A 45906-nucleotide genomic window follows, 5' to 3' on the forward strand; every position below is an offset into this window, starting at 1 on the left:
GTACGGCTCGGCGGGCGAGCGCTGCATGGCCATCTCGGCCGTCGTGGCCGTCGGCTCGATCGGCGACGAGCTGGTGGAGAAGATCCGCGAGCGCGCCGAGAAGATCAAGATCGGTCCCGGCAACGACCCGGCCTCCGAGATGGGCCCGCTGATCACGGCCGTGCACCGCGACAAGGTGGCGTCGTACGTGAAGGGCGCCGCGGACCAGGGCTCCGAGGTCGTCCTCGACGGCACCGGATACACCGTCGAGGGCTTCGAGGACGGCCACTGGATCGGCCTGTCGCTCCTCGACCGTGTGCCGGTGACGGCGGACGCGTACAAGGACGAGATCTTCGGCCCGGTGCTGTGCGTGCTGCGCGTCGACACCTACGAGGAGGGCGTGGCGCTGATCAACGCGTCCCCCTTCGGCAACGGCACCGCGATCTTCACCCGGGACGGCGGCGCCGCCCGCCGCTTCCAGCTGGAGATCGAGGCCGGCATGGTCGGTGTGAACGTCCCGATTCCGGTCCCCGTGGGCTACCACTCCTTCGGCGGCTGGAAGGACTCCCTCTTCGGCGACCACCACATCTACGGCAACGACGGCACGCACTTCTACACCCGCGGCAAGGTCGTCACCACCCGCTGGCCGGACCCGTCCGAGGCCCCGACCGGCGTCGACCTGGGCTTTCCGCGCAACCACTGAGCTCGCCTCCGGTGCCCCGCCCCTCGTCCGAGGTGCGGGGCACCGTCGTGTTTCGGCGCGGGCCGAGCCGCTCGGGTTCCCGACCCCTGGCCGTGCCTCTTCCGTGCGGCGGGACCCTACTGTTCGGTAGGCGTCCGGAGTGCGGACCAATCCTGGCGGATTTTGGCACCTCGACTGCGGTTCTCGTCATGAGGTGATGAAACGGGTGCCGCAGGCGATCAGCCAATATGGCCTTTGAAAGCAAGGTCACAATCTGCTGAGTCTTGGTGATTGCCATATGTAGGTGTCGGCGCCTGGGAAAGTGATGTGACGTGCGTCGCTCCGCTAGTGCGGATTCCGTAGGTAAACAGCCATTGACGCAACGGTTTCCGTCAAGGTTCCATCAACGCCGGGAGCGGACGAAGAGACGTACGACGCGAGCCGCCGGAGGCGATATCGCTCCCGCCCGAACATCTGACGCACGAGTCGATCGGAACCGCTTCATGACCGACACGCTCCGCCCTGTCGAGACCGCCGACCTGGACGGCGCCCCCCCGGCGTCCGGCAGCCCCCAAAAACTCAAGCGCTCCATCGGCATCGTCGGCGGCACCCTGCTGACGCTCTCCTGCGTGACGCCCGCCTCCACCCTGTTCGTGGTCGTGCCCGACCTGTTCTCGTCCCTCGGCACGGCGACCGCGCTCACCATCGCGATCGGTTCGCTGCTCTGTATCGCCGTGGCGTTCTGCTACTCGGAGCTGGGCACCCTCATCCCCAGCGCGGGCGGCGAGTACGCCATGGTCTCCACGATGGCCGGACGCCTCGCGGGCTGGCTGGTCTTCGTGCTCTCCCTCCTGGTCGTCATGATCGTGCCACCGGTGATCGCGATGGGCACGGCGGACTACCTTGCGCCGATCGTGCACCTGAACCCGTCGATGGCGGGCGCCGGCGTGATGATCCTGGCCACCCTCGCGGGCCTGCTCGACCTGCGGGCCAACGCCTGGATCACCGGCGTCTTCCTGGTCCTCGAAGTCATCGCGGCGGCCGTCGTGGCGGTCCTGGGCTTCGCGCACAGCCAGCGCGGCGCCGGAAGCCTGGTCTCCATGCAGGTGGCGGACTCCGGCGGCCACACGGACACCGTGACGGCCATGCTGGTCGTCTCCGGGCTCGCGATCGCCCTCTTCGTCACCCAGGGCTTCTCGACCGCGGTCTACCTCTCCGAGGAACTGGAGAACCCGCGCCGCAACGTCGCCCGCACCGTTCTCGCCACCCTGGCCATCTCCACGGTCATCATCCTGGTCCCGGTCGTCGCGATCACCATGGGCGCCTCCGACCTGTCGACCCTGACCGGCGGCGACATCAGCAGCATGGTCACGGCCTGGTCGAACTCCGCCGTCGGCACCTTCGTCAGCCTCTGCGTGGCCCTCGCGATCATCAACGCCGGCATCGTCATGGTCATCCAGAACTCCCGGGTGCTGTTCGCCTCGGCCCGCGACAAGGCGTGGCCCGAGCCGGTCAACAAGGGCCTGTCGCGGCTCGGCCGCTTCGGCTCCCCCTGGGTCGCCACCCTCCTCGTGGGCGTCCCCGGCGCGGCCCTGTGCTTCGTCAACCTGGACACCCTGTACGGCGTGACCGGCGTGTCGGTGACCGGCATGTACCTGCTGGTCGCGGTCGCCGCGCTGCTCGCTCGCCGCGGCAAGCACGCCCACACGTCCGCCTGGCGCATGCCGCTGTGGCCCGCGATGCCGGTCCTGCTGATCGCGGTCCTCGCGTACATCCTGAGCCAGCAGGAGACGAGCTATCTGCTCTGGACCGGCGGCATCACGGCCGTCGCCACCCTGTACTGGGCCTTCTACCTGCGGCCGCGCCGCGAGACCCGCTGGCTGGTGTCGATCCCGGAGGACGCGCAGGCCTGAGGGTCTACTCGAAGTCCCACGTCACCACCGTGCACGACCCGTCGTCCTTGCCACCCGCGCTGCGGTAGGTGGCAAGGGCGACGTCGTTTCCGGTGTCGACACCGACCCACATGCCGTAGCAGCCGCGTTCGCGGGCGAGGGCGGCGAGTTCCCGGATCAGCGCACGCCCGGTACCGCGCCGCCGGAACGGCTCGGCGACCGCCAGCTCGTACAGGAACATCTCGGTGCCCTTGTCGGGGTGGACCGTCTCGACCCCGCTGATGAAGCCGACGGGACTGCCGTCCTCGTACGCGAGGAAGAGGTGGTGGCCCGGGGTGTCCAGGAAGCGCTGGGCCCATGCGGGGCGCACGGGGTGGTCGAAGAGGTACTCGGCGGCGGTCAGTTCGTCGACAGTGCCGGCGCGGCGCATTTCCATGGACCGTTCGTACCACGGACGCGGTATGCGGGACCGGGGCCGTACTCCCCTGGGAGGGGCGGGGGTTCAGCCCGGCGGCTGCATCGGTTGTCGGCGGTCACCCGTACCGTTGAGGACATGGATCTTCGACTGCCCCGACTGCGCGGGCCCCGGCGGTGGATCGCGGCCGCGGCCGCCGTCGTCGTCGTGCTCGCCGGCGCGGGCACATGGACGGCTGTCGCCTCGGACGACACGGCGCCCGTGCACCGCGCCGAGCGCGTCATGGCGATGGGCGGCGGGGTGCGCATCGACACGTCGTACTTCACCGCGGGCTCGTCCTCGGACCGTCGCCCGGCCATCCTCCTGGGGCACGGCTTCGGCGGCAGCAAGGAGGACGTGCGGGACGAGGCGGAGAAGCTCGCCCGTGACGGGTACGCGGTGCTCACCTGGTCGGCGCGCGGCTTCGGGAAGTCCACCGGCAAGATCGGGCTGAACGACCCCAAGGCCGAGGTCACCGACGTCTCGAAGCTCATCGACTGGCTGGCCGGGCGTCCGGAGGTCCAGCTCGACAAGAGCGGCGACCCGCGCGTGGGCGTCACCGGAGCCTCGTACGGCGGGGCGGTCTCCCTGCTGGCCGCCGCCTACGACCGGCGGGTCGACGCGATCGCCCCGGCGATCACGTACTGGAACCTGTCGGACGCCCTCTTTCCGAACGGGGTCTTCAAGAAGCTCTGGGCCGGCATCTTCATCAACTCCGGCGGCGGCTGTGACCAGTTCCAGGCCCAGCTGTGCGCGATGTACAACCGGGTGGCGGAGTCCGGAAAGCCGGACGCGGCGGCCACGAAGATGCTGGAGGAGCGCAGCCCCTCCGCGGTCGGCGACCGGATCAAGGTGCCCACGCTCATCGTGCAGGGCCAGTCCGACTCCCTCTTCCCGCTCGGCCAGGCCGACGCGATGGCCAAGGCGATCCGTGCGAACGGCGCGCCCGTGGACGTCGACTGGATCTCCGGCGGGCATGACGGCGGCGACATGGAGACGAGTCGTGTCGAGTCCCGCGTCGACTCCTGGTTCGACCGCTATCTGAAGGACGACACGAGCGCCGACACGGGCCCCGCCTTCCGCGTCACCCGCACCGGAGGCATCGACTCCACCGACGGCGCGGCCCTGCTCAGGGGCGCGAGCGGGGACACCTATCCCGGACTGGAGAGCGGGCAGCACGTCATCGCGCTCAGCGGCCGGGAGCAGCGCTTCGAGAACCCGGCGGGAGCGAATCCGCCCGCCATCTCGGCCCTCCCCGGCCTCGGCGGCTCGGGCGGCCTCGCGCAGCTCTCGTCCCTGGGCGTCGGGGTCTCCCTCGACTTCCCGGGCCAGTACGCGCAGTTCGACTCCGCGGCGTTCGGCGGCGATCTGCGGATCACCGGGTCGCCGACGGTGACGGTGCACGTCACATCGAGCAGCGACGACGCGGTCCTGTTCGCGAAGGTGTACGACGTCGGGCCGGGCGGCGCCCAGCAGGTGCTGCCCTCGCAGCTGGTCACGCCGCTGCGGGTGACGGGCGCCCAGTCCGGCAAGGACGTCACGGTCACCCTGCCCGCCATCGACCACGAGGTGCAGAAGGGGCACCGGCTGAAGCTGGTCCTCGCCTCGACCGACCTCGGCTATGCCTCACCGGCGGCCCCGGCGACGTACAGCGTGTCCCTGAAGAGCGACCTCCAGGTCCCGACGGCACCCGGCGTGACGACCGCCGCCGCGCCGCTGCCCGCCTGGGTGTGGTGGCTGCCGCCGGCCGGAGCGATGGTCGCGCTGGCACTGCTGCTGACGGGCCGCCGACGTACGACGCCCGGGGCACCCGATCCCGAGCTGGCGGAAGTCCCGCTCCAGATCACCGACTTGAGCAAGCGCTACGCGAAGTCCGCGGACCGGTACGCAGTACGGGACCTGTCGTTCCGCGTGGAGAAGGGCCAGGTCCTCGGCCTGCTCGGGCCGAACGGCGCGGGCAAGACCACCACCCTGCGCATGCTGATGGGCCTGATCAAGCCCGACGGCGGCGAGATCCGGGTCTTCGGGCACCAGATCCGGCCGGGCGCGCCGGTGCTCTCCCGGGTCGGGGCGTTCGTCGAGGGCGCGGGCTTCCTCCCGCATCTCTCGGGCCGCGAGAACCTGGAGCTGTACTGGCAGGCGACAGGTCGTCCCCCGGAGGACGCGCACCTGGAGGAGGCGCTGGAGATCGCGGGCCTCGGCGACGCGCTGGCCCGCGCGGTCCGCACCTACTCCCAGGGCATGCGCCAACGCCTCGCCATCGCGCAGGCGATGCTCGGCCTCCCGGACCTCCTCATCCTCGACGAACCGACCAACGGCCTCGACCCGCCACAGATCCGCGAGATGCGCGAGGTCATGATCCGGTACGCCGCAGCGGGTCGCACGGTCATCGTCTCCAGCCATCTCCTGGCCGAGGTCGAGCAGTCCTGCACCCATCTGGTGGTCATGGACCGTGGCCGGCTGATCCAGGCGGGCCCGGTGAGCGAGATCGTCGGCTCCGGCGACACCCTCCTGGTCGGCACCGGTTCCCCCGTGGACGAGCCGGTCGTCGAGAAGGTCGGCGCGCTGCCGGGCGTGGCCTCGGCCGCTGCCGCCGAGGGCGGGCTGCTGGTCCGCCTCGATCCCGGCGGAAGCGCGGAGCGCCTGGTCGTGGAACTCGTACGGCTCGAAGTACCCGTGGCATCGGTGGGCCCCCACCGCCGTCTGGAAGACGCGTTCCTCACCCTGATCGGAGGCTCAGCATGAGCACGCTCGTGGAGCGCACCGAGACGGCCGACGGGTACCGGGCGCGGCGCACGCTTCCGCTGCGCGTGGAGCTGATCCGGCAGTTGAAGCGGCGCCGCACCCTCGTCATGGGCGCGATCCTGGCGGCGCTGCCCTTCGTCCTCGTCGTCGCCTTCGCCGTCGGCGGCGACCCCGGCTCGCGCAACGGCCAGGTCACGCTGATGGACACGGCCACCGCGTCGGGCGCGAACTTCGCCGCGGTGAACCTGTTCGTGTCGGCGGGCTTCCTGCTGGTGATCCCGGTCGCGCTGTTCTGCGGGGACACCATCGCCTCCGAGGCGAGCTGGTCGTCACTGCGGTATCTGCTGGCGGCTCCCGTGCCCCGCGCCCGCCTGCTCTGGTCCAAGCTCACCGTCGCTCTCGGCCTCAGCCTCGCCGCGATGGTGCTGCTGCCGGTCGTCGCGCTCGCCGCGGGCACCGCGGCCTACGGCTGGGGGCCGCTGGAGATCCCCACCGGCGGTGCGCTCGCCGCGGGCACCGCGACCCAGCGGCTCCTTGTGGTGATCGCGTACATCTTCGTGTCCCAACTGGTCACCGCGGGGCTCGCGTTCTGGCTGTCGACCAAGACGGACGCCCCACTGGGCGCGGTTGGCGGCGCGGTCGGCCTGACGATCGTCGGGAACGTACTGGACGCGGTCACCGCCCTCGGCGACTGGCGCGACTTCCTGCCCGCGCACTGGCAGTTCGCCTGGGCCGACGCCGTTCAGCCGAACCCGGAGTGGAGCGGCATGATCCAGGGCACGGCGATTTCGATAACGTACGCGCTCGTGCTGTTCGCCCTGGCCTTCCGCGGTTTCCGGCGCAAGGACATCGTGTCCTAGGTCTCCGGAGGATCACCTACCGGTCTCGACGGCCGCCCGCCGTGGCCGCTTCGAGATCCATCCGCAACGCTCCGGAACGCACATCCAGGCCCCCTCGGACGTCACAGTCACAGACGTCGGCCCACATACAGGCCGCTCACCGAGGGGGCACAGATGGCGATGGACCACATACGGACGCGGGCCGCAGGAAGCCGTCGACTGCGCGGCACCCTGCTCGCGCTGACGGCGGCGGGCGCCGTGCTGCTGACGGGGTGCAGCGCGAGCGGCAGCGGCAACTCCTCGGACGGCGCCGACAAATCCGGTGGGCGCAACCTCCCCCTGCCCGCCCCCGCCCAGCCGACATCGGGCACGGCCCAGGGAGAGCAGGAGGGCGAGCAGACCGGCGCCCCCGACCGTGAGATCGCGCCGTCCCCCGACTACCTCTCCACCTTCGCCCTCGACGTCGACACCGCCTCGTACGGCTACGCCCGCCGCACCCTCGCGAACGGCCGGATTCCCGACCCCTCCACCATCCGCCCCGAGGAGTTCGTCAACAGCTTCCGCCAGGACTACGAGCGCCCCGACGGCAACGGCTTCTCGGTCACCGTCGACGGCGCCCGCACGGACGACGACCGCTGGTCGCTGGTCCGGGTGGGCCTCGCCACCCGTGCGGCCGAGGACGACCACGAACGCCCGCCCGCCGCCCTCACGTTCGTCATCGACGTCTCCGGCTCGATGGAGGAACCGGGCCGTCTCGACCTGGCCAAGGACTCCCTCGACGTGATGACCGACCGGCTGCGCGACGACGACTCGGTCGCCCTGGTCACCTTCAGCGACGACGCCGAGACCGTCCTGCCGATGACCCGCCTCGGCGACCACCGCGGCCGCGTGCACGACGCGATCGATGGCCTGGAGCCGCAGGAGTCGACCAACCTCGGCGCGGGTGTGGACATCGGGTACGACACGGCGGTCGAGGGTCTGCGCGAGGGCGCCACCAACCGGGTCGTGCTGATCTCCGACGCGCTGGCCAACACCGGCGACACGGACGCGGACAGCATCCTGGAGCGGATCTCCGGCGCCCGCCGCGAGCACGGCATCACCCTCTTCGGCGTCGGCGTGGGCAGCGACTACGGCGACGCTCTGATGGAGCGCCTCGCCGACAAGGGCGACGGCCACACCACCTACGTCTCGAACAAGGACGAGGCCCGCACGGTCTTCTGCGACCAGCTCCCGCAGAACATCGATCTCACGGCCCGCGACGCCAAGGCGCAGGTCGCCTTCGACCCGCAGACGGTCGAGAGGTTCCGGCTGATCGGCTACGACAACCGCAAGGTCGCCGACGAGGACTTCCGCAACGACCGGGTGGACGGCGGCGAGGTGGGCCCCGGCCACACGGTGACCGCCCTGTACGTGGTTCGCACGAGGCCCGGAGCCTCCGGCCACCTCGCCACCGCGAGCGTCCGCTGGCTCGACCCCGACACCCGCGCCCCGCACGAGGAGTCCGGCCAGCTGGAGACCGGCTCACTCGACGACGACCTGTGGACCTCGTCCCACGGTCTCCAAGTCGCGGCGACCGCCGCGTACTTCGCCGACGCCCTCCGCCAGGGCGACGACCGCTGGACCGACCTCCCGGCCCGTCCGTCCCTGTCCGAACTCGCCGACCACGCGGACAAGTTGGCGACCGCCACGGAGGACAAGGAGCTCCGCCGACTCGCCGACGCGATCCGACAGGCGAACCGGCTCAGGGACTAGGGGGCTTCTGATGGATCTCCGCGGCGTCGCGACGCCCGGCACGCACTCTCGCCGCACCGGACAAAAGCCCTAGTAGCTCCTCCCCCACGCTCGGCTTCGCTCGCGCGGGGGGACCCCCATCGAGGACTTCCGCCCGGCACGCCGAGAGCACGCACCGAACGCCGCTCCTTCTTCCACGGAGACCCATCAGAAACCCCCTAGGGGCGCGCTCACCGGTGTTTACGGGAGGCCGCATCTCGAAGGCGGCCTGATCCGAAAGACAGGCCCTGGGCGCCCCGCACTCGTCAGGGGCGCATCACATCAGGGCGCCGCGCGTCACCTCTCGCCGCACAACTCCCGTTCCGCCTCCACCGGATCGTCCGGGAAGCGGAACGAGGTGCGCTCCCAGGACCCGGCGACATTGCGCAGAAAGCGACCCGGCGTGAGCGGGTCCCGCGTCGCGGACCGGAGTTCGGCGAGGGCGCCGCAGCGCAGGGCGCGGCGGGCCGCGGTGACGCGCGCCGGGTCGAGCCCCGGGGGCAGAACGGCCGGATCACCTCGGTCGGCGGCGAGCCAGGTGGCGGGCAGATGCTTGTCGTGGCCCGCTCGGCCGCCGCCGACCCGCTCGGAGTGGGCGGCGAGTGGATCGGCGAGCCCGATCGAATCGAGCGCGGCACCGTTCAGCGGCACGACGGCCCCGTTCCAGCCGAGGACCGCATAACTGGCGGTCACCGACGGCGAGTCGGCAGCCATCCGGAGATGGTCGCCCCACAGCAGCGTGGGCGCGCCGGAGCGCTCGGCCTCCCGCACCTCACGCGCGTGGGCGACATGCCAGGGCGCGCCGGCGAAGGTGTGGTGGATGGGGTGGGCGTCGGCGTTACGAAGGGCGTACACGCCCCGTTCGTCCGAGATCCCCGCCGGGCCCACCTGTCCGCCGTACGGAATCCGCAGCCACCCGGCGCACACCACGGCCCACACGCCGACCCCGACTGCCGCGAGTGCTCCCGCCCGCGTCACGGGCACGACGAAGACGGGCAGCAGCATCAGCAGCAGGCCCGGCAGCAGCATCCGGCCGTGCATGAAGTCGCCCCCGACCCTGATGACGTACAACCAGCACAACAACCCGGCGACGACGGGCGCGAGCGCGGGGACGAGCGGGACCCCGCCGTGGGGTGCCGTGACCCGCCAGGCCCAGCGCCTGCGCGAGAACAGCAGCGCGGCGGCCACGAACAGCGCGGGCACCCACAGCAGATAGGGCCCCGAGAAGTCCCCGAGATATCCGAAGCCGCGTCCCCACAGACTCTGCCCCGCCTCCTTGGTGACGGCGGGCAGCGGCACGAGATGCCCGTAGTAGCCCGCACGGAAGATCTCGTACGCGCCCGGGAACGCCGCCGCACTCGCGACACCCGCGAGCGTGCCCCTCCGGGTGGGCCGTACCAGGAGCCACTGCGCGGCCAGGAAGACGGCGGACACCAGCCCCAGGTCGGGCCGTACGAGGGGGCCGAGGCCGAGCAGCAGCGAGGTCATGAGTGACGCGGAGCGTGTGCTGAGAGCGAGCCATGCCCCCGCGATCCAGCAAGTGGCGAGCCCCGTCTCGAGCCCCGAGGTGGCGAAGTCCCACACGGGCGGCAGTGCGAGCAGGACGAGGGAGCCGAGCGGAAGGCCCGCCCGATCGCCGTACAGACGCAGCGCCCCGATCCCGGCGAGCGCGAATCCGACCGCCGTCAGCAGCAGCCCCCCGTACACCGCGGCCGTCGCGAGGTCCGCCCCCGGCAGCCCCGCGGCCACGAGCAGCCACTGCCAGAGCGTCCCGGTGGACGACTCGACCCGCTCGCCCGCATTGAACACGGGCCCGTTCCCCGCCAGGATCTGCCGCACGGTCCGTACGTAGATATAGGCGTCGTCGGCCATCCAGCGTCGCTGGAACCCGGCGAACGCCACCAGCAGCGCAGGCACCACCCACACCGCGGTGCGCGGCCATGCCCGCGGGGAGGTGTTCCTGCCCGGCAGCGGCTCAGGGGATGAGGAAGGCGGCGGGACCTCGCGGCGCCGTCGGGAGGGAGAGTACGTGGACGTCATGATCGGCTCATCGGCTCACCGCGACCCCGGCTTGACGCAGGGGGTGGGCCGAACGGGGGGATGCCGTGCGGTCGTATCCGCTCCGTGCGACCCATTGAATTTCCCTTACGTCCGAGTAAGTTGACCCCCGAGTAAGAACCCTGCGACCGGGAGCCGCCATGGGCGTACGCAAGGATCTGAAACGGGCCAAGCGGCGCACCGACCTGGCCGGTCGCAGCAAGGTGGAGCTGGTCAGGGATGCGGCCGGAGTGGTGCGTGAGGCCCGCACCGCCCGGCTGGCACCGTGCCCCACCACCGGCAGCACCGCCGACCTGCCCTTCACCAATGCGGCCGAGGCACCCGACACGGTCGTCCTGCGCCGCAGGGAACACGGCGTCTGGCACCCGGTGACCGCGGCCGCCTTCGCCCGCGAAGTCACCGCCACCGCCAAGGGGTTGATCGCGGCGGGACTCGAACCGGGCGGCCGGGTCGCGGTGATGTCCCGTACGCGCTACGAATGGACGGTCCTCGACTTTGCGATCTGGGCGGCCGGCGGCCAGACCGTTCCCATCTACGCGACCTCGTCCGCCGAGCAAGTGGAGTGGATCGTAAGGGACTCGGGTACGCGCTTCGTGATCGTCGAGACCGCCGAGAACGCGGACACCGTGGCCACCGGCACGGCCCGGCACCCCGAACCCCCGCGCGTCTGGCAGCTGACGCCGACATCAGCCGCTGCCGCGGCGCGGGCCGTGATCGGTGAACTCGCCTCCCTGGGCCGGGACATCCCGGACGAGGAGGTCACCAAACGCCGGGCCGCCCTCACCCCCGACACGGTGGCGACGGTCTGCTACACCTCCGGAACCACGGGCAAACCCAAGGGCTGCGTCCTCACCCACGGCAATCTGTACGCCGAGGCCGCCAACACGGTCGAACTGCTCCACCCCCTCTTCAAGGAGGTCACCGGCCAGATCGCCTCGACCCTCCTCTTCCTCCCGCTCGCTCACATCCTGGGCCGCTGCCTCCAGATCGCCTGCCTGATGGCCCGCATCGAGATCGGCCACTGCCCGAGCATCAAGCCCGACGAACTCCGTCCGGCGCTCAAGGAGTTCCGCCCCACCTTCCTGGTGGGCGTCCCGTACCTCTTCGAGAAGATCCACGACACGGGCCGCGCCACCGCCGAGAAGATCGGCCGCGGTGCCTCCTTCGACCGCGCCGATCGCATCGGCGTCCGTTTCGGAGAGGCGTACCTGAACAAGTTCCTCGGCGTGGGAAAGGGGCCCGGGCCCGGCCTGTACGCCGCCTGGGCGCTGTACGACCTGCTGGTCTACCGCCGTATCCGCAAGGAACTCGGCGGCCGCGCCCGTTACGCCATCAGCGGTGGCTCCCCGCTCGACCGCAACCTCAACCTCTTCTTCTACGCCGCCGGAATCATCGTCTACGAGGGCTACGGACTCACCGAGACCACCGCCGCCGCCACCATCGTCCCGCCCTTGAAGCCCCGCCCCGGCACGGTCGGCCTCCCGGTCCCGGGCACGGCCGTCCGGATCGCCGACGACGGCGAGGTCCTCATCAAGGGCGGCGTCGTCTTCGGCGCCTACTGGAACAACCCGGAGGCGACGGACGCGGTACTGCGGGACGACTGGTTCGCCACAGGCGACCTCGGCGCGCTGGACGAGGACGGCTACCTCACCATCACCGGGCGCAAGAAGGACATCCTCGTCACCTCCGGCGGCAAGAACGTCTCCCCGGCCGTCCTGGAGGACCGGCTACGCAGCCGCCCGCCGGTCGGCCAGTGCCTCGTCGTCGGCGACAACCGCCGGTTCGTCGCGGCCCTGATCACGCTCGACCCCGATTCCGTCGCCCACTGGATCGCCGTCCGCAAACTGCCCGCGGACACCCCGCTGTCCGACGTCGTCCGCGATCCCCGGATGCGCGCCGATGTCCAGAAGGCCGTGGACTACGCCAACGAAGCGGTCTCCCGGGCCGAGTCGATCCGCGCGTTCGCCCTGGTGGCAGGCGAGTTCACCGAGGACAACGGCCTGCTCACACCCTCCCTGAAGGTGAAGCGGCATGCGGTGACGGCGGCGTACGCGGCCGAGATCGAGGCGCTGTACCGCGACTGACACGCCGAAGCGGGCCGCCGATCTGCTCGGCGACCCGCTCTCCTGGTGCGGCGATCAGCTGCTGGTGGCGCCGTTGCCCGACATGACCGGGATGTTGTCCAGGATGTGCGAGAGCGCGTCGTCGCCCTTGGCCTGGGTGGAGTTCTCGGTGCACTGCTGGTTCTGCGGGGACGACAGGACCGGGACGTCCTGGACGGCGGTGACCGGCACGAGGCCGACGACCGAACCCACGTTCGCCTTGGCCGGCAGACCGACACACGGCTTGTTCAGCGAGCCCTGCACGAGCCCGAGCTGGGGGCTCTGGTCACCGGCCGTCGCCTGGTTGCCGTACGACTGCACGGCACCGGTCCCGTTCTCGGTGGTGACGCCGTCGTCATTGCCGATGGCAAGCGCCTGGGGCGCGGCGGCAGCCGAGACGCCGGCGAGGGAGGCGGCGATAACCGCGGTCGCCCACAGCTTCTTCATGTTCGTTCCCTTTCGGAGAGCGGACTCCGTTGCGGAGCCGCATGATGATCAACAGTGCGGTGAACGGTGCAGTTGCGGGGTGTGCCCCGAATGGCCCAGAGGGTTCCTCGGGCCCGGAGTTGACGAGTCGCCGCGACTGCCACCGGGGACGTGAGAGCGACAGCGGGCCGCCGGGAGACCGGCGGCCCGCTGGGCGCGGCGACGGATCAGCTGCCGTTGGAGTTGTTGCCGGAGAACAGCGGGATGTTGTCCAGGATGTGCGAGAGCGAGTCGTCGCCCTTGGCCTGGGTGGAGTTCTCGGTGCACTGCTGGTTCTGCGGGGACGACAGGACCGGGACGTCCTGGACGGCGGTGACCGGCACGAGGCCGACGACCGAACCCACGTTGCCCTTGACCGGCAGACCGACACACGGCTTGTTCAGCGAGCCCTGGATGAGCGCCATCTGGGGGCTCATGTTGCCGTGCGTTTCCTGGTTGCCGTAGATCTGCTGGGCGTCTGTGCCCTGAGTGGTGGTGACGCCCCCGTCATTGTCGATCGCCAGCGCCTGGGGCGCGGCGGCGGCCGAAGCTCCGACGACGGAAGCGGCGATCGCCGCAGCAGCCATAACCTTCTTGATCACTTGCTGGTCCCTTCTGGAGTAACCCCGTCCACCGGAGCGCCCTGGACAACTGACCCCGGCCCGCATGGTTGCTCCGATTCACTCCATTGGCCCACTTGAACGGCATGTTCACCAACTCCGCGTGCCAGGACTTCCACGAATTCCGGGGCCACGAACGGTCCATCCGGGTGAAGCCGCGAAACCATTCACGCCGTCGCCGGTTGATGGGGGAGCAGAAATATGCGTCTCTGCCATGAAAGGACCCGGAGAAATGTTCAAGAAGGCAATGGCCGCGGCGGCGGTCGCGGCTTCCGTCGTTGGAGTCTCAGCGGCGGCTGCCCCGCAGGCGCTTGCCATCGGCAATGACGACGGCGTCACCACCAACAACGGGACCGGTGCCGTGCAGTCGTACGGCAACCAGGCGACGGCCGGTGACCAGAGCCCCCAGCTCGGGCTCGTGCAGGGCTCGCTGAACAAGCCGTGTGTCGGCCTGCCGGCCAAGGCGAACGTGGGTTCGGTCGTCGGCCTCGTGCCGATCACCGCCGTCCAGGACGTCCCGGTCCTGTCGTCCCCGCAGAACCAGCAGTGCACCGAGAACTCCACCCAGGCCAAGGGCGACGACGCGCTCTCGCACGTCGTGGACAACATCCCGGTCATGTCGGGCAACAGCTCCAGCGGGAGCTGATCCAAGGCCCCGAAGTGGCCTGGCGAACCGCCGAGTTGTCGTGCGGGAAGCCACTTCCGCAAGAAGCGTTTCTGCTTCTCTGGGGCCATCGTGTCAATTCGGCGCGGTGCGTTCGAGTGAATTACCCGGCGCGATACTTTCCCGAGTTTCTCCGGGCGTCTGTCCCTCGTTACAGCCTGCAGGTCATGGTGCGAGCCGTCCATGCTGTGCTCGCTCGGTTTCGGCCGTCAATGGGGCATGACCGCGAGAAGGGAAAGTATGTGAAGCACAAGAAGAGCTTTGCCGTCGTCGCCGGCATGATCACTGCCCTGGGGATGGCCGCCCCGGCTTTCGCCGACACCGGCGCCGTGGGCGGCGCCGCCGAATCCCCGGGTGTCCTCTCGGGCAATGTGATCCAGGTTCCCGTGCACGTTCCCATCAACGTGTGCGGCGACACGGTCGACGTCATCGGACTGCTGAACCCGTCGCTCGCCAGCGGCTGCAGCAACGACTGACGCGACGGCACATCGGCCGCTCCGACTGTGTCACGGCCGACCTTGGACCTTAACTTCGGTTCCAGGGCCGGCTCTCCTCACTTCTTCACGTAGGAAGACAACGAGATTGCGACAGACCCTGAGTAGGGGAATGGTCGTGGCCGCGGCCGCGACGAGCATCATGTCCCTGTACGGCACCCCCGCCCTCGCGGACGCGAACGCGAACGGAGGCGCAGCGGACTCGCCCGGCCTCGCGTCGGGCAACAACCTCCAGGTACCGGTGCACGTCCCGGTGAACGCCTGTGGCAACACCGTGGACGTCATCGCCGTGCTCAACCCGGCGTTCGGCAGCTCCTGCGCCAACGGCTCGGGTTCGCAAGGATCGTCCGGTGCGTCGAACCCCTCCTCCGACGACGGTTCCTCCGGTGCCTCGGCGTACGGCGAGGCACACGATTCGCCCGGATTCCTGTCGGGCAACGATGCCCAGGTGCCGGTGGACGTTCCGATCAATGCCTGCGGCAACACCGTGGACGTGATCGCCGGGCTCAACCCCGTCTTCGGCAACAAGTGCGAGAACGGCTACGGAGGCTACGGGGACCCGCTCACTACGCCTCCCACGACGCCGCCGACGACGCCGCCCAAGACGACGCCGACGACGCCTCCTAAGACGACGCCTCCCAAGACGACGCCGACTACGCCTCCCACTACGCCGCCGACGACGCCTCCCAAGACGACGCCGCCGACGACGCCTGGCTACGGGGACACCCCGCCCACGACGACGCCGACGACGCCTCCCAAGACGACGCCGCCGACGACGCCTGGCTACGGGGACACCCCGCCCACTACGCCGCCGACGACGCCTCCCAAGACGACGCCGCCGACGACGCCTGGCTACGGGGACACCCCGCCCACTACGCCTCCCACCACCCCATCCACCACTCCGCCGACGACCCCGCCGTCCTCTCCTTATGGGACTCCGCCCACGCTGGCCGACACCGGCAGTGAGGGCCTGCTCGCGGCATCGGCCGCCAGCGCCGCCCTGTTGGCGGGCGGAGCCATCCTGTACCGACGGAGCCGAGCCGCCTCCCGCCGGTAGTACTCCGCTCTGGGTGCCGGACGCCTCGCCGCGCCCGGCACCCAAGCCATGTCCGGGGCCGCAGGCCGGCGTCCGCGCCGCTGCCGAGCCCCAGGTCGTCCCCCGCGCCGCTGCCGAGCCGAGGGCGCCGGGATCCGCCCGCCCCGGCCCCGATCGCAGCCGTCGCCGTACATCTCGTACGAGCGTTTCCGCCGTGACGAAGGCGCTGTGCACGAAGTGCATGGCCGGGCCGAAGCCGGAGGCCGTCACCAGGCCTGCCATGAAGTGGCCCGGCACCGAGGACTCGAAGTCCCGGCCCGGCCACGGATGAGCCGTCGGCCATCGCCACGAGGTCGCCGCGCAGCAGATATCAGGGGTGAGTTCCTCCTGTATTCGGCCGACCGCGACGGCGCTCGAGTCATCCATCGGGACCAGCGCGGACGGGATACACGGGCGGCCACTCGGCGCAATACGGCCACGCTTTCCGCGGCGGGGTAACCGGGTGGTGGCGGGGAACGCATCGCACGGACAAAACGCCATCTGCGTACGGGACTTCCTGTGGATTCCGCGAAGCCATGCACATCCACTCCCGCTCTGCCGAGTGAGCGTACGACTCCCGGCGTTCCTTGCTGAAAGGGAATCCGGTCGATCCGCAGGAGAACGGCGGGGACGCGGGTGTCGAGAACCGGAACGGGCATTTCCTTCGGATCGGTCACCCGTGCGAGTGATCGCCGAGGTCGAGGGTGAAGCCTTGGTCGGCGGAGCGGTATTTCATATGACTGGGTGTCATTTATCGGAATGCGCGTCGGAGCGTCGAGAAAGACGGTGCCAAGACGGGGCATCGAAGTGGAGAGAGGAGCAGGCATGGCTCCACAGCAGCAACGGCCCCGAAGCAGGCGGCTGGCGTGCATCGCGGCCGGCATCGTCGCGTCGGTCGCCCTTTCGTCGGGTCCCGGATACGCCGTGGGTGTCGGCATGGTGCGCGTCGTGGATCCTCCGGCGCCGACCCCGACACCGGTGACGCCGTCGGCCGCCTCCTCGACCACCGGCGTGGTGACGCCGCCCACGCCGACCGCCACGCCGACGGCACCGGAGACGCCCGCCCCGACGCCACCCGTCGTCCCGAAGGAGACAACCAGCCCTACCGGGACGAGCACCTCCACGGAGACCCCGACCTCCACGGAGACCCCGACCTCCACGGAGTCGCCCACCTCCACGGAATCAACCGCGCCCTCGGCCGCGTCGAAGCCCGTCGCGGAACCACCCGCCATCGGCGCCTACCTCGATTACGGCCCCAGGGGTATCGCCCGGATCGAGCAGCTCAGCGAGTGGCTGGGCGGCACCGAGCTGCGAGTTGGGCACACATATCTGCCGGGTGATCGCTGGAGCAACATCGAGGGCGCGCCCGGATTCCTCGACGCCTGGGCGGACTGGCGGCGGGCGAAGGACGACCGGATGCTCGTCCTCAACGTGCCGATGCTGGAGCGCAACGAGGACCACCTCTCCGACGCCAGGGTCCGCGTCATGCTGCGGCAGGGCGCGGCCGGACTGTTCGACCGGCACTTCCGCGCGCTCGCCGAGCGGCTGGTCGAGCTGAAGGTGCCGGATACCGTCATCGTGCTCGGCTGGGAAATGAACGGCATTACGTACACCCATCGCTGCGGTCCCGACCCGGAGGCCTGGAAGGAGTACTGGAACAGAATCGTCACCGTCATGAGGGAGGTGCCGGGACAGAAGTTCCGGTTCGATTTCACCCCGAGCCGCGGCCGGGACGCCATTCCCTGGACGGAGTGTTATCCGGGCGACGACACGGTCGACATCGTCGGCATGGATGCGTACGACCAGCCGTCGGGTCTGTCATTCGACGAGCAAGTGACGGAGCCGTACGACCTTCAGGCGCAGGTGGACTTCGCGAATGTCCACGGAAAGCCCATTTCCTATCCCGAATGGGGACTCTTCCGCAACGGCGACAACGCGACCTATATGAAGCGCATGCTCGCGTGGATGGACGAGCACAAGCCGCTGTACAACACGCTCACCGACTACTGCCCGCACGGTGTGTGGCAGTGCGGGGACAACCCGAAGGCGTCCCAGGCCTACCGCGAGGCGCTCTTCGGCCACACGGCCCCGACACCCGACCCCACTCCTGTTCCTACGCCGGTCGCGACGTCGACGCCGGTGCTTGATCCGGCGGTGTCTGCTCCTGTTTCTACGCCGGTCCCGACGTCGACGCCGGTGCTTGATCCGGCGGCAGCTACCCCTGTTTCTACGCCGGTGCCGGCGTTGACGCCGGTGCTTGATCCGGCGGTGTCTGCTCCTGTTTCTACGCCGGTCGCGGCGTTGACGCCGGTGCTTGATCCGGCGGCAGCTACCCCTGTTTCTACGCCGGTCGCGGCGTCGACGCCGGTGCTTGATCCGGCGGTGTCTGCTCCTGTTTCTACGCCGGTCGCGGCGTTGACGCCGGTGCTTGATCCGGCGGCAGCTACCCCTGTTTCTACGCCGGTGCCGGCGTTGACGCCGGTGCTTGATCCGGCGGCAGCTACCCCTGTTTCTACGCCGGTGCCGGCGTTGACGCCGGTGCTTGATCCGGCGGCAGCTACCCCTGTTCCCACGCCGGTCGCGGCGTTGACGCCGGTACTTGATCCGGCGGCAGCTACCCCCGTTCCCACACCCGACCCGACGAAGCCGCCCACGCTGGTGCCCCCGCCCAACTGCTCGCCGCTGGACCTGGGCGCCTGGGTCGAGTACTGGCTCGGCGGGAAGCTCTGTATCCGCTTCGACTGGTGGTCGCGCACGCGTTGACACCGGGTGGCGGCGGGTCGCTCACGGCCTGCCGCCACCGTGCTCCCTCCATCGGTGCATCAGCTCCTTGCCCCGGTCGCGCGCGGCGACGTCGCACACGGCCGCCGACATCAGCGGGGCGGTGCGACGCCGGGCGAGCAGCAGCCGCTGGTTGACGACGGCGTCCGGGCGCCAGTGGTGCTTGTAGGGCTCGTCGCCGCGCAGCAGGCTCAGTGCCCCGCGTCCTCCCATCTCGGTGTGCCGGGTACAGGCGTTGAGGAGCATCACCGCCACGTCCGCCTTGCGTTCGCGCAGTTGGGGATGGGCGCCGTACAGATACCCGCCCGCCAGACGCCGGGACAGCAGGGTGAGGTCCACGGCCATCACGGTGTCGTCGAGCCGGAACTCGGTGACCACCGCGTCCCCGGAGCGCACCATCGGGCCCACGGAGCGGACCAGATGCTCGGAGAACCGCTGCTGAAGATGTTCGGACGTCACCTTGCGGCCCTGCCACTGCAGTCGGTGCAACTCCAGCAGCCGCCGAAGCGCCGCGTCCACCTCGTCATGGCCTACGACGCGCTGCTCGACCCCGAGCGCGGTGAGCTTGCGGAGCTTGGCCCGTACGCGCTGGGCCTTGGCGGACGGAAGCCGGCCCATCAGCTCGTCCATCGAGGTGGCGGGCAGCTCCAGGCAGAGCGAGTCCCGCACCCGGCGGCGCGGTCCGCGCCAGCGCGCGTAGATCTGCTCCACCGCACCGCCGGGACGCACCTCGCGGAAGTCGATCAGTGCGGTGCGGGCGGCCGCGGACAGTCCCGCGGTGAGCGCGGCGGCCGCCCCCTCGGCGTGCTCGTCGTCGATGAGTACGTCCCCGTAGTCGGAGATCGCCCCGCCGAGCGGTACCAGCGCGGGCAGCGGCCGGTGTACCCGCATCAGCGGCGCGACCGCGCGGAGTTCGCCGCCGTCGCGCACCACCACCAGGCGCAGTCGGCCGGGCATACCGTACGAGAGCCACCAGGAGTGCAGCCAGGCGTGGCTCTGGAACGGGGTGGCCGCCCCGCACCGGCGGTACAGGCGCCCCCAGGCAGGGCCCAGCGCAGCGAACTCGCGCTCCTCGGTGACGAGTTCGGCCCGCACGAGGTTCGTCACCTCGGCCTGAAGGGTCCCGCTCACAGCTGTCCGTGCACATCGGCGGCGGTGGCCGGGCTCGGCACCGCGGCCTGGCGCCCGGCGTCCGTGGTCCGCCGGGGACGGACAAGCAGCACCAGACCGCCGAGCAGTCCGCCCGCGCTGGCGCCCACCAGGCCCGTCACGGTCGGTGACGCCGAGGACGCCTGGGTCGGCTTCACAGCTCGGGAGAAGGAGAGGAGCTCGATGCGGGTGCTGTCCCGGTTGTCGTTCGCGTGCAGGGTCAGCGAGCGGGAGACGGCGTTGGCCATGTCGGCGGCGACGGCCGGGCGGACGGAGGTGGCCGACACGGCGACCATCGGGGCGTCGGGGGAGGTCGCGGTCCGCACGCTCGACTGGAGCGTCTTCAGCGGTACTCCGGCCCACGCCTGCGCTTCCCCGAGTACGGCGAGCTGGGTGGCCACCCGGCCGTAGGCCTGGGCGAAGCCGAGCGCGGCCGCCGGGTCCCCCTTCTCGGTCGGTACGGCGATGACGTAACTCGTGGCGGTGTACGTCGGGGGCTTCACCACGCCGTACGCGCCGCCGAGCATTCCGCCGAGCACGGTGGTGGCGAGCAGGGTCAACGATGCCAGGGTCTTCGTGCGGGCGCGTGTCGTTCCCGTGGGGCGGTGGCCGCTGGTCGGGTTTTCGGTCATGAGGAACTCACTCCCAGTCAGGTGCAGGAGACAGCGGCCGCGTACACGTTCATGAGCTGTGCGGCGCTGCGGGTGATGCAGTAGTGGTGGGCGGCATGCGGTACGGAGCGGGGCGCGGGACCCTCCTCCCGGACCTCCGTCAGGGCACGGGCGAACGAGGCCGCGCCGCCCCGAACCCGGCGGGCACCGCGGGCGGCGCCGGCCGGCAGGTCCTCGACGGCCGGGCAGGAGACGTACAGCACCGGCAGCCCGGCGGCCATCGCCTCCACGACGGCCAGCCCGAACGCCTCCTCGGCGCTGGGCGAGGCGAGCACGTCCATGGCTGCTATCAGCGACGGCAGATCGGCCCCGGGGAAGCCTCCGGCGGGGCGCTCGCCGGTGAACAGCACCCGGTCCGCGACTCCCGCGTGCCGCGCCGCGCGCCGCAGCACGCTCTCCTCGATACCGCCGCCGACCAGCAACAGCCAGTAGTCATCCGGCAGTTGGGCGACGGCCCGGATCAGGACGTCGAACCGTTTGCCCGCCGCGAGCCTGCCGATACCTCCGACGAGGTACGCGCCCTCCGGCAGTCCGAGGCGGCGACGGGTGTGTGCACGCAACACCGGGTCGAAGCGGAAGCGGGCGACGTCGACGCCGTTCGGCACGATCTCGATACGGGGTGCGGGCACGCCCCAGCGCCGCAGCCGCTCGGCGACGGTCGGCGACACGGCGACGGTGGAACGGCCCAGCCGCTCGCTGGCCAGATACAGCGCGCGGACGCCGGCGGTCAGCCTGCGGCCTTCCATCTGCGCCTCGCCGAGCGAGTGTTCGGTGGCCACGACGGCCTTCACTCCGGCCAGGCGCGCGCCGATCCGTCCGTACACGCAGGCCCGGTAGAGGTGGGTGTGCACGAGGTCGTACCGGCCCGCGCGGATCACCTCGACCAGGCGGGGGAGCGCGGCGAGGTCGCGGTTGCCGGTCATGCCGAGGTGGATGACGCGTACGCCGTCGGCGGCGAGCTCGTCGGCGACGGCGCCGGGGTTGGTGAGCGTGACCACGTCGCACTCGACGGGCAAGTGCCTCAGCAGCAACCGCAGTTGCTGCTCCGCGCCGCCGATGCCGAGGCCGGTGATGATGTGCAGGGCCTTCATCGGATCCCCACGACCGGGCGCCGGCGCAGGCGGTGCAGCTTGTGCTTCAGCAGCAGGCGTACGGCGTTGTCGTGCTCGCCGATGTGGACACGGGGGAGGGCGAGCGGGCCGGTCAGCGGGCCGGGGTCGATCGCGCAGCCGTACGCGTATCCCGCGTCGCGCACGGCGTCGACGACCCGTCGGTCGAGGGTCCCGTACGGATAGCAGAAGCCGTCGACGCGAGCACCGATCAACTCCGAGAGCACCGCTCTGCTTTCGGCGACCTCGGCGCGCAGGACGGCGTCGTCCGCCCGCGTCAGATCGATGTGGGTGAGTCCGTGTGAGCCGACCTCGATGCCCTCGGAGGCGGCGGCGAGCCGGATGCCCTGCTTGCCGAGCAGGGGTTTGCGGGGGCCGAGCGGATCCCAGGCGTTGTCGCCGCTCAGCCGTCCGGGCAGGACGAAGAGGGTGGCGCCGCAGTCGTGGCGGTGCAGCAGGGGCAGGGCAGTCTCGACGAAGTCGGCGTAACCGTCGTCGAAGGTGAGGCCCACCAGGTCGCGGCCCTCACCGCGGGCGCGGGCCGCGAGCAGTTCGCCCACGCTCACGCCGCGCAGGCCCCGGCGGCGCAGCCAGCTCAGCTGCCGGTCGAGGCGGTCGGGCGAGACCGTGATGCGGTATGGGTCCTCGAAACAGTCGCCCACGGAGTGGTACATCGCCACCCAGGGGGGAGCGGCGGTCATGAGCCTGGCGGTGCGTCCCGCGAGGTGTCTCGGACTGTGCCGGGAGCTGTGCCTCGTACTGCCTCTGGTGCTGTCAGCGGAAACGGACATGCGGGCGCCTTCGTGTGACGGATCGGAGTGCGGGTGCGAAGCCCTGGACCCGAAGAGCCCAGGCCAGCAGGGCGAAGACGACGGTCACGGCCGTGCCGCCGGCGAGCAGGCCGAGCACGGGTGAGTCCGCGCGGCTCGCGCACAACCCCCCGGCCAAGGAGGCGACCACCGCCGCCCGCACCGGTTTGCTCAGCTCGGCCACCACCCGGCGGGTGCGGATCGGCACACTGCGCGAGCCCATGCCGTACAGCAGGAGCCCGGCGCTGACGGTGACGCCGACGGCGTTGGCGGCGGCGATCCCGCAGACCCCCCAGGAGCCGACGGTCAGCGCGCCGATCCAGGAGGTCGTGATGATCCCGGCGGTCATCGCGACCAGCGGGTACCAGGTGGGCCGTCCCGTCGAGAAGTACGAGCGGACGAGGGCGCCCACGAGGGCGTGGCCGAGGAGTCCGAGGGCGTACACGCGCATGACAGCCGCGGTGGCCGCGGTGTCCTGGGCCGTGAACGCACCGCGTTGGAAGAGGAGTTGGATGATCTGCGGGGCGCACGCGGCGATCGCGGCCGCGCCCAGGAGCACCGTGCAGGAGACGAGCGCCAGATCGCGTTCCACACGGCGGCGCGCCCGCTCGGTGTCGCCCTCGGCGACCGCCCGCGCGACCACCGGGAAGGTGACCGTGCACAGCATCAGCGAGAGCACCATCGGCATCTGGGCCACTTTCTGGGCGTAGTTCAGATGCGAGATGGCGCCGGCGGGCAGCGAGGAGGCCAGGAACCGCTCGATGAGGACCTGGGACTGACGGCACAGGGCGAAGAGCAGAACCGTGCCGATGAGGGTCAGATCCACCGGGCGGGCTTCCTCGCCGCCCGGCTCGGCTCCGGTCGCCTCCCGGCGCCTGAGCTGCCGCAACAGCGAGGGCAGCTGCACCATCACCATCAGTGCGCCGCCCATCGCCACACCCAGGGCCGCCGAGCGCACGCCCCAGTGGCCACCGAGGACGAACATCGCCGTGATGATGGCGGTGTTGTACGCCACGTAGATGACGGCGGGCGCGATGAACCGACCGTGCGCGCGCAGCGCCGCGCTGCAGTATCCGGCAAGCCCGAAGGTCAGGACGCAGGTCGCGGTCAACCGCATGCAGTCCACGGCGAGTCCGGGATGAGGCAGGCCGGGCGCGAGGGCCGCGACCAGGTACGGCGCCCCCACGATCAGCATCCCGGAAGCGGTCAGGCAGGCCAGCGACAGCTTGGGCAGGGTAGCGGCGACCAGGGCGCGGACCGGGTCGCCGACGCCGCCCCGGGCGCGGCGGGCGACGGCCACGCTGAACGCGGGGATCAGCACGAAGGCCAGACCGTCCTCGATCAGCAGCGTCGCCGCGCACTCCGGCACCGTCCAGGCGACCAGGAAGGCGTCCGTCTCGGACCCGGCCCCGAAGAAGTGCGCCAGCGCCTGGTCGCGGCCGAGGCCCAGCAGGGCTCCGACGATCGACAGGGCGATCGTGACGAAGGCGGCCCTGGCGAGGAAGCGGTGGGAGGAGGGTTCCGGGGGCTTGGCGGGGGAGCGGGGAACGGTGCGGGCGGCGGGCAGCGCGACCGAGCCACCGACGTCAGCCTTGATGCCGGGCTCGCTCCGGGGCCGGGGCGCGGCCTCGGCTCTGGTATCGGCTCTGGCTCTGGTGTTGGTCCCGGTCCCGGTCCCGACTGCTGTACCGGTCTCTGTTCCGGCTCTGGAGCCGGTCTTCGCCCTGGCTCTGGCGCCGTTCCCGCTCTTGGCCCCCTGTGGCGTCACCGTCATCGCGCCGCAGCCTCCCCGGACGGACCGGACGGACCGGACGGACCGGACGGACCGGGCGGACCCGCTGGACGCGACGGCCCCGGCGGGCCCGGCGGACCGGGCGGATCGGACGGATCGGACGCCAGCAGTGGCAGCGACGCCGGCGACGTCGGATCCATCAGGGCCCACCAGGCCACCAGCCCGAAGAGAACCGCCGTCAGCACCGTCGAGGGCCCGCCGATGTCCGCGTACACGAAGTCGATCAGCTGCCAGATCAGCAGCCCGCACGCGATGAGCGCGCAGTCGACGCCCGATGGGGTCCGCCGCACCCGGACGAGTCCGCGCAGCCCGCAGACCAGCAGCGCCAGCCAGCTGCCCGCCAGGGCGAGCAGTCCGATCAGGCCCTGTTCGCTGAGCACGAGCAGGTACATGTTGTGCGGGGAGAGCAGCGGCTGTTTGCGGTAGGCGGCGCCCGCGCCCCCGGTGTCGCTGCCCGAGGAGAGGGCGAGCGAGGCGTGTCCGTCGCGGTGGTCGGGGAAGGCCTTCAGACCGACGCCGGTCAGCGGCTGTTCGCTCCACATGTCGACGGCCGCCGCCCACATCGTGTACCGGTCGACGACCGACTGGTCGGGGGCATCGGCGACCTGCGTGATGCTGGTGATCCGCTCCTGGAGCATCGCTCCGCCGACCCCGAGCCCTCCGACCAGGATCACCGCGGCGGCGGTCACGGCGGCGCCCACCTTCAGCGCCCGCCGCATCCCGGCCAGCGCCAGCTGCGCCCCGCACGTGGCCGCGGTGGCGATCCACGCGCCCCGGCTGAACGACACCGCGAGCGGCAGCAGCAGGATCAGCGAGCACAGCACGGCGGCCGTGCGCTGCCGAGGCGAACACGGTCCGAGGGCCAGCCCCACCGCGCACACCAGCCCGAACGCGACCACGGTCGCCATCCCCATCACGTCCGACGGCCCGAAGGTGCCCACCGCCCGGATGTCCGCGCCCATGTACAGGGCGCCGGTCCTGGTGACGTACTGGTGCACCCCGATCGCCCCCTGCCACAGGGCCAGACCGATGAACGACCAGGCCAGCAGCCGGAAGTCGCGCCGGTCCCGGACCAGCAGCAGCACCGCGGCCGGGACCAGCACGAAGATCTGCAGGTAGCGGCCCAGGCCGGTGATCCCGGCTGCCGGGTCCAAGGCCTCGGCCGCCGCGATCGCGATACCGACCACGGGGAGCCCGATGACGAGGGCGGCGGTGGCGGACAGGGGGCGCCGACGGCCCCGTACGAGACGCAGCGCGCAGTACAGCACGACCAGACCCGAGGCGCCGTCGGCGACGGTCGCGCCCCCCTCGCCGCCGGGCGTGACCGGCAGCCCGAGCAGGGCGATCACCGCCACGACGGGCAGGACGGGCAGCGCACGCCGGAGCGCGGAGGCCAGTGTGTCCAGGGGCGTAAGGCGCAGGGCTTGGCTCATCGGCTCAGCTCCCCGTCGGGCGTACGAGCGCGGCGGCGGTGCGCAGCAGGATGCAGATGTCCTGCCACAGCGACCAGTTGTCGATGTACGCGTTGTCGAACCGGCAGCGGTCCTCGATCGAGGTGTCGCCGCGCAGCCCATGGATCTGGGCGAGACCAGTGATGCCGGTCTGCATCCGGTGCCGGGCCGCGTATCCCGGGTAGGTTTGGCTGAACTTGCCCACAAAATAAGGGCGTTCCGGGCGCGGCCCGACCAGGCTCATGTCGCCCCGGAAGACGTTCCACAGCTGGAGCAGCTCGTCGAGCGAGGTGCGCCTGAGGAACTGGCAGAAGCGGCTCATCTCCCGCTCGTTCGCGACGCTCCAGCGGGTCGCGGCCTCGTGCGCGTCGACCGGGCGGTGGGTGCGGAACTTCAGCAGTGTGAAGGGCCGCCCGTGCTTGCCGATGCGCTCCTGCCGGAACACCACGCCCGGCCCGTCGCTCAGCCGCAGGACCACCGCGCACATCAGCAGCAGCGGGCTGACCAGCAGCAGCAGCGTCCCGGACACGGAGACATCGAGGATCCGCTTGCCTGCGCTGCCGTGCCGCCTTGCGACGGACATTCGCCGGCAGGAGAACCCGGCGAGCGTGCGATGCCCGTCCCCGTCGTACGAGGGTGAGTCCGCGTCGACCTCCCACAGCGCGCAGCCCGCTTCGGCCAACGCCCGCAGCAGCGGCCCGCGTTCACCGCTCGGCTCCACGACGAGCACCGCCCGCACGCTGTTCTGGATCAGGGCGCGCTGCACTTCCTCGCCCGTGGTGAGGACCGGCAGTCCCTCGTTCCCGGCCGACTGGTCGGCGACGATGCCCACCGGCCGTACCCCGCACCGCGGATGGCGCAGGAAGGCCGCGGCCACCCGCTGGGCGGTCTCGGCGGGACCGATCACCAGGGCGGTGCTGGGACGCAGCACGAGGGACCGGCGGCGCCGCCAGTGGACCGTGCCGCGCCCCACGCAGCTCACCGCCGACTGCAGGGCGCAGCCCACGGCCAGGGCCCGGGCGGACAGCGCGCCGGCCGGGGAGAGCGCGGCCACCAGGGCCGCCAGCGCGCACCAGGTCACCGCGACTCGCGCGCAGAGGGCGGGCAGTTCGTCCAGTACGGCGGGCACGGGCTCGGGTCGGTAGAGCGACGCCCGAGCGTTCAGACCGACCACGCCGAGCAGTAACGCGACGACGAACAGCGGATGCCGTTGGGGCTCCCCGAGCGGCTGCCCCGCGGCCAGCGCCGCGACGCCGTCCACGGCGACCAGCGGCAGCCACGCGGCGCGCCGCGTGGCGGGCCGCCGCCCGGCCGGGAACCTGAAACCGTCGACGCCCCCACGCGGAGGGATGACCGAGACGGACGAGAATCCGTACTCTCGGGGTTGTCCGCCGGGCGAGGGAACAGTGCTTTCCGCAGTCACGTGTGGCTGGACTCCCTGCACTCGGTGTGGTCCCCGCACGTGGCAGGCCCGGCGTGCCGCGCCTGTCCGTCCCTCAGGAGTTCGCGGTACACCTCCGCGACCGCGTCGGTCGCACGCCGCACGTCATGCGTGGTCACTACGTGACGGCGCCCTTGGTGGCCGAGCGACTCGCGCAGCGACGGATCGGACAGCAGGCCGCAGATCGCCTCGGCCAGCGGGCCGGGTGCCCGGGCCGGCACCAGACAGCGCGCGACGAGGCCCGGCGGCAGGCTCTCCCGGGCGCCGTCCACGTCCGTCATGACGACGGGGCGCCCACAGGCCATGGCCTCCAGCGGAGCCAACGCCATGCCCTCCCAGCGCGACGGCAGCACCACGAGATCGGCGGCCTGGTACCAGGGCACGGCGTCGAGGGCGGCCCCGGCGAACAGCACGTCGCCGGGCGCCCCGGCGCGCAGCCGCTCGGCGTCCGGACCGTCCCCCACCAGCACGAGCCGGGCACCGGGCATCCGCCGCCGCACCGAACTCCACGCCTCCAGCAGGACGTCCTGCCCCTTCTGCCGGCACAACCGCCCCACGCAGACCACCAACGGAGCCGCCGGATCGGCCCCGACGTCGCCGAGCAACGGAAGCGCGGCCCGTACGCAGTCCACGGCCGCCGGGTGGAAGCGCACCGGATCGACCCCATTGGGGATCACACGCCACTGCGCGCGCACTCCGGCGCGCAGGCCAGTCGCGCGCTCCGCCTCACTCACGCACACCACCAGGGACGCCCAGCGCGCTCCCCACCGCTCCCACCCCAGCGCGAACCCCGCGGCGACCCCGCCGACGGCCTCGAACGACCAGGCATGCGGCTGGAACACGGTCGGCACCCGCCCTCGTACGGCAAGACGCGTCGCGAGCCCGGCCTTGGCACTGTGTGCGTGCACCACATCGGGCCGCGCCCGCGCGACGACGCGACCGAGCCGTCGTACCTCCTGCGGCAGCCGCGGACCCGGCGCACGCGTCGCCTGCCAGTGCCGTACCTCCGCGCCGAGTGCCCGGAGCGAGTCGGCGAGGAGGCTCTCGCCCGGACATGCGACGGTGACGTGCGTTCCGTCGGCGAGCTGCGCTCTCACCAGGTCCGTCACCACCCGGGCGACACCGCCGTCGACGGGCTGGGTGATGTGGAGGACCCGCGGGGGAGGGGCGGTTGACAGTTGCATGCGCGGTTCCTCCCTCACGGGCGGCGCGCGGCGGCGCGCGTCACTGCTTCGCGTCGGCGGCGGCGAACAGTGCCCCGCCCCGGGCCGTGTCCCGCTGCGAAGCGAGTCGGAGGGGGGCCGCCAGGCGGGCGGGGAGAGGAGTCGTACGGCAGCTGATGGGAGAGTGGGCCGCCCCTACGATTCCGCCGTGCCGGAGTGCGTGGTGCTGCTGCGTGAAGGCGAGGCTCTCCGCCTCCCCGGGCGGCGCGGCCATCGCGGGGCCGCCCGGCGCGCAGCGGGCGGCGAGGACGGAGCAGCCCACCATCGCACGGCGCATCGGAAGACCCGGGGAATGACGCATGACCGGCGGTGCCCTTTCGGGGGAAAAAGGTTCTGGACCAGCGGACGAACCGAAATCTGCAGATCACATATGTGCGCGTTGACTCCCCGTCTGTTTCCGACGTCCGCCGACGCCTGTTTCTCATCAGTCTCGGGAGGAGCCCGACTCTAGCCGCTATCCGTATTTATCGGTGAAACCGAATCAAGTGTGTCGGAATGGTGAATCTCGGCGGTTTGCGAGATCACTCCTTTGGAGGCACAACCCGCACGTGGGCCGCGCGTTGATTTCAGAGCCGGGCACCCCGCCCGGATGTTGTGTCGACTCCCAAGGAGCACTTCTCCATGTCGCGTATCGCGAAGGGCCTGGCCCTGACCTCCGTTGCCGCTGCCGCTGTGGCGGGCACCGCCGGCATCGCCGCCGCCAACAGCGACGCACACGGCGCCGCTGCCTACTCCCCGGGCGTCGCGTCGGGCAACGTCGTTGAGGTTCCCGTCCACGTTCCGGTCAACCTCTGCGGAAACACCGTCGACGTCATCGCCCTGCTGAACCCCGCGTTCGGCGAGACCTGCGGCAACGGCTGACGTCAGCGCGGACCCTTCGGCCGGCCGTCCTCCCAACGGGAGGGCGGCCTGTTGGTGTTGCCCCGAATGGAGGGAGCTGGGTGTCATCGCCCGGCATGGCTTCTCACCAGGGACGACGGCGGTGGTAAGGGCGCCCGGCCGCTACGTGGAGCAATCGAACGGTTGCAGGCCGCGACGTGGGCTTTCACGGTGAACACAAGATCCGACGTCGTTGAGCGCAAGCTCCGACGCACCATCGAAGGGAACATCCATGCGTGCTCTGCCCGCACGGCGCATCGCGACCTCCGCTCTCTGCGCCACGCTGCTGATCGGGATCGCCACACCCGCCGCCCTGGCGGCGGACAGCGACTCGACGCGTGGCCGCAGTCATGCGGCGGCCCCCGTACCCGGCGCAGACGCGCTGCTTGCGCAGGTCCAGTCCCTGGCCGACATAGGCGGCGTACTGACCCCGGTCACCGAGCTGGTGGCCGCAGCACTCAAGGCGGACAACGGCCAGCTCTCCGCCGACGATGCGGCGAAGCTCGGGCAGGCCGTGAAGGACGCGATCGCCAAGGTCACCGCGGCGGCTCCGGTGACGCCGCCGGTCGCCCTCCCGACGACGCCGCCGACGACGCTGCCCACCACGGCGCCGACCGTGACGAAGGAGCCCACAACGCCGACCACGTCGACGCTCCCGGCGACGAAGAACGCCGATCACCGGGACGGCAAGGCGCGTGGTGCCGACGGGCCGCGCGCCGAGGCTCCGGCGGACCTCAAGGGCGACGCCCTGACCGCCCTTCAGAAGGCGGTCGACACGCTGCTCAAGGCGGTCACGTCGGGCGACCCCACCGGGGTGGTTCCCGCGGCCACCGCGGTGGTGACGGGTCTCGTCAACTTCGTCGTCGCCACGGTGCTCGGCGGTGGTCTGCCGGCGGCGAACCTGCCCGGTCTGCCGAGCCTGCCGAGCACGCTGCCGACGAGTTCACTCCCGACGTCCGGTCTTGTGCCCACTTCCTGAGCACGGGGAGCGGTCTGAGGCGAAGCAGTCGCCACCCTGCCGTCGTGCCGACCATCCTGGTCGGCACGACGGCTGTTTGTCATGGGGCCCTGGGCCTGAGGCCTTGGGCGTGCGTCAGGTCATGGGTGCGGGTTCTTGTATGAGAATGCGACACGCCGTTCGTTCGGGTGGGGCGCAGGGAATTTCAGCACTCGGGGTTTCCGCAGTGTCCGGGGCTCGTTAGTCGACGCATAGAGGAATTCCCTCTGGTGACATGAGTTGCCGAAGAAAGGAACACGATGAAGTCCCTGAAGGCCGCCGCTGTCGTCGCCGGGTCCATGGTCATCGCTGGTGCCGCCACGCCCGCCTTTGCCGCCGAGGCCTCCGACCTGACGCCCTCCAGCCTCAACGGCGCCGTGGAGACCATCACCAGCCAGCGCACGCTCAATGTGGAAGACGTGATGCCGCTGCAGCACCAGTCGAAGGCGCTCGACACCGAGAACAAGGGCTCCCTGCTCAACGCCGTGAGCGGCGCGACGAAGGCGCTCAACACGACCGGTGGCCCCGCGCGACTGCTCGGCGGACTTCCCCTTCAGAGCTAATCGGTTCATTTCATCGCGTGTCTTTCCACAAGGGCTGCGGGCATTTCCCTAGGCTCTGGAGCAAATCTCCCAGGAAAGGGCTGACGATGAACACTGTGAAGAAGATCGCTCTTATTTTCGCCGCCGCCGGAATCGCCGCGGGTGCCGCGTCCGGCGCGGCCTTCGCCGACACCGGTGCCGACGCCGCGGCGCTCACGTCCCCGGGTGTCGTCTCCGGCAACGTCATTCAGATCCCCGTGCACGTTCCGGTGAACCTCTGCGGCGACTCGGTCGACGTCATCGGCCTACTGAACCCCGCGGGCGGCACCTCCTGCACCAACCACTGACGACGTCCTGCGCATTCCGAAAGGGCTGATTCCGTACCCAACGGAGTCGGCCCTTTCGCGCTGTTCGAAAAGGGTCCCTCGTTCGTGTGGTCGGTCGCCGGGGCATCGCCCGGGCGGGTGAGGAAAGGGCCGGGCTCTTTCGGGCGCGTCGATAAGGTTCCGCGGTGACCTCAACCTCAAGCGAAACGCGCCCATTTCGGGTCGCCGATCTCGGCACGCTCGCCGTCATGGCCTTCAGCGGTGATGCGCCCGACGGCGACATGCCCTATCTCCTGGCCTACTCCCTGGGCGACGCCGAGGGCGGACCGGAGGGCACCTCGGCCGCCATCGAGCGGCTGCTGAGGAAGAACGGTCTGCCCGTCGGCGACCGGCTCATCGACGGCTCCCGACGTCCGAGCCTGCCGCTCGCCCTCCTCGTGGAGGCGGGCCAGGCCGTCGTCACCATGCCGGCGTACCTGAAGGCCCAGTGCGTCGCGCCGCCCGAGTGGCTCGCCGCGGTCGGCGAACGCGGCTACGCCTACTTCCTGTTCGCCACCCGCGCCTGGCCCGAGGCCACGCCCGGCAAGCCCGTCGCACCGGAGAGCCTGGCCGCCTTCGCCGGTGACGAGGAGACCCTGCTGAGCGCGGCACATGTGCTGCTGCCCGTGCGCAACCTGCGCAGCTGATGACATCCACCGCGGGGCGGACGGCGGGCGGCGACGGTGCGGTCGTGCCGACCGTGGGCGGCAGCCGGGCGTTCGCCCTGCTGCTGGTGATCACCGGTGCGGCCGGTCTCCTGGCCGCGTGGGTCATCACGATCGACAAGTTCAAGCTGCTGGAGAACCCGAACTTCGTGCCCGGGTGCAGCCTGAACCCGGTCGTCTCCTGCGGCAACATCATGAAGAGCGAGCAGGCCTCGGCCTTCGGGTTCCCCAACCCGATGCTGGGCCTGGTGGCCTACGGCATCGTCATCTGCGTCGGCATGAGCCTGCTCGCCCGGGCCACCTTCCCGCGCTGGTACTGGCTGACCTTCAACGCCGGCACGCTCTTCGGGGTCGGCTTCTGCACCTGGCTGCAGTTCCAGTCGCTCTACCGCATCAACGCGCTGTGCCTGTGGTGCAGCCTCGCCTGGGTCGCCACGATCATCATGTTCTGGTACGTGACATCGCTGAACGTACGACATGAATTCCTGCCCGCGCCGGACTGGTTGAGGGGGTTCCTCGGGGAATTCACCTGGGTCCTGCCGGTCGTGCACATCGGCGTCATCGGCATGCTGATCCTGACGCGCTGGTGGGATTTCTGGACCAGCTGATTTTCCGAACAATTCGATTGTCCCACGAACCGACTATTGGGTCCGTCGGGGGAATCTTGAACTGATGGCGATCTCAGGATCGTTACGCGGGTACGGACGCTGAGCCCCCGAATTCTGAAAGGGACCGTACCTGAGATGAAGCCGACCACACGAGGAACTCTTGCCGCCGTCATGACCGGTGTCGCGGCAACGATGGGCGCCGCCGTCGCGACCCCCGCCGTCGCGGCCGGGACGGTCCCCGTTCCCGTACCGCTGGACGGTGTGGAGAACGCCCTCAACGTGAAGGCACCCAAGATCTCCGGGGAGCTGCCGGTTCCCATGCCGGGCGGGCCCCGGGGGCCTCGGTACGTCGAGGGCAGGCTGATCCCGGAGCACGTCCTGCCGCAGCTGCCCGTCAACGGAGGGCTGCCCGGGGCGAACGTCCACACCCCCCTTCCGCATGTCCTCGGGGACGGCTTCGACCACTTCGGTGTCGGTGCGCCCGCGGCCGACCTGAGGACGCTGACGCCCGGGCTGTCCCTGGACACCCCGCTCACCGCACCCAAAGCCGACCACTTCGGCCTCCCGGACGCGAAGCTCCCTCAGGTCGCCGTACTCACCCCGCTGTTGAAGACCGTGCCCGCGGCGAACCTGGACATGGGGGCGGGTGCGTAGCCGCAGCCATGGGCGAGGCCCTGGTCTTCGGCCCGGGCCTGCCGCCGGTTCCGCCGCCGGCATCACCGGCGGCCGCTGGGGGCCGCCGTCACCGAACCCGACCCGATTCCGCCGAGGAGAGAGAGCCATGTCCGTCAGTAGGGCGTCGAGCAGCGTGTCGAGCAAAGTGCCGAGGAGCGTGTCGAGCGGCGTTTCGGTGACCCGCCGGGGTGCGATGCGCGGCCTGCTCGTATCGGCGTTCGCCGTGGCGCTGACTCCCGTCGTCGCGGCCTCGCGGCCGCCGCGTGAGACCCGTCAGGAGGACCCTTCGTTCGACGAGGTGTACCGCGGCCGGCACATCCTCGGCACGAGGACCGGCACGGACGCCCGGGCCTCGTTCGACGGGGGCTATGACAGGGGCTACGGCGGGGGCCATAGCGGCGGACCCGGGGGCAGCGAGTGGCATGTCACCGTCGACGGCAAGCCGTTGCAGCTGATGCGCCGTGCGGACGGCAGCTATCTCAGCATGGTGGACCACTATGAGTCGTATCCGACGGCGCTCGCCGCGGTGCGCGCGGCTGTGGACGAGCTCGGTCCCTCGGAGCACCTGCGTGGCATGGACGCGGCGGGGAGTGACACGGAGGGGAGCAGCTACCGCCATGGCGTACACGCGTAAGGACGTCAGCAAGCTGACCGGCGCGGAGCGGCGCCGCTTCGTCGCCGCGATGCTGGAGGTCAAACGCAGGGGCGAGTACGACGAGTTCGTCCGGATGCACATCGAGTACTACGTCGCGGACGGCGACGGTGGACTGCGTACGGCCCACATGGCGCCCTCCTTCCTGCCCTGGCACCGTCGGTTCCTGCTGGACCTGGAGCGGGCGCTGCGCCGGGTCGACTCCGGGGTGAGTGTGCCGTATTGGGACTGGACGCGGCACCGCACCACGACGTCCGTGCCGTGGACCAACGATCTGCTCGGCGGCAACGGGCGGCGCTCGGACCGGCAGGTCATGACCGGGCCCTTCGCCTATGCGCACGGGAAGTGGACGATCAGGGAGGGGGTGACCGACGGCGAGTTTCTCAGGCGCGAGTTCGGCCGCCCGCTGGATCGGATCGAGCTGCCCACGAAGAAAGAGCTGGAATCCGCTTTGAAGGATCCCGTCTACGACACGGCCCCTTGGAACTCCACGTCCACCGGAGGGTTCCGCAACAAGCTCGAAGGGTGGGGGCACGGTTCCGGCAGCGCCGCCTGGCGCAACCACAACCGCGTCCACCGCTGGGTCGGCGGGCACATGCTCGGTGGTGCCTCGGTCAACGACCCGGTCTTCTGGCTGCACCACGCCTTCGTGGACCTCCTGTGGGACCGCTGGCAGCAGCGGCACCGCGGCGCGCGCTATCTGCCCGCGCGACCGCCGGCACCGGGCGACTCACAGCACCGCCGGGTCGTCGCACGGCACGAGAAGATGCCGCCGTGGGGCGAGACCCCGGGCGCCCAGGAGCACCACAGCAGGATCTACCGGTACGCGTAGGACGGCGGCTGTGCTCTCAGCACGGCGAGGCCCCCGGCAGACTCCTGCCGGGGGCCTCGCGAGGCGCGCACGTGGGTCAGTTGCCATACCCGTAGCCCTCGCGCTCCTGGCCTTGGTCGTCGTAGTTCCCGCAGTGGTCGCCGAAGGCCGGGTTCAGCAGGCCGATGACGTCGGCGGTGTTCCCGCACACGTTGACCGGCACGTTGATCGGGACCTGAACGGCGTTGCCCGAAACGACGCCTGGCGAGCCGACGGCCTCGCCCTGAGCGCCGGTGTTCGCCATGGCCAGGCCGGCCCCGCTGAGCACCACGGCACCCGTGCCGGCGGCGACAACGGCGGCTTTCGCGATGCGAGACATCACGTTCTCCTTTGAGTCGATAAGTGTGGCTGCACGGACGCGACCGCACTCCCCCTTCAACGCCCCCACCCACACCTGGTCACGGCGTTCATCTGGGGATCACTCTTTCCGAAGAGGCCATTTTCGTCCGGCTGACGTGTCGCGGGCGGAAATTCACTTCGGTCGGCTGCCTGGCCTCAACTAGCCTGCCGGGCATGCCAACCGACCAACTGAACGGCCTGCCTGGCCTGCCTGGCCTGCCTGGCCTGCCTGGCCTGCCTGGCCTGCCTGGCCTGACGGGCCTGATCGGCCTGTTCGCCGAGGAGAACAGGGTCCGTGCCTTCGCCGCCGTGGCCCTCGGCGCGGACACCCCCGCGCAGGTCATGGAGAAGGCGGGGCTGTCCCCGAAGGACGCGACGGTGGCGCTGCGGCGGCTCCAGGACCAGGGCGTGATCACGGAGGACGCCGGGGGACTGGGCGTCGCCTATGGTCGTTTCCGGGAGCTCGCGCGTGCCGCGCAGGCGGCGCCGCCCGACGAGGACTACGGCTCCGGGGACGAGCAGACCGAGGCGGTGCTGCGGACCTTCGTGCGCGAGGGGCGCCTGGTGCGGCTGCCCGCCCAGTGGGAGCGCAAGCTCGTCGTGCTCCGGCACATCGCCGAGCAGACCTTCGAGCCGGGCGTCGAGTACCCGGAGCGGACCGTCAACGAGAAGCTGCGCGCCTGGTGCGAGGACACGCCGGTCGACCATGTGACGCTACGGCGGTACCTCGTGGATCTGCACCATCTGCACCGGCAGTACGGCTTCTACTGGCGTCCCGAGCAGCACACGCAGGCGTGACCGGGAGAGCGCGGCGTACCGAGTGCCGGGCGGCTCGTCCGAGGCGGGGCAAGAGCGTGCCCGCTGGATCGGGGCGACGTACCGGCGTGTCCCGTGGCCGGGGCGGCGTTTCGGTGGGTCCGCGTGGCCGGGGCGGTGTGTCGGTGGGTTCGCGTGGCCGGGGTGCTGTGTCGGTGTGCCCGCTCGGCCGATATGGCCTACCGGCGTGTCCGGTCAGCCGAGGCGGCGTACGGGCGTGCCCGCCAGGAACGCCTGGATGTCCTCGACCGCCGCGCTGTAGTACGTCTCGTAGTTGGCCCGCGACACATAGCCGAGGTGCGGGGTGGCCAGCAGGCGCGGGGCCGAGCGCATCGGGTGGTCGGCGGGGAGCGGCTCGATGTCGAACACGTCGACACCCGCTCCGGCGATCCGTCCGCCGTGCAGCGCGGCGAGCAGTGCGTCCTGGTCGACGATCGCCGACCGTGAAGTGTTGACGAGGTAGGCGGTCGGCTTGAGGAGGGCCAGTTCGGCGGCGCCGATCAGGCCCCGGGTGCGGTCGCCGAGCGCGAGGTGGACGGAGACGAAGTCGCTGCTCGCGAGCAACTCCTCCTTGGAGGCGGCCTGCTCCACCCCCACTTCTTCGGCGCGCTCCTTGGTGAGGTTCTGACTCCACGCGCAGACCCGCATGCCGAAGGCGAGGCCGACCTGTGCCACCTTGCCGCCGATCTTCCCGAGGCCGAGCAGACCGAGCCGGCGGCCGTGCAGATCGGCGCCGACGGTGCTTTGCCAGGGGCCGCCCGCCCGCAGCGCGTCGTTCTCCGTGACGATGCCCCGCGCGAGGCCGAGCAGCAGCGCCCAGGTCAGCTCGACCGGGGGTGTCGAGGAGCTCGGGGTGCCGCACACGGTCACATCGTGCGCTTCGGCGGCCGCGTAGTCGATCACCGTGTTGCGCATTCCGGAGGCGATCAGCAGTCGCAGTCGCGGCAGTCGGGCCAGCAGCGAGGCGGGGAAGGGCACCCGCTCGCGCAGGGTGACGACGATGTCGAAGTCCGCGAGTGCGACAGCCAGCGTGTCTTCGTCCGTGAAGTGGTTGCCGAAGCTCACGACTTCCACCTCGTCCGCGATCGGCGACCAGTCCGCCATCTCGGTCGCGACGCCCTGAAAGTCGTCCAGCACGGCACAGCGAAGTTGCATGTCAGGTCCCTCCCACGCTCAGCCGGACCCTACCCGAGCCAGGAAAGCGCACCCGGGCCGCCCGGGAGAGGCGGCTCCGGGGGAAGCGGCCGCGGACGCTCGCTCCCCGTGGCAGTATCTGGGCTCCATGAGTGCGTCCCTGACAGTACGGAGCCTGCGCGCGGCGGTGTTCGCCGTGCTGTGCGTGCTGCTGGCCGCCGGCGGGCACGGGATGTCGACGGGCGAGGCGCCGCCGCTGTGGGCGGACGGTGCCGGGTTCCTCGCCGTCTTCGCGGCAGGCTGTCTGTTGGGCGGCCGGGAGCGGTCGCTGCTCGGGATCGGCGGCGGAATGCTGGCCGCGCAGGCCGGACTCCACCTCGGGTTCGAGGCCGCCCGCCCGCGCATGGCGATGAACATGCACGGGGCGCACATGATGCACCCACACGCACACGCCCTGACACCCCACGCCACGGCCGCGCATGTGACCGCCGCCCTGCTCGCGACCTGGTGGTTGCGGTCCGGCGAGGCCGCGCTGTGGTCTCTGCTGCGGTGGGCCGTGGCGCTCGTGCCGGGGCTCGCGGCGTGGTGGCGGGTGCGGACGGGGCCGTCTCCCGCACGGGCCCATCAGGACGTCGTACGCCGGAACGCCTTTGAGACGTGGCCGCCGCGGCAGGTGTTGCTGCGGCACGCCGTCTCCCGTCGGGGACCGCCGGCCGGGCTCGCGTACACGCCCTGACCGCATCCACACCAGTACGGAGTTCCCCCGATGTCCCCGAATCGCACCACCCTGCGCCGAGCCGGCCTCGTCGCCGCCCTCACCACGGCCGGAGTCCTGACCGCCGCGGGCGCCGCCTTCGCGCATGTGACGGTCCATCCCGAGAGCTACGCCAAGGGCGCCACGGACGGTGTGCTGACCTTCCGCGTCCCCAACGAGGAGGACACGGCCAGCACCACGAAGGTGCAGGTCTTCCTGCCCACCGATCATCCGGTCCTGGGTGTCCTGGTCACTCCGCAGTCCGGCTGGACCGCGAAGGTGACGACCACCAAGCTCAAGACGCCCATCAAGACCGACGACGGCACGATCACCGACGCCGTCTCCGAGATCACCTGGACCGGCGGCAGGATCCGCCACGGCGAGTTCCAGGACTTCAATGTCGCTTTCGGTCAACTTCCCGACGACACCGACCAGTTGGAGTTCAAGACGCTGCAGACCTACTCGGACGGCAATGTCGTCAGGTGGATCGAGGAGACACCGAAGGGCGGCGAGGAGCCGGAGAGCCCGGCGCCGGTGCTCACGCTGACCGCCAAGGCCGCGGGGGAGGACTCCTCCGAGGAGCCGTCCGGCACGGACTCGTCGTCGAGTTCCGGATCGGCTGCCAAGAGCTCGGCCGCGAGCAGCAAGAGCAGTGACTCGACCGCTCGCGGCCTCGGCATCGCCGGCCTCATCGTGGGCGTCCTCGGCCTGGCCGCGGCCGGATTCGCCCTCGCGCGGGGCCGGACCGCCCGCTCCTAGCCGGGAAGCGGGGGCGGCTGCCACCCAAGTCGATGGGCGGCTGCCGCCCCCGCCGGTCTCAACTCCCGTCGGCGGGGCGGACCGCCTACCGCTGCTCGACCCTGGCCAGCCGCCAGTACGCCACGGCCGCGACCCAGACGACCACGAACAGGCCGACGATGATGTACCCGACGTTGTCCAGGTCGAGCCCCGCGATCCAGCCGGTCACGTCGTCGCGCAGGTCGAGCTTGTCGTGCAGCACGCGGGGTCCCCTCGCCGTCTCCGACCTCGCCGTCGCGACCGGTATGAACGACCCCGCCGTGTCCCAGGCCCCCGCCGCCGCACCAGCCCCGGTGCCGGAGCCTCCTCGATGCTCCGTACCGCCGGGGTGGTCGAGGGCGAGAAGGACGGGAGGGTCGTGCGCTACCGGGTGATCGACGGGCCGACCGCCGAACTCCTCGAACACTGCGCGTCCGACAAGGGATGAGCCGTCCCGGGCGGACGGAGCCGGGAGTCGGAATGGGTGCGGCCCCGGACGCCTGGGGGCTACCGGGGCCGCGGGCTCACGGAGTCACCGTGATGCGGTCACTCACTGTTGAGTTGCCAAGGTGCTGTGTTGTTCAGTCCTGGACCCGCGCCTGCTTCTTGCGGACGAAGAGCACCGCCGCGCCGCCGATCACCACGAGAGCGATGGCTATGCCCGCGATGATCGGGGTCGTGCTGGAGCCGCCGGTCTCGGCGAGGTCGGTGCCTCCGGTGGAGGTGCCGCCCGCCGTCGCCGGGCTCGGCTCACTGACCGTCTGGGTCGAGATGTCGCTCGTGCTGGCCTGGGTCTTGCAGTCGAGCACGCCCTTGAACCGCTTCGAGAAGCCGTTCGGACCGTTGATCGTGAAGTCGTAGGCCTGGTCCTCCTGCAGTGGGATGGTCACCGTCTGGGACGTGCCCGCCTCGATGGTGTGCTCGATCCCCATCAGCTCGAAGGTGAACGCCTCGTCGCCTTCATTGGCCGCCGTGATGTCCACGCCGCTCTTGGCGCAGTTCTTCTCGGCGGACAGGGCCGGTATCGCGCCCTTCTCGGCCCAGTTCGCGGTCGCCGACGCGGAGACCGTCGACTCGCTGGAGCCCGCGAGGATCTGTGTCTGGCTGCGGGTGTCCGAGGTGAAGGCGCGGCCGACCGGCACGGTGGTGGACGCCTGCACGGTCAGCGATGCCGCACCGTCCGCGGTGTCCTTCGGCACATCGAAGTAGAGCCGGCTGCCGTTGACCGCGGAGGTGATCGCCTTGCCGTCCTTGTCGACGATCTTCACCCCGCCGGCGGTGGCGTCCGAGGGCGGCGTCACCGTCACGCTGTCCGCGTTGGTGTGCACCGTGACCGGGCCGAGCTTCTCACCGGCGTGACCGGAGACCGCGGCCGGGTCGAGGGCCAACGAGGCTTTGGGCTCCGCCAGGTTCCGCGCGCTCTTCTGCAGATAGTCCGCCAGCTTCTCCGCCCGTGGGTCCACCGCGTCCACGTCGGCGCCGTCCGAGTAGCGCCAGATGGCGACCTGAGTGCCGGCTGCCGCGTCCTTCTCGGTGAGGCCGGCGGCACCGGCCTTCTCGGCGAGCGCCGCGAGGTCGTTCACCTGCGGGTAGGAGTTCTGCAGGATCCAGCGGATCTTGCCCGCGTCCTTGTTGCCGTTCAGCGACGTACCGCTCCAGGGGGTCTCCTGGTACTTGGCGTCTCGCTGCGTCGGGTTGTGGATGTCGATGCAGTAGGTCTGCAGCATGCCGCCGTTGTCGACGGACATCTCGAACAACCCCGCGGACACCCACGCATCCTCGCCGTGGTCATGGATGACGGCGGATCCGTACGTCTTCAGGTCACCTATGGTGGCGGTCGCGCCGCCCAGGCTCTGCGGGGTCACGTCGGCAACGGCCGTGCCGGCGGAGGCGATCGCCCCCGCGGCGACGAGCCCCGACACCAACGTCGCGGCGGCGAGGCGGGTGGCCCCCCGCCTGCGCGCGGACAACGCAGACAGCGAAGAAAGCACAGAATTCCCCTTCGTGCAGGACCCGTTGACATGGGGGGACGGTCCCGCCAGCAGAATCAGAAGCCCCGAGAGCTATGTCCGGCATCCTAAATACGCGGCGCACCACGCTCCCCAGACATGTCATCCGATAACCGATCCGACTCGGAATCGTTATCGCTCGCACAGCCGTGAGCTGCGCTTATCGACAAATCCATGGCGACCGTTCGCCATGCATTTGTCGATAAGCCGCAGTTCGGTCAGGATGTGCGCTTCCCTGACATCACGTCACTCCGGCGGGCTCGGGCCCCCGTTGGGGCGCGGCCTCGGGGGCGGCTTGTGGCTCCGTTTCCCAACTGGGTTCCGGCTGAGGTGTCGGAGCCGGTCCCATGTCCCCCTTGGACGCTCGTCGGAAGGCGGACGTGCCTCGCGAGAGATCGTGTCCGATCGCGGCCGCGTCGACGTCCGCCGAGGTCCAGCTCTGGCCGTCGCGCGTTTCCGTGCGTACCTTCAGCCGGCCGTGCACGACAACCGGATCGCCCACCGACAGCGACGCCCCCGCATTCGTCGCGAGAGCCCTCCTGGCCCACACCGTGAAGAAGTTGGTGTGTCCGTCGGCCCACTCGCTCTTCTCGCGATCCCAGTAGCGCGACGTCACGGCCAGCCGAAACCTGGTCGACGCTCCCGTCGACAGCTCCCGGTACACCGGCTGCGTCGCGACGTTCCCCACCACGCACACCATCGTCTCGTTCATCCCGAACCCCTCTCCCGTACGAATGCGTCTGTCGCGTCTGTCGCGTCTGTCGCGTCTCTCGCGTGTCTCGCGGCGACCGCATGCGCTGCGATCGCCGCGAGTTCAGACTGCCTTCGCCGGGCCGAGCCCGCTGAGCGCTGTGGGCTACCGGCCGGTTGTGGAAAACCGCGTCACCCGATGGGGGTGCGGGCATACAACTGCGGCGCGGTCACCCAACGGGCGCGGACGCCGCCCCCATGACCCGCCCGTACTGCTCCCGCACCTCCCGGTACCGCAGCAGCTCCGCGGCCACGGGATCCAGTACGCGCGCCCTCCCGCATCCGGCGGCGGCCTCGCGCAGCCGCCGTTCCGCTTCGAGCCCGTAACGCCGTGCGGGCCCGCGCGCCGCCATTCTGCTGCTCCACTCCACGGCCGGGCCGCCGATGATGCCCGCCACCATCAGCAGTACCGGCACCCCGAGATTCGGGGATGTGATCCCGATGATCTGCCCCAGCAGCCAAAGTCCGCCGATCACTTGAAGGATCGTCATGGAGGCCTGTGCCAGCACGGCGACCGGCCACCAGCCGGGCCGCGGCGGACGACTCGCCGGGGTCACGGCACGTGCCGCCATCTCGTCCAGCGCCTCGGGCAGCCCCTGCGCCCCGCGTACGGCCGCCTCGCGCACCGCCTGCGCCCAGGGCGCGGGGAGCCCGGAAACCGCCCGGTCCGCGACCGTGCGTACGGCCTGCTCGACGCGCTGGCGTGCCGTGGCCTCCTCGTCCGCGGGGGCCCGTACGAGCATCCGGCCGGTCACGGGTTCGCCCCGGTCCTGACACCAGCGCCAGAGCCGCAGCCAGGGTGTCCCGCAGGCGCGGTTGGCGTTGCGGCGCCACACGCGCTCGGCCGCCTCACCGGCCGCGACGGCGCCCACCGCGTCCGCGAGCCGGTCCGAGAACTCGTCGCGCGCCTCCTCGCTGAGCCCGACGCGGCGCCCGGTCGCGTAGACGGGCCGCAGCCGCGCCGCGGCCGCGTCGAGATCGGCCGAAATTCGACGGGCGGCGGCACCTCTTTCGGCCACGAAATGGCCGAGAGACTCGCGCAGTTCGCCGACGCCTTCCCCGGTGAGCGCGGACAGCGCGAGCACGGTCGCGCCCGATTCGCCGTACTCGCCGAGCGCGATCCCGTCCTCGTCGAGCAGTCGCCGCAGATCGTCGAGGACCTGGTGGGCGGCTTCCCCCGGCAGCCGGTCCACCTGATTGAGCACGACGAACATGACCTCCGCGTGCCCGGCCAGGGGCCGCAGATAGCGCTCGTGGAGGACGGCGTCGGCGTACTTCTCCGGATCCACGACCCAGATGACCGCGTCGACGAGCGCCAGGACGCGGTCCACCTGTTCGCGGTGCTGGACCGCCGCGGAGTCGTGGTCGGGCAGGTCGATCAGGACGAGGCCGCGCAGTTGCGCCTCCGCCTCCGGGCTCTGCAACGGACGTCTGCGCAGGCGACCGGGGATGCCGAGCCGGTCGATGAGCGTCGCCGCGCCGTCGCTCCAACTGCACGCGATGGGCAAGGCGGTGGTCGGCCTGCGGACACCGGTCTCCGAAATGGCCACGCCGGCGAGCGCGTTGAAGAGCTGTGACTTGCCGCTTCCCGTGGCCCCGGCGATGGCGACGACGGTGTGCTGCCCCGAGTGCTTGCGGCGCGCCGCCGCCTCGTCGAGGACCCGGCCCGCCTCGGCGAGCGTCTTGTTGTCGAGGCGGGTGCGGGACAGGCCCACCAGCTCGCGGAGCGCGTCCAGGCGTGAGTGCAGCGGTCCGTCGTATGCGAGGGGGGCGGGCGGGGTCTGTACGAGCGGTTTGGTCTCCGTCACCGGCGCCTCCTGCCCGGTGGCGGTCTCGGAGACGCGCCGCGCGATGAGGCCGTCGTCCCAGACGGGTGCGCCCTCCGCGCGCGCGGCCGTGTCGTCGTCCTCCACGCGCGCGTGCCTGGCGTCGGAGGCGGCGGCGCTCTCAGGGGGCGCCTCTTCGGAGGGCTCGCCGTCCCCGGTGCCCTCCTGGGGCCGCTCCTGGGAAGCCGCCTCCCCGGGAAGGCCCTTTTCGAAAGTGCCCTCTTCGGAGGCGTTCTCCTCGAAAGTGCCCTCTTCGGAGGAGGCACCGGAGGCTTCCTCCGAGAGGCCGTCCTCAGGGCCGTCGTCTCCGGGACGGTCGGCGTGATCCGTGCGGTCAGTGACGGCAGTCACCGCGGTCACCTCTCCTTCTGCAGTACGGACAGCGCGGCGATGAGTTCGGCCTGGGGTTCGGGATGGACGTCGAGCGCGTCGAGGGGCGCGAGACGGCGTTCGCGCTCGGTGTTCAGGGTCTTGTCGAGGTAGCTCGTGAGCAGCCGGCCGCCCCGGTCGCGCAGCCGCAGCGCACCGTGCGCCCCGATCCGCTCGGCCAGCCCCTCGCCCGCCGTCCTCGCCCGGCGGCCGCCCAGGAGCGCGGTGCCGACCAGCGCGGCCACCACCTCGGGATCCGGAGCCATGCTCTTGTCGAGGCCGCGAACCTCCTCCTCGGCGTACTCCTCCAGGACGCGCCGCCAGCGTCGTACGGCCATCCCGATGCGGTGCTCGGCGCTCTCCAGCTTCGGATCACGGTCCGTCAGCCCGGGAGCGGCTGCGGCCGGTTCGCGCCGCCATGCCTCGTCCACGCGTTCGTCGGCCGCCGTGACCGCGCACAGCAGCAGGGCGCTCAGGCTCTCCACGAGCGCGTCGAGCAGCTCGCCGGCGCTGCAGTCGAGGGGATAGGCGCGCCAGCGCTTGAGCGCGTCGCCGGAGAGCACGGCCCCGGCCTGCAAACGCCCCTTCACGCGCGTGTGCTCGCTGTCGTACGCCCCGTCGACGGCCGCCGTGAGCCGCAGGGCGGCCGCATACTGCGCGGCGGCCGCGCCGGCCAGCTCGGGCATCCGCGCCTTCAGCGAGTCGAGGACTCCGTGAGCCGTACGAGCCAACGCCTCCTGCCGGGCTCCCGGGTCCTGCGCCTGGTGCACGAGCCAGGTACGCAGCGGTGCGACGGCGGAGGCGGGCAGCAGGCCGCCGCCCCACGCGGACTCGGGCAGCTCAGGCACCGTGAAGCGGGGCAACTGGCCGAGGCCGGCCTTGGTGAGCAGGGCGCCGTACTGCCGCGAGACCTCGGACACCACCTGGTGGGGCACCCGGTCGAGCACGGTGACCAGGGTCGCCTTGTGCTCCTTGGCCGTACGCAGCAGATGCCACGGCACCGCGTCGGCGTACCGGGCCGCCGTGGTGACCATGACCCAGATGTCGGCCGCGCAGATCAGTTCGGCGGCGAGGACGCGGTTGTCGGAGACGAGGGAGTCGATGTCGGGCGCGTCGAGGAGGGCGAGGCCGCGGGGAAGCGTGTCGGCGGTCTCGATACGCAGCACCCGCTCCCCACGTTCGGAGCGCGGGGGCAGGTCGTCGCCGGGCTCGTGATGGGGCACCCACTCGCGCGTGAGGTGGGGCAGCACCCGCATCCCGCTGAACCAGTGATGGTCCTCCGGATGGCACACCAGCACCGGCGTGCGCGTCGTCGGCCGCAGTACACCCGCCTCGCTGACCCGGCGTCCCACAAGAGAGTTGACGAGGGTCGACTTGCCCGCGCCGGTGGACCCTCCGATGACGGCGAGGAGGGGTGCTTCGGGTTCTCTCAACCGGGGCACCAAATAGTCGTCGAGCTGTGCGAGCAGTTCGTCGCGGTTGGCACGCGCGCGTGGAGCCCCCGCCAGGGGCAGCGGGAAGCGTGCGGCGGCGACACGGTCGCGCAGGGCGGAGAGTGCGTCGAGTAGCTGAGGCCGTACGTCCAAGGTCACCACATGCGAAGAATGCCCAATTTTGGAGGCTTTCTGAAGCATATGGGTATGTCTGCGCGCCGACAGGACACACGGGGCGGAAGGGATGACTGGGGCGCAGGCATAACGAGTGCACAACACCCGATGCGTGAGACGCCAAAAGCGGTGCACGATTCGTACCCGCCTGCGATTATCAGGACCGCTTCACTGAACCTCCACATCGAGCCACGGAGGCGAAGCGCGAGGGACAGGGATGCGGGAGCTTTATCCTTGTCCCCGGCAAGGTCACGGATCGGCCCACACCCGGGCACCAGGACACCGGCCACCACACCTGGCCCCCGTAGCTCAGTGGATAGAGCAGGCGCCTTCTAAGCGCTTGGCCGCAGGTTCGAGTCCTGCCGGGGGCGCCTCTCCCCACCCTCCCTTTGGGAGGGTTTTTTGGTTGGTTCCCCGGCGTGTCGCGCGCCGGGACGGACTGCTCCCGGACGGCGGTCCCGACGGTCGTAGTCGTCGGGCAACTGGCTTGGTCGGCCGGGCGATTCGCGGTTATGTGGGCCAGGGCCCCTGTGTGAAGTCACATGTGCAGGAGGGGGCGCCGTCCACCGCCGGGACAGCGCCCCGGTGGCGGCCGACGCCCCTGGTCGGCCCCTGTCGGGCCGGATCAGGTCGGATCGGGTCGGGTCTTGTTCAGGTCGTGTCGAGCGGGGTCGGATCGGGTCAGGTCAGCGGGCGCGATGTTCTGCCCGACGCCTCGTCGATCTCGTCGTGCGCCTTGGTGAGCAGTTTCATCGCCAACTCGTTCAGCGCCCTCGCGCCCGCGACCTCTTCGCCGACCCTCGGCTGATTCTTGTCGGAGGGGTGGCGGCTGGCGTAGCCGTGGGCGCGCACCTCGTTCCCATCCGACAGTCGTACGAGGGCGGCGGCGCGGGTGCGGTGGTCGTCCTCCTCGAATTCCAGCTCGATGTGCCATCCGACAGTGGCCCGTGCCTGTGTCTCTGTCATCACGATCACCTCCGGGGCGGCCCCAGCCCCTACTACCAGA

41 protein-coding genes, 1 tRNA gene and 3 pseudogenes (1 of these 45 cut by a window edge) are annotated in these 45906 nt (G+C 70.9%); 23 read left to right on the top strand and 22 right to left on the bottom strand.

Features of this window, described 5'->3' with window-relative positions; all coding sequences use genetic code 11:
* Positions 1–682, top strand: partial view of a CoA-acylating methylmalonate-semialdehyde dehydrogenase gene (mmsA, locus tag IEY95_RS06735; protein WP_189184951.1) — the 3' end only. It extends 821 nt beyond the left edge of the window; 682 of the gene's 1503 nt are visible here — the last part of the coding sequence; its start codon lies beyond the left edge, outside the window; it ends in the stop codon at positions 680–682.
* 482 nt (positions 683–1164) lie between these two features.
* Entirely contained in the window at positions 1165–2574 is a 1410-nt protein-coding gene (locus IEY95_RS06740; protein WP_189184952.1) for an APC family permease, read from the top strand.
* A 4-nt stretch (positions 2575–2578) separates the two neighbouring features.
* Here the strand turns inward: IEY95_RS06740 and IEY95_RS06745 are convergent, their stop codons facing one another.
* Positions 2579–2989 carry a GNAT family N-acetyltransferase gene (locus IEY95_RS06745; RefSeq protein WP_189184953.1) on the bottom strand — a complete coding sequence of 137 codons (411 nt, stop codon included), beginning with the start codon at positions 2987–2989 and terminating at the stop codon, positions 2579–2581.
* Positions 2990–3106: 117 nt separating this feature from the next.
* Between IEY95_RS06745 and IEY95_RS06750 the strand changes: the two genes are divergently transcribed.
* From IEY95_RS06750 to IEY95_RS06760, 3 genes are all read left to right on the top strand, one after another.
* Positions 3107–5752: an alpha/beta fold hydrolase gene (locus IEY95_RS06750; protein ID WP_189184954.1), complete on the top strand. Its 2646-nt coding sequence runs from the start codon at positions 3107–3109 to the stop codon at positions 5750–5752.
* On the top strand, positions 5749–6612 hold the full coding sequence (locus IEY95_RS06755; RefSeq protein WP_189184955.1) for an ABC transporter permease: 864 nt from the start codon (positions 5749–5751) through the stop codon (positions 6610–6612). The genes IEY95_RS06750 and IEY95_RS06755 overlap by 4 nt, the downstream gene beginning before the upstream one ends.
* A gap of 159 nt (positions 6613–6771) precedes the next feature.
* Positions 6772–8343 carry a vWA domain-containing protein gene (locus tag IEY95_RS06760; RefSeq protein ID WP_189185413.1) on the top strand — a complete coding sequence of 524 codons (1572 nt, stop codon included), beginning with the start codon at positions 6772–6774 and terminating at the stop codon, positions 8341–8343.
* A 315-nt stretch (positions 8344–8658) separates the two neighbouring features.
* Here IEY95_RS06760 and IEY95_RS06765 read toward each other — a convergent pair whose 3' ends face one another.
* Positions 8659–10401 (bottom strand): arabinofuranosyltransferase AftB family protein, encoded by a 1743-nt coding sequence (locus IEY95_RS06765; protein ID WP_189184956.1) that lies wholly within the window; start codon positions 10399–10401, stop codon positions 8659–8661.
* Between the two features lie 158 nt (positions 10402–10559).
* On the opposite strand from IEY95_RS06765, the gene IEY95_RS06770 reads away from it, so the two are divergent.
* Positions 10560–12503 carry an AMP-dependent synthetase/ligase gene (locus IEY95_RS06770; protein WP_189184957.1) on the top strand — a complete coding sequence of 648 codons (1944 nt, stop codon included), beginning with the start codon at positions 10560–10562 and terminating at the stop codon, positions 12501–12503.
* A gap of 54 nt (positions 12504–12557) precedes the next feature.
* On the opposite strand, the gene IEY95_RS06775 is transcribed toward IEY95_RS06770, so the two are convergent.
* Both IEY95_RS06775 and IEY95_RS06780 read right to left on the bottom strand, forming a co-directional pair.
* Positions 12558–12968, bottom strand: coding sequence for a rodlin (locus IEY95_RS06775; protein WP_189184958.1), 411 nt, complete (start codon positions 12966–12968; stop codon positions 12558–12560).
* A 206-nt stretch (positions 12969–13174) separates the two neighbouring features.
* A complete protein-coding gene (locus tag IEY95_RS06780; protein WP_189184959.1) occupies positions 13175–13588 on the bottom strand; it encodes a rodlin in 414 nt (137 codons plus the stop codon).
* Positions 13589–13838: 250 nt separating this feature from the next.
* Here IEY95_RS06780 and IEY95_RS06785 point away from each other — a divergent pair, with 250 nt between their 5' ends.
* From IEY95_RS06785 to IEY95_RS06795, 3 genes are all read left to right on the top strand, one after another.
* Positions 13839–14252 (top strand): rodlin, encoded by a 414-nt coding sequence (locus IEY95_RS06785; protein ID WP_189184960.1) that lies wholly within the window; start codon positions 13839–13841, stop codon positions 14250–14252.
* 230 nt (positions 14253–14482) lie between these two features.
* The gene (locus tag IEY95_RS06790; RefSeq protein ID WP_189185414.1) at positions 14483–14746 is read left to right on the top strand and encodes a chaplin; all 264 of its coding nucleotides are present in this window, start codon (positions 14483–14485) and stop codon (positions 14744–14746) included.
* A gap of 130 nt (positions 14747–14876) precedes the next feature.
* Complete coding sequence (locus IEY95_RS06795) at positions 14877–15821, top strand: chaplin (protein ID WP_189185415.1); 945 nt, start codon at positions 14877–14879, stop codon at positions 15819–15821.
* Between the two features lie 351 nt (positions 15822–16172).
* Here the strand turns inward: IEY95_RS06795 and IEY95_RS48780 are convergent.
* Positions 16173–16498, bottom strand: a pseudogene (locus tag IEY95_RS48780) (ATP-grasp domain-containing protein); the annotation flags it as partial.
* Between the two features lie 166 nt (positions 16499–16664).
* On the opposite strand from IEY95_RS48780, the pseudogene IEY95_RS06800 reads away from it, so the two are divergent.
* Positions 16665–18047 (top strand): annotated as a pseudogene (locus tag IEY95_RS06800) (glycoside hydrolase family 26 protein); the annotation flags it as partial.
* Between the two features lie 576 nt (positions 18048–18623).
* Here IEY95_RS06800 and IEY95_RS06805 read toward each other — a convergent pair.
* The 9 genes from IEY95_RS06805 to IEY95_RS06845 form a co-directional block, all read right to left on the bottom strand.
* Positions 18624–19751: a GNAT family N-acetyltransferase gene (locus tag IEY95_RS06805; protein WP_229702631.1), complete on the bottom strand. Its 1128-nt coding sequence runs from the start codon at positions 19749–19751 to the stop codon at positions 18624–18626.
* Positions 19748–20401, bottom strand: coding sequence for a YveK family protein (locus IEY95_RS06810; protein WP_189184961.1), 654 nt, complete (start codon positions 20399–20401; stop codon positions 19748–19750). Before IEY95_RS06810 ends, IEY95_RS06805 begins: the two co-directional genes overlap by 4 nt.
* Positions 20402–20418: 17 nt before the next feature.
* Positions 20419–21531, bottom strand: coding sequence for a glycosyltransferase (locus IEY95_RS06815; RefSeq protein ID WP_189184962.1), 1113 nt, complete (start codon positions 21529–21531; stop codon positions 20419–20421).
* Positions 21528–22250, bottom strand: coding sequence for a polysaccharide deacetylase family protein (locus tag IEY95_RS06820; RefSeq protein ID WP_229702633.1), 723 nt, complete (start codon positions 22248–22250; stop codon positions 21528–21530). Before IEY95_RS06820 ends, IEY95_RS06815 begins: the two co-directional genes overlap by 4 nt.
* Positions 22251–22323: 73 nt before the next feature.
* Positions 22324–24132 (bottom strand): murein biosynthesis integral membrane protein MurJ, encoded by a 1809-nt coding sequence (gene murJ, locus IEY95_RS06825; RefSeq protein WP_189184963.1) that lies wholly within the window; start codon positions 24130–24132, stop codon positions 22324–22326.
* Positions 24129–25583 carry an O-antigen ligase family protein gene (locus IEY95_RS06830; RefSeq protein WP_189184964.1) on the bottom strand — a complete coding sequence of 485 codons (1455 nt, stop codon included), beginning with the start codon at positions 25581–25583 and terminating at the stop codon, positions 24129–24131. Before IEY95_RS06830 ends, murJ begins: the two co-directional genes overlap by 4 nt.
* A 4-nt stretch (positions 25584–25587) precedes the next feature.
* Complete coding sequence (locus IEY95_RS06835) at positions 25588–27024, bottom strand: exopolysaccharide biosynthesis polyprenyl glycosylphosphotransferase (RefSeq protein ID WP_189184965.1); 1437 nt, start codon at positions 27022–27024, stop codon at positions 25588–25590.
* Positions 27021–28226: a glycosyltransferase gene (locus tag IEY95_RS06840; RefSeq protein ID WP_189184966.1), complete on the bottom strand. Its 1206-nt coding sequence runs from the start codon at positions 28224–28226 to the stop codon at positions 27021–27023. The genes IEY95_RS06835 and IEY95_RS06840 overlap by 4 nt, the downstream gene beginning before the upstream one ends.
* Positions 28227–28266: 40 nt before the next feature.
* Positions 28267–28566, bottom strand: a complete 300-nt coding sequence (locus IEY95_RS06845) for a hypothetical protein (RefSeq protein ID WP_189184967.1) — start codon at positions 28564–28566, stop codon at positions 28267–28269.
* Between the two features lie 320 nt (positions 28567–28886).
* Between IEY95_RS06845 and IEY95_RS06850 the strand changes: the two genes are divergently transcribed.
* The 9 genes from IEY95_RS06850 to IEY95_RS06890 all read left to right on the top strand — a co-directional run bounded on the left by IEY95_RS06850 (position 28887) and on the right by IEY95_RS06890 (position 34480).
* Complete coding sequence (locus tag IEY95_RS06850) at positions 28887–29126, top strand: chaplin (protein WP_189184968.1); 240 nt, start codon at positions 28887–28889, stop codon at positions 29124–29126.
* A gap of 250 nt (positions 29127–29376) precedes the next feature.
* Positions 29377–30123: a hypothetical protein gene (locus tag IEY95_RS06855; RefSeq protein WP_189184969.1), complete on the top strand. Its 747-nt coding sequence runs from the start codon at positions 29377–29379 to the stop codon at positions 30121–30123.
* A 278-nt stretch (positions 30124–30401) separates the two neighbouring features.
* The gene (locus IEY95_RS06860; RefSeq protein ID WP_189184970.1) at positions 30402–30704 is read left to right on the top strand and encodes a hypothetical protein; all 303 of its coding nucleotides are present in this window, start codon (positions 30402–30404) and stop codon (positions 30702–30704) included.
* Positions 30705–30790: 86 nt separating this feature from the next.
* Positions 30791–31030, top strand: a complete 240-nt coding sequence (locus IEY95_RS06865; protein WP_189184971.1) for a chaplin — start codon at positions 30791–30793, stop codon at positions 31028–31030.
* 164 nt (positions 31031–31194) lie between these two features.
* Complete coding sequence (locus tag IEY95_RS06870; protein ID WP_189184972.1) at positions 31195–31695, top strand: DUF5949 family protein; 501 nt, start codon at positions 31195–31197, stop codon at positions 31693–31695.
* Positions 31695–32321, top strand: a complete 627-nt coding sequence (locus IEY95_RS06875) for a vitamin K epoxide reductase family protein (protein ID WP_229702635.1) — start codon at positions 31695–31697, stop codon at positions 32319–32321. The genes IEY95_RS06870 and IEY95_RS06875 overlap by 1 nt, the downstream gene beginning before the upstream one ends.
* A gap of 135 nt (positions 32322–32456) precedes the next feature.
* Complete coding sequence (locus IEY95_RS06880; protein ID WP_189184973.1) at positions 32457–32975, top strand: hypothetical protein; 519 nt, start codon at positions 32457–32459, stop codon at positions 32973–32975.
* Between the two features lie 127 nt (positions 32976–33102).
* Positions 33103–33630: a tyrosinase family oxidase copper chaperone gene (locus IEY95_RS06885; protein ID WP_189184974.1), complete on the top strand. Its 528-nt coding sequence runs from the start codon at positions 33103–33105 to the stop codon at positions 33628–33630.
* Complete coding sequence (locus IEY95_RS06890; RefSeq protein WP_189184975.1) at positions 33614–34480, top strand: tyrosinase family protein; 867 nt, start codon at positions 33614–33616, stop codon at positions 34478–34480. Before IEY95_RS06885 ends, IEY95_RS06890 begins: the two co-directional genes overlap by 17 nt.
* A gap of 76 nt (positions 34481–34556) precedes the next feature.
* On the opposite strand, the gene IEY95_RS06895 is transcribed toward IEY95_RS06890, so the two are convergent.
* On the bottom strand, positions 34557–34838 hold the full coding sequence (locus IEY95_RS06895; RefSeq protein WP_189184976.1) for a chaplin: 282 nt from the start codon (positions 34836–34838) through the stop codon (positions 34557–34559).
* Positions 34839–35032: 194 nt separating this feature from the next.
* On the opposite strand from IEY95_RS06895, the gene IEY95_RS06900 reads away from it, so the two are divergent.
* Complete coding sequence (locus tag IEY95_RS06900) at positions 35033–35656, top strand: DUF2087 domain-containing protein (RefSeq protein WP_189184977.1); 624 nt, start codon at positions 35033–35035, stop codon at positions 35654–35656.
* 213 nt (positions 35657–35869) lie between these two features.
* On the opposite strand, the gene IEY95_RS06905 is transcribed toward IEY95_RS06900, so the two are convergent.
* Complete coding sequence (locus tag IEY95_RS06905) at positions 35870–36829, bottom strand: D-2-hydroxyacid dehydrogenase family protein (protein WP_189184978.1); 960 nt, start codon at positions 36827–36829, stop codon at positions 35870–35872.
* A gap of 127 nt (positions 36830–36956) precedes the next feature.
* On the opposite strand from IEY95_RS06905, the gene IEY95_RS06910 reads away from it, so the two are divergent.
* Together IEY95_RS06910 and IEY95_RS06915 are read left to right on the top strand one after the other, a co-directional pair.
* Positions 36957–37544 (top strand): hypothetical protein, encoded by a 588-nt coding sequence (locus IEY95_RS06910; RefSeq protein WP_189184979.1) that lies wholly within the window; start codon positions 36957–36959, stop codon positions 37542–37544.
* Between the two features lie 30 nt (positions 37545–37574).
* Positions 37575–38321, top strand: coding sequence for a YcnI family copper-binding membrane protein (locus tag IEY95_RS06915; RefSeq protein ID WP_189184980.1), 747 nt, complete (start codon positions 37575–37577; stop codon positions 38319–38321).
* Between the two features lie 85 nt (positions 38322–38406).
* On the opposite strand, the pseudogene IEY95_RS06920 reads toward IEY95_RS06915, so the two are convergent.
* The 5 genes and pseudogenes from IEY95_RS06920 to IEY95_RS06945 all read right to left on the bottom strand — a co-directional run.
* Positions 38407–38562, bottom strand: a pseudogene (locus IEY95_RS06920) (HoxN/HupN/NixA family nickel/cobalt transporter); the annotation flags it as partial.
* Between the two features lie 358 nt (positions 38563–38920).
* Entirely contained in the window at positions 38921–40309 is a 1389-nt protein-coding gene (locus IEY95_RS06930; RefSeq protein WP_373294439.1) for a Cys-Gln thioester bond-forming surface protein, read from the bottom strand.
* 280 nt (positions 40310–40589) lie between these two features.
* The gene (locus IEY95_RS06935) at positions 40590–41060 is read right to left on the bottom strand and encodes a single-stranded DNA-binding protein (protein ID WP_189184982.1); all 471 of its coding nucleotides are present in this window, start codon (positions 41058–41060) and stop codon (positions 40590–40592) included.
* A gap of 208 nt (positions 41061–41268) precedes the next feature.
* On the bottom strand, positions 41269–43284 hold the full coding sequence (locus tag IEY95_RS06940) for a GTPase (protein WP_373294440.1): 2016 nt from the start codon (positions 43282–43284) through the stop codon (positions 41269–41271).
* Complete coding sequence (locus IEY95_RS06945; protein ID WP_189184984.1) at positions 43281–44888, bottom strand: dynamin family protein; 1608 nt, start codon at positions 44886–44888, stop codon at positions 43281–43283. The genes IEY95_RS06940 and IEY95_RS06945 overlap by 4 nt, the downstream gene beginning before the upstream one ends.
* 310 nt (positions 44889–45198) lie before the next feature.
* On the opposite strand from IEY95_RS06945, the gene IEY95_RS06950 reads away from it, so the two are divergent.
* Positions 45199–45271, top strand: a tRNA-Arg gene (locus tag IEY95_RS06950).
* A 310-nt stretch (positions 45272–45581) separates the two neighbouring features.
* On the opposite strand, the gene IEY95_RS06955 is transcribed toward IEY95_RS06950, so the two are convergent.
* Positions 45582–45866: a DUF1876 domain-containing protein gene (locus IEY95_RS06955; protein ID WP_189184985.1), complete on the bottom strand. Its 285-nt coding sequence runs from the start codon at positions 45864–45866 to the stop codon at positions 45582–45584.
* Positions 45867–45906 lie beyond the last annotated feature (40 nt).

Source organism: Streptomyces albiflavescens, from assembly GCF_014645835.1.
In the GTDB taxonomy this organism is placed as follows: domain Bacteria; phylum Actinomycetota; class Actinomycetes; order Streptomycetales; family Streptomycetaceae; genus Streptomyces; species Streptomyces albiflavescens.

Excerpts from the sequence above, each read along its gene's own strand:
- IEY95_RS06860 (WP_189184970.1), top strand. The coding sequence starts at position 30,402 with ATGAAGTCCCTGAAGGCCGCCGCTGTCGTCGCCGGGTCCATGGTCATC.
- IEY95_RS06855 (WP_189184969.1), top strand. The coding sequence starts at position 29,377 with ATGCGTGCTCTGCCCGCACGGCGCATCGCGACCTCCGCTCTCTGCGCC.
- IEY95_RS06915 (WP_189184980.1), top strand. The coding sequence starts at position 37,575 with ATGTCCCCGAATCGCACCACCCTGCGCCGAGCCGGCCTCGTCGCCGCC.
- IEY95_RS06900 (WP_189184977.1), top strand. The coding sequence starts at position 35,033 with ATGCCAACCGACCAACTGAACGGCCTGCCTGGCCTGCCTGGCCTGCCT.
- IEY95_RS06890 (WP_189184975.1), top strand. The coding sequence starts at position 33,614 with ATGGCGTACACGCGTAAGGACGTCAGCAAGCTGACCGGCGCGGAGCGG.
- IEY95_RS06820 (WP_229702633.1), bottom strand. The coding sequence starts at position 22,250 with ATGACCGCCGCTCCCCCCTGGGTGGCGATGTACCACTCCGTGGGCGAC.
- IEY95_RS06865 (WP_189184971.1), top strand. The coding sequence starts at position 30,791 with ATGAACACTGTGAAGAAGATCGCTCTTATTTTCGCCGCCGCCGGAATC.
- IEY95_RS06775 (WP_189184958.1), bottom strand. The coding sequence starts at position 12,968 with ATGAAGAAGCTGTGGGCGACCGCGGTTATCGCCGCCTCCCTCGCCGGC.
- murJ (WP_189184963.1), bottom strand. The coding sequence starts at position 24,132 with ATGACGGTGACGCCACAGGGGGCCAAGAGCGGGAACGGCGCCAGAGCC.
- IEY95_RS06910 (WP_189184979.1), top strand. The coding sequence starts at position 36,957 with ATGAGTGCGTCCCTGACAGTACGGAGCCTGCGCGCGGCGGTGTTCGCC.
- IEY95_RS06790 (WP_189185414.1), top strand. The coding sequence starts at position 14,483 with ATGGGGCATGACCGCGAGAAGGGAAAGTATGTGAAGCACAAGAAGAGC.
- IEY95_RS06755 (WP_189184955.1), top strand. The coding sequence starts at position 5,749 with ATGAGCACGCTCGTGGAGCGCACCGAGACGGCCGACGGGTACCGGGCG.
- IEY95_RS06740 (WP_189184952.1), top strand. The coding sequence starts at position 1,165 with ATGACCGACACGCTCCGCCCTGTCGAGACCGCCGACCTGGACGGCGCC.
- IEY95_RS06955 (WP_189184985.1), bottom strand. The coding sequence starts at position 45,866 with ATGACAGAGACACAGGCACGGGCCACTGTCGGATGGCACATCGAGCTG.
- IEY95_RS06760 (WP_189185413.1), top strand. The coding sequence starts at position 6,772 with ATGGACCACATACGGACGCGGGCCGCAGGAAGCCGTCGACTGCGCGGC.
- IEY95_RS06810 (WP_189184961.1), bottom strand. The coding sequence starts at position 20,401 with ATGACCGAAAACCCGACCAGCGGCCACCGCCCCACGGGAACGACACGC.
- IEY95_RS06830 (WP_189184964.1), bottom strand. The coding sequence starts at position 25,583 with ATGAGCCAAGCCCTGCGCCTTACGCCCCTGGACACACTGGCCTCCGCG.
- IEY95_RS06905 (WP_189184978.1), bottom strand. The coding sequence starts at position 36,829 with ATGCAACTTCGCTGTGCCGTGCTGGACGACTTTCAGGGCGTCGCGACC.
- IEY95_RS06880 (WP_189184973.1), top strand. The coding sequence starts at position 32,457 with ATGAAGCCGACCACACGAGGAACTCTTGCCGCCGTCATGACCGGTGTC.
- IEY95_RS06785 (WP_189184960.1), top strand. The coding sequence starts at position 13,839 with ATGTTCAAGAAGGCAATGGCCGCGGCGGCGGTCGCGGCTTCCGTCGTT.
- IEY95_RS06765 (WP_189184956.1), bottom strand. The coding sequence starts at position 10,401 with ATGACGTCCACGTACTCTCCCTCCCGACGGCGCCGCGAGGTCCCGCCG.
- IEY95_RS06750 (WP_189184954.1), top strand. The coding sequence starts at position 3,107 with ATGGATCTTCGACTGCCCCGACTGCGCGGGCCCCGGCGGTGGATCGCG.
- IEY95_RS06935 (WP_189184982.1), bottom strand. The coding sequence starts at position 41,060 with ATGAACGAGACGATGGTGTGCGTGGTGGGGAACGTCGCGACGCAGCCG.
- IEY95_RS06795 (WP_189185415.1), top strand. The coding sequence starts at position 14,877 with ATGGTCGTGGCCGCGGCCGCGACGAGCATCATGTCCCTGTACGGCACC.
- IEY95_RS06815 (WP_189184962.1), bottom strand. The coding sequence starts at position 21,531 with ATGAAGGCCCTGCACATCATCACCGGCCTCGGCATCGGCGGCGCGGAG.
- IEY95_RS06895 (WP_189184976.1), bottom strand. The coding sequence starts at position 34,838 with ATGTCTCGCATCGCGAAAGCCGCCGTTGTCGCCGCCGGCACGGGTGCC.
- IEY95_RS06875 (WP_229702635.1), top strand. The coding sequence starts at position 31,695 with ATGACATCCACCGCGGGGCGGACGGCGGGCGGCGACGGTGCGGTCGTG.
- IEY95_RS06745 (WP_189184953.1), bottom strand. The coding sequence starts at position 2,989 with ATGGAAATGCGCCGCGCCGGCACTGTCGACGAACTGACCGCCGCCGAG.
- IEY95_RS06845 (WP_189184967.1), bottom strand. The coding sequence starts at position 28,566 with ATGCGTCATTCCCCGGGTCTTCCGATGCGCCGTGCGATGGTGGGCTGC.
- IEY95_RS06770 (WP_189184957.1), top strand. The coding sequence starts at position 10,560 with ATGGGCGTACGCAAGGATCTGAAACGGGCCAAGCGGCGCACCGACCTG.
- IEY95_RS06885 (WP_189184974.1), top strand. The coding sequence starts at position 33,103 with ATGTCCGTCAGTAGGGCGTCGAGCAGCGTGTCGAGCAAAGTGCCGAGG.
- IEY95_RS06850 (WP_189184968.1), top strand. The coding sequence starts at position 28,887 with ATGTCGCGTATCGCGAAGGGCCTGGCCCTGACCTCCGTTGCCGCTGCC.
- IEY95_RS06840 (WP_189184966.1), bottom strand. The coding sequence starts at position 28,226 with ATGCAACTGTCAACCGCCCCTCCCCCGCGGGTCCTCCACATCACCCAG.